Genomic DNA, 56,875 nt, shown 5'->3' with positions numbered 1-56,875 from the left:
CGTAGTGCGCACCGATCCCTGGCAGCAGCGCGTACTCGAGCCAGCGCAGCACGCAACGCCCCAGCCGCGTGCCGGTCGCACGCAGCAGGGCGTTGCCGGCGCCGCCGCCGTGCTGCAGGCAGGCCGCGGCCACGCGTGCGTTCCATGCCGACGCCGGCGCGCCAGCGCGCGCCTGCAGCACGGCCGCCGCCGCGAGCACCTGTGCGGTGGACAGCCGCGGCATGTCAGCGGCGCGCCGCAGCAATGTGGCGGTACCAATCGCTGCGCCACAGCCCGCGCGGATCGAATTCGCGCTGGGCGGCGAGGAATGCGTCGATGCGCGGATGCGCGGCCTGCAGCTGCGCGGCCGTGGCCCAGCGATGGTAGGTCAGGTAGTAGCTGCCGCCGAAGTGCAGCGCATCGTCGATCAGTGCGCGGAACGCGTCGGCGGCCTGCGCGAGGCCCGCCGGGTCGTGCGCCACGTGCAGGTTGAAGACGATGCAGGCCCAGTTCTCGCGTGCCCAGCACAGCACGCTGGTGGGGTCGGGTTCGATCAGGCGCACCGTGCCGTAGACCGGGTGCGCGGCGCAGCGGCGCAGGCTGTCCGCGGCGCGGGCCATGAACCCGGGCAGGCATGCGCGCGGCACATAGAGTTCGGTGATCATGTCCGAGCCGCGATGGCCCAGGCTGCGATCCACCGCCGCGTGGTAGTCGTCGAGATAGACGCCGCTTTGCTGGGTATCGCAGTGATAGTGCTGGCCGTCGGTGGCCAGGTAGAAATTGGCGTATTCGTCGAACGCGCGCGAGGGCGCGGTATGCGCCAGCCCCAGCAGCCGGGCGAAATCGTCGGCCTGCAGCTGCACGGGTGCGGCGACCGCCGCGGCCGGCGCCGGGTAGTAGCACGACAGCACGCCCAGATCGAGGAAGTCGGCGCTGGCCGGATCGATCGCGAACTGGAAATCGCCGTAGCACGCGCCATCGGCGATCGCCTGCGCGAACGCCTGCGGCAGGCCGCCCACCCGCTGCAGGCGCACGCGCCGCTGCAGCACCCGGCGCGGCGTCAGCCGCAGGGTGAGTCGCACGACCAGGCCGAACAGCCCATAGCCGCCGGCGGCCAAGGCGAACAGCTGCGGTTGCGCGTGGCGGCTGGCATGCACCAGGCGGCCGGACGCGTCGATCAGCGTCACCGCTTCGACGTCCTCGACGAACGGCGCATAGCGCAGCCCGCGGCCGTGCACGTTCGCGGCGAAGGCGCCGCCGAGGCTGAAGTCGTCGGCGCCGGTCTGCTTCTGCCGAATGGTCCAGCCGCGTGCGTTGCCGGGATGCTGGCGCAGCCACGCCAGCAGCGCCGGCCAGCGGATGCCGGCTTCGACGGTCAACAACCCGCGCTCGGCATCGAATGCGAGCACCCGGTCCAGCGCCGAGGTGTCCAGCACGCAGCCGTGCGTCAGGAACTGCTGGCCGCCCATGGCGTGGCGGGCGCCGGCGGCGATGAGGCTGCGGCCGGCGTGGGCGCAGGCACGCACCATCGCCACCGCCTCCGCTTGCGTGGCCGGAGCCAGCAGGCGCACGGGTGTGGCGTTGAGCCGCGAATGCACGTCGTTGAGCAGTCGTTCGCCGCGTTGGGCGTGGCGCAGGAGTGAGGACGATGACATGGGCTGGAGGCGAATGAGGAGGCCGGGCGAACGTGGCAGCGGGTATTGCCAGGCGCAACCGTGGCAATCGAGGTATCGCCATGTGATACCGTGCGTCGCACCCGCCACGACGATGCGCCCATGCTCGAACGCGAACGTCTGCTCGCTGCGCTGAAGCAACTGCTGAAGGAGCGCGGTTGGCGCTATGCCGATCTGGCCGCCGCGGTCGGCGTGTCCGAGCCGACGATCAAGCGCATCCTCTCGACCGGGCGCATGGATCTGGACCGGCTGGAGCGCATCTGCGAGGTCCTGGAGATCGATTTCTTCGAACTGGCGCGCGCGGCCAGCGGCACCCGACAATCGCGGCGCCTGCTCAGCCTGCGCCAGGAGCAGGCGCTGGCCGATGCGCCGCGGCTGATGATGGTCTTCCACCTGTTGTGCCAGGGCTGGCGCAGCGAGGCGATCGCCACCGACTACGGGATGACGCATGCCGAGCTGGTGCAGTTGCTGGCGCGCCTGGACCGGGTCGGCCTGATCGAGCTGCTGCCGGGCGACCGCACGCGCCTGCGGGTGGCGCGCGACTTTTCCTGGCGCGACGACGGTCCGGTGCGGGCGCGTTACCTGGGGGCCGCCAGCCGGGAGTTCATGCAGGACGCGTTCGATGCACAGCAGGCGCTGCTGGCGCTGGAGGTTCGCGAACTGGGCGATGCGTCGATCGCCGCGTTGCGGCGCAAGCTGGAACGGCTGGTGGTCGAATTCCGCGAGGCGGCGGACGTGGATGTCAGCCTGCCGCACGAACGCCGGCGCAGCGTCGGCATGCTGGTGGCGATGCGGCCGTGGGTGTTCTCGCTGGCCGACAGCCTGCGCGTGGCCGACACGCCCGTCGCCGCCACGCCGGTGCGCGGCGGTCGTCGGCGCGCCAGGGCGACGTAGCGCGTTTGTCGCCTGTGCCGGCGTTGTATACGCAGGCGCGGTCTTGCAGTTCCCGGCCCACGCCGGACCCATGAATCAGCGAATCGGCCTGCTGCGCTATCGGCGACGCGGGCTGCGCCATGCGGCCGGCACTCGCGCCGGCCGGTTGCGACACCGCGGCAGCCTAGATGCCAGCCGCCGTATCAATCGCCGCAATGCGCCCGCGCAGCGAATTGCTCAACGCCTCGGTGATCGCCACATCGACGAACTGGCCGATCAGGCGCGGATCGCCGGGGAAGTTCACCGAGCGCATGTTCTCGGTCTTGCCGGTCAGTTCGGCCGGGTTCTTCTTCGACGGGCCTTCGACCAGCACCGTCTGCACGCTGCCGACCATGCCTTGCGAGATCTGCAGCGAGTGCGCGTTGATGTGCGCCTGCAGCCGCGCCAGGCGCGCGTGCTTGACCGCATCGGGCGTGTCGTCTTCCAGATCGGCCGCTGGCGTGCCGGGGCGCCGCGAATAGATGAAGGAGAAGCTCTGGTCGAAGCCCACGTCCTCGATCAGCTTCATGGTCTTGTCGAAGTCGGCGTCGGTCTCGCCGGGGAAGCCGACGATGAAGTCCGAGCTGATTGAGATGTCCGGGCGCACCGCGCGCAGCTTGCGGATCTTCTGCTTGAACTCCAGCGCGGTGTAGCCGCGCTTCATCGCGCTGAGGATGCGGTCGCTGCCGGCCTGCACCGGCAGATGCAGGTAGTTGGCCAGCTGCGGCACGTCGCGGTAGGCGTCGACCAGCGAATCGCTGAACTCCAGCGGGTGCGAGGTGGTGAAGCGGATGCGGCCGATGCCGTCGATCTGCGCGATGCTGCGGATCAGCAGGCCCAGGTCGGCGTACTGCGGCTGCTCGCCGGCCTCGGCATCGGCGTACGGCCCGCGGTAGGCGTTGACGTTCTGGCCGAGCAGGTTGATCTCGCGCACGCCCTGCGCGGCCAGCTGCGCCACTTCCACCAGCACGTCCTCGAACGGGCGGCTGATCTCCTCGCCGCGGGTGTAGGGCACCACGCAGAACGAGCAGTACTTGGAGCAGCCCTCCATGATCGATACGAACGCCGACGGCCCTTCGGCGCGCGGTTCCGGCAGGCGGTCGAACTTCTCGACCTCGGGGAAGCTGATGTCCACCTGCGACTTGCCCGATTCGCGCCGCGCGCGGATCAGCTCCGGCAGGCGGTGTAGGGTCTGCGGGCCGAACACCAGGTCCACGTACGGCGCGCGCTTGACGATCGCCTCGCCCTCCTGCGAGGCCACGCAGCCGCCGACGCCGATGATCACCGGCTTGCCGCCGGCCTTGAGCGCCTTCCAGCGGCCGAGCTGGCTGAACACCTTCTCCTGCGCCTTCTCGCGGATCGAGCAGGTGTTGACCAGCACCACGTCGGCTTCTTCGGGGTTGTCGGTCAGCTCCAGGCCCTCGGCGGCGGCGAGCACGTCGGCCATCTTGGCCGAGTCGTACTCGTTCATCTGGCAACCGTGGGTCTTGATGTACAGCTTGCCGCGCACCGGCAAGGCAGCGGTCGGCGTGCCGGCGGAGGGCAGGGGATGCAGGGCGGTCCCGGTCATGGCGCTTAATCCAGGCGGGTGGAAAGGGAAGCCGGCTAGTCTACCCGCGCCGGCTGCCCCGCGCAGGCGGCTCAGGCCTCGGCGGCCGCGTCGATCGCCTGCGCGCGCTGTACCGCCGGCCGCGCCGCCATGCGTTCGACATAGGCGCGGGTCGGCGCCGGCGGGTCCATCAGGCCGAAGCCGATCATCCAGCCCAGCGCGCTGCCCCACAGCACGTCGGCCGCGGTGCAGCGCTCGCCGAGCAGGTAGTCGCCGCGCGCCAGCTGGTCGTCGACCACGCCCATCACCGTGTCGCAGTCGGCGTAGGGCGACAGCATCCGCGGCGGCGCCTCGCGCTTGAGCGCGCGGTCGAGCACCGCCGGCTCGAACGCCGAGCCGTAGAACGCCAGCCAGCGCAGGTAGGGGCCGCGGCGCGGATCGCCCATCGCCGGGGCCAGCCCGGCCTCGGGGTACAGGTCCGCCAGGTACTGGTAGATCGCCACCTGTTCGGTGATCGGCGACCCCAGGTGCACGATCGCCGGGACCTTGCCCATCGGGTTGATCGCCAGGTATTCCGGCGCCAGTTGCTCGCCCTTCTGCAGGTCCAGGCGTTCGATCGCATAGTCGGCGCCCAGTTCCTCGAGCAGGATCAGCACGCCCTTGGAGCGCGATTTGGGGTTGTGGTACAGGGTGACGCGACGGTCGGCGGTGGGCATGTCGGGCTCCTTGGCGGTGAGCGCTCATGCTAGGCCGTATTGCGGACGGATCGTGTCCGCAATACGGTGGCGCGATGGCTTCCCCCGCGTCCCGCATGCTGCGCCTGATCGCCCTGTTGCAGACCCGCCGGGTCTGGCCGGGCGCCGAGCTGGCCGAGCGCCTGGGCGTGGACCGGCGCAGCCTGCGCCGCGACGTCGAGCGCCTGCGCGGCCTGGGCTATCCGGTGCGCGCCTCGTCCGGCGTCGGCGGCGGCTACCAACTGGCGGCCGGCGCGCAGATGCTGCCGCTGCTGTTCGAAGAGGACGAGGCGGTGGCGGTCGCGGTGGCGCTGCGCGCGGCCGCGGCGAGCATGAGTGGGCTGGAGGATACGGCGCTGCGGGTGCTGGCCAAGCTGGATCCGCTGTTGCCGGCGCGGGTGCGGCAGCGCGCCGGCGCGCTGCATGCGGTGACCGTGTCGCTGGGGCACGACCTCGCGGTGCCGGACTCCCGCCTGCTGATCGGCATCGCCGGCGCTTGCCGCGACCGGCGCCTGCTCGGGTTCGGCTACCGCGACCACCAGGGCCAGGCCAGCCAGCGCTGCGTCGAGCCGCTGCGCCTGATCAACTACGGGCGCCGCTGGTACCTGCTGGGTTGGGACCGCGACCGGGCCGACTGGCGCACGTTCCGGGTCGACCGCATCGACGCGCCGCTGCATCTCGGCGAGACGGTCGCGGCGCGGCTGCCGCCGCGCGATCCGGCGACGATGGTGCGCGAGGCGATCAGCTTCGCGCCGTTCCCGGTGCAGCTGCGGGTGCGCCTGCGCGGCGATCCGGCCGAGCTGGCCGCGCGCATCCCGCCGTGGTGCGGAGTGCTGGAGGTGGGCGAGGACGGCGATTGCCGGCTGGCGATGGGCGCCGAGTCGCCGGCCTGGCTGGCGGCGGAACTGCTGACGCTGGGGGTTCCGTTCGAACTGATCGACGGGCAGGCGCTCCGGCCGGCGCTGCTGGCGGCGTTGCGCGACGCGGCGGCCTGCATCGGCGAGGAGGCGCCATGACGGGGCGCGGCGCGCTGCCGTCGATGCGGGCGCCGGCGAGGCGGGCGGGCAGAGTGACCAGTCCGGCGCGGCGCGACGTGGGTGGTCCGCGACTTCGGTGCCGGCCGCGGCGACATGCATACGGGGCGGCTGCAGCCTTGATCGGTGAAGGGCTCGGCACAGGGCGGCGGTATCGGCCGTGCGGCATCGGGCACCCCCGTCCCGCTGCCGGCCGGGCTTCGGCGAACGGGTCGCCGATCCCGGTAGCGGCGGCACGCACTTGGCAAGTGCCGGCGAAGTTGGGACACTCGCCGCCATGAAGGGGATGGTGGGGCTTCTGGGGCTGGCAATCGTCACGCTGTCGGCTACGCCGGCCAGCGCCGGCACCCTATACAAGTGCGTCGGCGGCGATGGCGTGCCCAGCTACGTCAGCAAGCGCGTGGCCGGCGCCAGCTGCAGCGTGGTCAGCCGTTACGTGCCCGATCGCCGTGCCGTGCGCGCTGCGCCTGCGCCTGCCGCGGCGTCCGTTTCCGCCGAGCGCGCGCCCAGCCGTGGCGTCATCGCCCTGGCCACGCCGCAGTCCGGCGGCCCGGCCACCATCATCAGCACCCCGGTCGCGGCACCGGCGGCGGTCGCCGCCAGTGTGGCGCCGACGCGGGTGGCGCCCGTGCCTGCGGGCAATGGCGCCGCGCCGCGGCGGGTGGTCAGCGGTCAGGTCTATTCCTATATGAAGGACGGCGTGCGCCACTACACCAGCGCGCGGCCGACCCAGGTCGCCAGTCTCGGCGCGGTGCGCACCATCCACTACAGCTTCATCGAGACCTGCTACGCCTGCGCCAATCCCGGGCTCAACTTCGGCGCGGTGCGGTTGAACACCACCGCCTACCAGAGCGAGATCGCCGCCGCCGCGCGCGAGTACGGGGTCGACGAGGCGGTGGTGCGCGCGATCATCCATGCCGAGTCGGCGTACAACCCGATGGCGCTGAGCCGCGCCGGCGCGCAGGGCCTGATGCAGCTGATGCCGCCGACCGCGCGCCGCTTCGGGGTCAGCGATTCGTTCGATGCGGCGCAGAACATCCGCGGCGGCGTGCAGTACCTGGCCTGGCTGTTGAAGCGCTTCAACGGCAACCTGACCCTGGCTGCCGCCGGCTACAACGCCGGCGAGGGCGCGGTGGACAAGCATGGCGGGGTGCCGCCGTACAGCGAGACGCAGCGCTACGTGCAGCGCGTCGGCTTGCTGGCCGACCGCTACCGCGGCGTGCTGGCGACGGCGCATTGAGTCATTCCGTTGCCTGCGCGACGATGCATTGTCTGCGCGTTGACGGTTCCGCTACACTGCAGTGGATTTTATGCGGCTCGACCCCCACCGAGCCGCTGGCAGCCTCACGCTACCCAATCAAAAATCGGAGTGCCGGATGGCCAACGATGGGGTCAACGATTCTGTAAATGCAGGACGCCGCCGCTTTCTCACCGCCACTACGGCGGTGGTGGGCGCGGTTGGAGCAGGTTTCGTCGCGGTTCCTTTCATCAAGTCGTGGAACCCCAGCGCCAAGGCCAAACTGGCCGGCGCGCCGGTCACCGCGGACATCAGTGCGTTGCAGGAAGGCCAGCGCCTGATCCTGGAGTGGCGCGGTCAGCCGATCTGGATCGTCAAGCGCTCCAAGGCGATCCTGGATGCGCTGCCGACGCTGGATGGGCGGCTCAAGGACCCCAAGTCCGAGGTCACCGACCAGCAGCCGGCCTACATCAAGGGCGAGGGCCGTTCGATCAAGCCCGATATCTCGGTGCTGGTCGGGCTGTGCACGCACCTGGGCTGCTCGCCGGAGATGGTCGCCGAGATCCGCCCCGAGCCCTACGATCCGGAATGGAAGGGCGGCTATTTCTGTCCCTGCCACAAGTCGCGCTTCGACATGGCCGGGCGCGTGTTCCAGGGCGTGCCGGCGCCGATCAACCTGCTGGTACCCCCGCATCACTACCAGGACGACAACACGCTGATCATCGGCGTCGATCCGAGTGCGTCCGCGAAGGGGGCCGCCTAAGCCATGGCTGACAATATCCTTACCCGCACCGCGGGCAACGTGTTCGGCTGGGTCAACGAGCGCGCGCCGGGGCTGATGCCGTTCTACCGCAAGCACGTCAGCGAGTACTACGCGCCGAAGAACTTCAACATCTGGTACTACTTCGGTTCGCTGGCGATGGTGGTGCTGGTCAACCAGATCGTCACCGGCATCTTCCTGACGATGCACTACAAGACCAGCGCGGCCGAGGCGTTCAACTCGGTCGAGTACATCATGCGCGACGTCGAGTGGGGCTGGCTGATCCGCTACATGCACTCCACCGGCGCCTCGCTGTTCTTCATCGTGGTGTACCTGCACATGTTCCGCGGCCTGCTCTACGGCAGCTACAAGAAGCCGCGCGAGCTGGTGTGGATCCTGGGCATGCTGATCTACCTGGTGCTGATGGCCGAAGCGTTCATGGGCTACGTGCTGCCGTGGGGGCAGATGTCGTTCTGGGGCGCCAAGGTGATCATCTCGCTGTTCGGCGCGATCCCGGTGATCGGCAACGGCCTGACCGAGTGGATCATGGGCGACTACCTGCCCTCCGACGCCACCCTCAACCGCTTCTTCGCGCTGCACGTGATCGCGCTGCCGCTGGTGTTGCTGTTGCTGGTGGTGCTGCACCTGGGCGCGCTGCACGAGGTCGGTTCCAACAATCCCGACGGCGTGGACATCAAGAAGGGCCCCAAGGGCAACCGCTGGGATCCGAACAAGCCGGCCGATGGCATTCCGTTCCACCCGTACTACACGGTCAAGGACATGGTCGGGGTCGGCTTCCTGCTGATGATCGGCGCCTTCATCATCTTCTTCGTGCCTGCGTTCGGCGGCCTGTTCCTGGAGCACGACAACTTCACTGAGGCCAACCGCCTGGTCACGCCCGAGCACATCAAGCCGGTGTGGTACTACACGCCGTACTACGCGATGTTGCGGGTGGTACCGAACAAGCTCGGCGGCGTGCTGGTGATGTTCTCGGCGATCGCGATCCTGTTCCTGGTGCCGTGGCTGGACCGCGCCAAGGTCAAGTCGATCCGCTACCGCGGCTGGATCTCCAAGGTGATGCTGGGCGTGCTCGCCGTGTGCTTCGTCTGGCTCGGGGTGATCGGGTCCGGTCCCGGCACCGAGGCCAGCGAGACCTACATCGGGCGCGTGCTGACCGTGCTTTATTTCGGATTCTTCCTGACCATGCCGATCTGGACCACGTTGGACCGGACCAAGCCGGTGCCGGAGCGGGTGACCACCCATGACTAAGCCCATGATCGCCGTGCTGGCCTGCTTCGCAACCGTCTCGCTGCTGTCCGCAATGAGCTACCTGCTGCCGGTGGGGCAGATCGTGTTCTGGGGCAAGCAGGCGATCGTCTCCCTGTTCGCTGCGGCAACGGGGGGCTCGCTATGAGCAAGCGCCTGATCGCCGTCCTGGCCTGCTTCGCATCCGCCCTGTTGTTGTCCGTCTCGGCGATGGCTGCCGAGGGCGGCGCCACCCAGCAGGCCGGCAACGACCTCGGCGACCGCGCCTCGCTGCAGCGCGGCGCCAAGCTGTTCATGAACTACTGCTCCGGCTGCCATTCGCTGAAGTACCTGCGTTATTCGCGCATGGCCGAGGACCTGGGCCTGAGCGAGGACGAGGTGATGGCCAACCTCAACTTCACCGGCGCCAAGGTCGGCGAGCACATCGAGGCGGCGATGCCGCACGATGCGGCGACCAAGTGGTTCGGCAAGGCGCCGCCGGACCTGAGCCTGATCGCGCGCGTGCGCGGCACCGACTGGGTCTACACCTACCTCAAGTCGTTCTACCTGGACCAGTCGCGTCCGCTGGGCTGGAACAACAAGCTGTTCGCCAATGCCTCGATGCCCAATCCGCTCTGGGAGCTGCAGGGGCTGCAGCAGCCGGTCTACGGCAAGGCCGAGCAACCGGGCGTGGACAAGCCGGTGGAGCGGCTGCAGCTGGGCACGCCGGGCAAGCAAACCCCGGCGCAGTTCGACCAGACGGTCCGCGACATCAGCAATTTCCTCGAATACGCCGGCGAACCGGCGGCGCTGAAGCGGCAGAGCCTGGGCGTGTGGGTGGTGCTGTTCCTGGCGCTGCTGACCTTCCTGGCCTATCTGCTGAAGACGGAATACTGGAAGGACGTGCACTGAGCGCCGTCGTCGGCCTCGCGCCGGCGCCGGCTGCATCGTAGCTGACCCGATCCCCTGTTCATCCTATTGGCTTTTGCCAGCGAGGGTTGCACACTCAGGGGCCGTGATGACCGTCAGCAAGGTGTTGGCGGCATCGATGCGGCCGGCGGATTCCGGTCGTCGGAGAGCCTTGAATGGCGGCGAGTTTGCGCATGCGAAATACCCTGACGTTGTTTTCTTCCACGGATGACGTGCTGTGCCACCGCGTGCGTCTGGTGCTCGCCGCAAAGGGCGTGACCTACGATTTCGTGGCGGTGGATCCGCAGAATCCCCCGGAAGACCTGATCGACCTCAATCCCTACCATTCGGTGCCGACCCTGGTGGAGCGCGAGCTGGTGCTGTACGCCGCTTCCGTGGTCAGCGAATACCTGGACGAGCGCTATCCGCATCCGCCGCTGATGCCGGTCGATCCGCTGTCGCGCGCGCGCCTGCGCCTGGCCATGCTGCGCATCGAGCACGACTGGGTGCCGCAGGTGCAGGCGATCCAGCTTGGCAACAAGGCCCAGGCCGAAGCCGGGCGCAAGCGGCTCAAGGAGCTGCTGACCGCCTCGGTGCCGCTGTTCAAGGCCAGCAAGTTCTTCCTCAACCCGGAAATGAGCCTGGCCGACTGCGCGATGGCGCCGATCATCTGGCGCCTGCAGGCGCTGGACATTCCGCTGCCCAAGGACGGCAAGGCGATCGAGGACTACGGCAACCGCATCTTCCGCAATCCCGGTTTCATCCGCAGCCTGACGGACCAGGAAAAGAAACTGCGCGACCTGCCGGCCTGATTTCCGGCCGCGCGTGGCGCATCCGGTGTTTCCTGAGTTGCGCCGGCGCCTTCGCGTGCTGGCGCGTAGAATTGGCGCATGACCGACGATATTTCCCGCATGACCAGCCATCGCCCGTACCTGCTGCGGGCGCTGGTGGAGTGGATCAACGACAACGGCATGACGCCGCACATCCTGGTGGATGCGGGCCTGCCGAACGTGCAGGTGCCGCAGAGCGCGGTCAAGGACGGCAGGGTGGTGCTCAATATCGCCGAGCGTGCGGTGGTGCGCCTGCAGATCGACAACGACGGGGTCAGCTTCACCGCGCGCTTCGGCGGCGTCAGCTATCCGGTGCAGGTGCCGATGGCCGCGGTGCTGGCGGTGTACGCGCGCGAGACCGGGCAGGGCATGGCGCTGCCGGACGACATCCACGGCGCCACCGAGCCGCCGGGCGACGACACGCCGCCGCCGCGTCCCAGCGGCTCCGACGACAGCGCCGGCGGCAAGCGTCCGCACCTGCGCGTGGTCAAGTAAGGCGATTTGCGGCCGGCGTCCGTGCGCATCGCGCGGACGCGAGTGCGGCTGCAGCGCGATTGTTCGCTACTGCGCCACTCGGTCACTGCTTCGCCAGCAGAACGCGGTTCGCCCTTGTCTGACAAAGCACCGTAGGAGCGCTTCAGGCGCGATCAGATGCTGGCGCGCTGCCACGCGGACGATCCCCGCAATACAACGCCCTTTGAGCAGATGGCCTTCGCGCAGAGACCCTGCCAGGCCTCACTCGAGCGGCGGACGCCCTTCGTGCAGCGCCGTGACCGTGGCCACCGATGGCCCGGTGAAGGCGATCAGCTGGTCGCCGAGCAACACCAGGCGGCCGCTGTGGCGATCGACGCCATCGTAGGAATAATCGAAGCGGAAGGTCCGTTCGAAGCCCAGCCAGCCGTTGGGCAGGCGCCGCAGGCGCAGGCCGGTGCCGTGCACGCTCTGGTCCAGCCACTGCACATTGGCGGCCTTGCAGGCATTGCGGCCGAGGCTCTCGGCACGTTCGGCGGCAGCGCGCGACGCGTTCCAGAACGCGAACACCGCGGCGCCGGCAATCATCAACAGGATCAGGCTGGGCATGGCGTCACTGTAGCGAGCGGGCGGGTGCGGCGGCAATGCTGGGTTGGGGAGTCGGGACTCGGGACTCGGGACTGGGGATTCGGGATTCGGGATTTCGGGCCGCGGCCGGGATTCGAGAGCGGGACGCGGATTGCGGACGGAGAGTTTTCGTGTGCGGCTGGTGGCTTCTTGTGGGAGCGACTTCAGTCGCGACGCGCCTCACCGACAAAGCCCGCTGCGACTGATGGCTTGAGACGAACCGTCATGGATCCTGGAAGCCGCAAGCAGTCGATAAAACGCTAGCGCCCCGGCAGCGGTTCGGTCGTTTGCGGTTGCGGCACGGGCGTCGCCGGCGCAGCCGCCGGCGTGGCTGGCGCAGTGCCGGATGCAGCCGGTGGCACCATCGGCGCAGCGGCCGGCAGCGGGACCTGCGGCGCGACCGGATCCACTGCAGGAACCACGCCCGGCGTCACCGGCGGCAGCAACTGCGCCTGCGGTTGCAGCTGCAGCAGCGCCGCCCAGTCCTGGCGGTTGAAGTCGCACAGTTCCTCGCGGCCGGGCGTGCATTCCAGGCCGGCGCCGTCGTCGCCGACCTGGTCCTGCGCCAGCGGCGCTTCCAACTGCAGGCGCCCGGCGCGGTCCAGCGGCAGCTTGCGCATGGTCACCGCGTTGAGCACGTTGCCGCCGATCAGGTACAGCGTGTGGTCGCCGCCGACGTTGGCCGCGACCACGACGTCGCAATGCGATTCCCACGGCAGCGCGCCGCCGCGCGCCAGCGCCTCACGCAGCCCGGCCGCACCCAGCGGCTGTTTGCGCCCGCGCAGGAAGCACAGCAGGTCGCCCGGCGCTGGCTTGTCCTGCTGCGGATCGGCATAGCGGTACGGCAGGCCGTTGGCGCCGCCCTGGTAGGCGGCGCGGATGTAGTCGATGTGCCGCACCGAGGTGTGGAAGCCGCTGACGCCGGCGCGCACCATCACATACGACACGAACGCCGCCGACCATGGGTTGTCGACGATGAACGCGCGGCAGTCGGTTTGCCGGTAGCGCGAGCCGTCCAGCTGCTGGCAGCTGGCGGCGCCGTCGCTGCCGCCCATCGCGCCCAGCGTGCCGCTGTCGCGCCAGTAGGCGGCCACGCGCTGCCAGGCTTCGATGCCGTGGTCGGCGAGGTAGCCGCGTTCGGCCTCGGTCACGCGCAGCCCGGCGAGGCGGCCTTCGCCATCGATGAACGGCCGCCACCACAGGCGATGCTCGTTGCAGGCGGTGCGCACGATGGCCACGGCGGTCGCGGTCAGGCCGTAGCGCGGCGGCAGGTCGCACACCTCCGCGGCGGCCGCGCGGCCGGCGGGAAACAGGGCGGCGGCACACAACGCGGCACACAACAACGCGAACCTGGAACGGGCCATCGACAACTCGGTGAATAGGGGGAGATGTGCAGCGTCGCAGAGCGGTGTGGCCGCGGCCGTGAAGTCAGTGCGGCGGCGGTCCCAGCTTCAGCGACAGATCCACCGCCTGCACGTGCTTGGTCAGCGCGCCGATGGAGATGCAGTCCACGCCGTCGGCGGCGATCGCGCGCACGCCGTCCAGGTCGACGCCGCCGGAGACTTCCAGCGGGATCGCGCGATTGAACGGTGCGGCTGAGGCGATCGCCACCGCCTCGCGGCGCTGTGCGGCGTCGAAATCGTCGATCAGGATGCGGTCGCAGCCGACCGTCAGCGCTTCGCGCAGCTGCGCCAGCGTTTCCACCTCGACCACCAGCGGCAGCGCCGGCCACTGCGCACGCGCGGCATGTACCGCCGTGGTCAGCGAGCCGGCGGCGCGGATGTGGTTTTCCTTCAACATCACCGTGTCGTACAGCCCGAAGCGGTGGTTGCTGCCGCCGCCGCAGCGCACCGCGTACTTCTGCGCCAGGCGCAGGCCGGGGAGGGTCTTGCGGGTGTCGAGGATGCGCGCGCCGGTGCCGGCGACCGCGGCCACGTAGGCGGCGGTGGCGGTGGCGGTGGCGGACAGGGTCTGCAGGAAGTTCAGCGAGGCGCGCTCGGCGCTGACCAGCGCGCGGCTGCGCCCGTGCAGCAGGGCCAGCACCGTGCCGGCGGCGACGCGCTCGCCCTCGGCGATGCGCCAGTCGATCCGCACCTGCGGGTCGAGCGCGCGGTGGCAGGCGTCGAACCAGGGCCGGCCGGCGATCACCGCGTCCTGCTTGCACAGCAGATAGGCGCTGTCGGCGCGGTCCGGCAGCAGCGCGGCGGTGACGTCGCCGCTGCCCAGGTCCTCGGCCAGCGCGCGCGCCACGTCGGCGTCGATCGATGCCTGTGCCGGCGCCTGCGGCGGCGCCACGTCGCCGCTCATTTGCCGGGGAAGTCGGCGAGCTGGGCGGTGCCGATCGCTTCTTCGGCCAGCAGCACCGGGATGCCGTCGTCGACGCGGAACACCTGCTTGCGGTCGCGGGTGATCAGCGCCTCGCGCAGCGCTTGCGCCTGCGGGCTGCCGTCGGCGCGCTGCACGGTGCCGGCGGCGATGGCGCGGTTCAGCGCCTCCAGGCCGCGCGCATCCAGCAGGGCCAGCGGTTGGCGGGTGTCGGGCGAGCACAGCAGGTCGAGCAGTTTGCGGTCCATCCGGTCTTCGTCTTGCGTGGAAGACGGCTAGAATACGTCTTTAAGGCAGGGGACGGCCATGACCTCCAAGCAAACCGCGCCGCTCGTCGGCATCGTGATGGGTTCCCGTTCCGACTGGGAGACCATGCAGCATGCGGCGCAGAAACTCGATGCGCTGGGCGTGCCCTACGAAGTGAAGGTGGTGTCCGCGCACCGCACCCCGGACGTGCTGTTCGCCTATGCCGAAGCGGCGTCCGCGCGCGGCCTGCGCGCGATCGTGGCCGGCGCCGGCGGCGCCGCGCATCTGCCGGGCATGCTCGCGGCCAAGACCGCCGTGCCGGTGCTCGGCGTGCCGGTGCAGTCCAAGGCGCTGAACGGAATGGACTCGCTGCTGTCGATCGTGCAGATGCCGGCGGGCATTCCGGTGGCCACCTTTGCGATCGGCAATGCCGGCGCGGCCAATGCCGCGCTGTTCGCCGCGGCGATGCTGGCCGCCGAGCACGCGGATATCGCCGCGGCGCTGGACGATTTCCGCCAGCGCCAGACCGACGAGGTGATGGCCAAGGACGATCCGCGCCAATGACCACCACTGTCGGAATCCTGGGCGGCGGCCAACTGGCGCGCATGCTCGCCGTGGCCGGCGCGCCGCTGGGCCTGCGCTTCGTGATGCTGGATACGGTGGCCGACGCCTGCGCCGGCCAGGTCGCGCCGCTGCAGGTCGGCGACTACCGCGACGAGACGGCGCTGGCCGCGTTCGCGGCCAAGGTCGACGTGGCCACCTTCGATTTCGAGAACGTGCCGGCGGCCAGCGCCGAATGGCTGGCGGGGCAGGTGCCGGTGTTCCCGAATCCGCGCGCGCTGGCGGTGGCGCAGGATCGGCTGGCCGAGAAGACCCTGTTCCGCGAGCTGGGCATCCCGGTGCCCGATTTCGCCGCGGTCGCCAGCCGCGCCGAACTGGACGCGGCGCTGGCGCAGGTCGGCACCCCGTGCATTCTCAAGACCCGGCGCCTGGGCTACGACGGCAAGGGTCAGTTCCGGATCAAGTCCGCGGCCGACGCCGATGCGGCGTGGGCCGCGCTGGGCGCGCAGGCGTCCAGCGTCGGCCTGATCGTGGAAGCCTTCGTGCCGTTCCAGCGCGAGATCAGCGTGGTCGCGGTGCGCGGCCGCGACGGCGAGTTCCGGACCTGGCCGCTGACCGAGAACTGGCATGTGCAGGGCGTGCTGTCGGCCAGCCTGGCCCCGGCGCAGGCCGACGCGGCGCTGGCGCAGGCCGCCATCGGCCACGCGCAGGCGCTGGCCGAGCGGCTGCAGTACGTGGGCGTGTTCGCGCTGGAACTGTTCTGCCGCGACGGCGAACTGCTCGCCAACGAGATGGCGCCGCGGGTGCACAACTCCGGGCACTGGACCATCGAAGGCGCGGAGACCTCGCAGTTCGAGAACCACCTGCGCGCGGTGCTGGGCCTGCCGCTGGGGTCCACGCGCATGCTCGGCCATGCCTGCATGCTCAACTGGATCGGGCAGATGCCCGACGCCGCGCCGGTGCTGGCGCAGCCCGGCGGCCATTGGCACGACTACGGCAAGGAGTCGCGCGACGGCCGCAAGGTCGGCCATGCCACGTTGCGCGAGGACACGCCGGCGGCCCTGGCGCAGGCGCTGCAGACGGTCGGCGCGCAATTGCAGCGTGGCGACCAGGTCGCGCCGGTGATCGAGAGACTGCGCGCGCAGGGCTGAGCGGGCCGAGGAGGTCGCGCCCAGGCCGCGCCTGGGCGTGGCCCAAAAGCGCACCAGCGCCACACGCGACTACGTGTCAGCCGTCATTGACCAATCCACACGGCCGCAGGCCGGTCATCCCCAATCCCGAATCCCCGCCTCAGCGCAGATTCGCCGCCACGAACTCCCAGTTCACCAGCTTCCAGAACGCCTCCAGGTAGCGCGCGCGGTCGCTGCGGTAGTCGATGCAGTAGGCGTGCTCCCACAGATCGCAGGCCAGCAGCGGGGTGTCTTCGCCGGTCAGCGGCGAGCCGGCGTTGGCCGTGGCGACCAGCGCCAGCGTGGCATCCGGGCGCTGCACCAGCCAGACCCAGCCGGAACCGAACACGGCCAACGCCATGCGTTCGAAATCGGCCTTGAACCGGGCGACGTCGCCGAAGCTCTTGGCAATGCGCTCGCCGAGCGCGCCGCCCGGTTCGCCGCCGCCGCGCGGGCGCAGCCCCTGCCAATAGAACTCGTGGTTCCAGACCTCGGCGGCGTGCTGGAACAGGCGGCCCTGGGTGCGGCGCACCAGATCCTGCAGCGGCAGGTCGGCGAATTCGCTGCCGGCGATCTGCGCGTTGAGCCGTTCCACCAGTGCGCGCTGGTGCTGGCCGTGGTGCAGGTCCAGGGTCTCGGCGGACAGGTGCGGTGCCAGCGCCGCGCGGTCGTAGGGCAGGGGAGCGAGTTCGATGGCCATGGATCCTCGGAGCGGTTTCGGGCGCGCATGTCGGTACCGGCATGCGCAGGGCTTACACTATGCGGCTACGCGAAAGTCTAGCCGACCGCCGAGGTCGTTCTTTCGCCCAAGCAGGAGAAAACCCCCATGCAGGTGATGGAGCGCATCCAGGCCGACGTCGAACGCCACCCCATCGTGTTGTTCATGAAGGGCACCCCGCAGTACCCGATGTGCGGCTTTTCCAGCCGCGCGCTGCAGGCGTTGCTGGCCGCTGGCGCCGACCGCCTGCACACCGTCAACGTGCTCGAAGAGCCCGAGATCCGCGCCAATCTGCCGCGCCATTCGAACTGGCCGACGTTCCCGCAGCTGTTCATCCATGGCGAACTGATCGGCGGCTGCGACATCACCCTGGAATTGTTCGAATCCGGCGAGCTGCAGCGCATCGTGGCCGAGGCCTACCAGCCGTGACCGAGCCGGCGATGGCGCACGCGGGCGCGCTGGCGCAGCGCGTGGTGCTGGTGTGCGGGGCCGCCGGCGGGCTGGGCAGCGCCGCGGCGCTGGCCTGTGCCCAGGCCGGCGCCACGGTGGTGCTGCTCGGGCACAAGCCGGCGCGCTTGAACCGGGTCTACGATGCGATCGCCGCGGTCGGCGCGCAGCCGCTGCTGTATCCGCTGGACCTGCTCGGCGCCACGCCGGAAGACTACGCGACGCTGGCCGAGCGGCTGCACGCCGAACTCGGTCGGCTGGACGGCCTGCTGCACTGCGCCGCCGATTTCGTCGGCCTGACCCCGCTCGAGCACGCCGATCCGGCGCAGTTCGCACGGGCCATCCACGTCAACCTGACCGCGCCCGGCTGGCTGACCCAGGCCTGCCTGCCGCTGTTGAAGCAGGCGCCGGACGCGGCGATCGTGTTCGCGCTCGACGACCCGGCGCGTGTCGGCCAGGCCTACTGGGGCGGCTACGGCGCGGCCCAGCACGGCCGCCGCGGTTTGCTGGCGACCCTGCACGGCGAGCTGGCCGCCTCGACGGTGCGCGTGGCCGGGCTGCAGCCGGGGCCGATGCGCACCGCGCTGCGCGCCCGCGCCTACACCCACCAGGAAGACTTCGACGCGGTCGATCCGGCGCGCTACGCGGACGCCTGCGTGGAGCTGCTGTCACCGGCCGGTGCCGCGCACCGCGGCGCAATCTGGAATCCCCGCGCATGACCATCCTGTCGGCGGCGCTGCTGCTGTTCCTGATCCTCGACCCGCTGGGCAACATCCCGGTGTTCCTCAGCGTGCTCAAGCCGCTGCCGCCCAAGCGCCAGCGCATCGTGCTGGCGCGCGAACTGCTGATCGCGCTGGGCGTGCTGATGGCGTTCCTGTGGGGCGGCAAGTACGCCCTGGAAGTGATGCACCTGCGCCAGGAATCGGTGGCGATCGCCGGCGGCATCGTGCTGTTCCTGATCGGCATCCGCATGATCTTCCCGCGCCCGGAAGGCCTGATGGGCGAGATTCCCGACGGCGAGCCGTTCATCGTGCCGCTGGCGATCCCGCTGGTGGCCGGACCGTCGGGCATGGCCGCGGTGATGCTGATGGGCAGCAACGAACCGTCGCGCCTGGGCGAATGGAGCCTGGCGCTGATCCTGGCCTGGATCGGCACCTCGGCACTGCTGTTCTCCGGCACGCTGCTGTACAAGCTGCTCGGCATGCGCGTGCTGACCGCGGTCGAGCGGCTGATGGGCATGCTGCTGGTGGCGATCTCGGTGCAGATGTTCCTGGACGGCCTCAGCGCCTATCTGAAGCTGCCGGTCGCCGGCTGAGCGGCGCCTCGCGCCGCCATCCGCGGCGTGTGCCCGCACCGCATTGCGCCTGCGCAGCGCCTGTCGCGACGCGCCGACGCTGCAACACAACGGCCCTTTGCGGCAATTCGATGACATTTCCGGCGCTTTTTTGTGCCGCCGCGTGTCGGCGCGTGGCGCCATCTTAAGTTTCCGTAAACGCCCGAGGCATACGCGGGCGAAATAGCCTGCCTACCGTAGCGCCCTCCGAAGCGGTGGGTGCTGTGCGTCATGTCCAGCCAGATCGTCCCGCCGCTCTCTGCCGCTCCCACGTTAGCCACAGAGGCGTTTGCCCGATGAAGTCCCGTTCCGTCCATCGTATTTCCGCTCTTTCCCTGGCGCTGGCCACTGCGCTCTCGGCCCATCCGGCGCTGGCCCAGGACGCCGGCGCCGAGAGCACGGAGCGCGTCACCGCCTCCAGCACCTCCAATACCACCGCGGCCTACGACACCAAGCGCGTGCAGCAACTGGACAAGGTCAACGTCAGCGCCGACAAGGGCGGCTATGTGCTCGGCGGCGGCAACATGACCGTGCAGACCGCCAGCAAGGCGATTTCCACGGTGACTCGCGAGGCGATCGCGCAGGCGTCCGGCGGCAGCAACTTCACCCAGATGATCGATGCGATCCCGGGCGTGGACGCCGCCACCAGCGACGTGACCGGCCTGAACAACGGCAACTACAGCCTGCGCGGCTTCGACTCCTCGGCGATCGGCGTCACCGTCAACGGCGCGCCGGTGACCGACAGCGGCAGCTACTCGGTCTATGCCACCGAATACGGCGATGCCGAAAACTACAACGACATCACCGTCACCCAGGGCACGCCGAACGTGGACCAGCCGGAAATGGGCGCCACCGGCGGCCAGATCGCCTGGTCGACGATCGACCCGAGCCACGCGTTCGGCGTGGACTTCACCCAGAGCTTCGGCAGCAACGACTATCGGCGCACGTTCGTGCGCGTGAATACCGGCGACACCGGGCCGCTGCGCTCGTGGGTGTCGTTCTCGACCAACAGCGCCGACAAGTGGAAGGGCAATGGCGACATGTCGGTCAACAAGATCGACGGCAAGAGCGTGTGGGACATCAGCCCGGGCAACTCGATCAGCGCCTCGTTCCAGTACAACCGGCAGTCCAACTACTCCTACAACACCGCCAGCAAGGCGCAGCTGGCGAGCGCCTACGACTACGACTACAACGACAGCTGGGGCGGCGGCACGACGTCGGCCGACCAGTCCTACTGGAAGTTGCGGCGCAACCCCTACAAGAGCCTGCTGGCCAGCCTGGACGGCGAGTTCACGCTCAGCGACAGCCTGCGTCTTTCGGTGGTGCCGTACGTGTGGTGGGGCGACGGCGGCGGTTCCAGCGCCGCATCGGTGTATCCGTCCACCGGCAGCGGCAACGTCTACGGCTACTCCAGCGCCGTCAGCGGCAGCCGCGACGTCGACTACACCTATTCCTATTCCAGCACGGTGCGTCCGGGCGTGGTCGCCAAGTTCTTCCAGGACATCGGCATGGACCACAATCTGGTCTATGGCCTGTGGTACGACCGTTCGCGCAAGAGCCAGAACAACAGCATCGTCAAGACCGACCAGGCCAGCGGCCAGGCGTGCGATGTCTGGGCCGACAGCGACGATTGTTTCCTGACCTATGCCGACGGTCAGGTGCAGCAGAGCTACCGCACCTACACCGTGACCGACGTGCAGAAGTACTTCGTCCAGGACAACTGGACCCCGGCCGACGACTGGGCGATCAACTACGGCGTGTCCTGGATCCATGCCACACGCAAGGGCCACAACTACCAGTGGCCGGATACGACAAAAGAGATCGGCGTGGACTTCGACAGCAGCTACAGCAAGCTGCTGCCGGCCTTCGGCATCAAGTACGCCCCGGACAGCCGCAACCAGTTCTACTACGGCGTGGCCAAGACCTTCCGCGTGCCGGCGACCAACTCGATTTCGGTGAACCTGTCGGCCGCGCAGGACATCCCGGAACCGGAATCGGCCTGGACCAACGACCTGGGCTGGCGTTACTACGGCGACCGCTTCTCGCTGTCGACCATGCTGTACCAGAGCAACTACAGCAACAAGCAGATGTCCAGCTACGACCAGACGACGGCGCTGACCACCTACATTTCGATCGGCAAGGTGCGCATGCGCGGCTTCAACGGCGAGGCCAGCTACAACATCACCGACACTCTGAAGCTCTACGGTTCCTACACCTACACCCAGGCCAAGATCCTGAGCGACAGCTTGGCGGTGGGCACGTCCAAAGGCATCTACGACTACGCGGTCGCCGGCAAGCAGTTAGCCAATACGCCGAAGAACCTGGCCAACCTGCGCCTGAGCTACACCATCGGCGATTTCTGGGTCGCGCTGAAGGGGCGTTACTCCGGCTCGCGCTACGGCGACTACATGAACACCGAACGGGTAGGGGGCTACACCACCTTCGGCGCCGACGCCGGCTATGCCTTCGCCGACTGGGGCTGGCTGAAGAAGCCGTCGATCAAGCTCAATCTGTACAACCTGACCGACAAGCAGGCCGCCACCTGGGCCAGTACCACGCAAGTGCTGGCGGCGTCCGGCGCCAGCGACTACCCGGATGTGGCGTCGACCGGCACGCCGTACTACTCGGTGCTGGAGCCGCGTGCGTTCGCGGTGACGTTCGGCGCCTCGTTCTGAGGCAAGGCCCTGCCCCAACCGGGGCGGGACAATGAACGGCCGGGGCTTGCCCCGGCCGTTTTGCGTTTGCGGCATTGCAAACGGTACCTCCGCCCTGGGAGGGCGCTGCGTCGTACTGGCTCCTCATCCGATTGGGGCGAGTGCAGGCGTGGACAGGCCGCTTCGGTTGGCCGGGCGGCGGCGGCGCTCGCCGCGCCGGGCTGAAGAGGCAGGGGGACCGCATGGGGGTAGGAAGCGGGCCCGATGCCCGCTGCTACTAGGCGGGTGACGCGCGCCTTGACGCCGCTTCCCGCTATGCCAATCCGCCAGGAGGCGCACGCCGGCCGGCTGGGCCTTCCTGGCCGAAAAGGCTTGCCAAAGCGTTCCACCTGGCGTCGTTCGGCTACGCCCGCACTAATGCGGACGTGCTGCGCCGTACCTCGGTCGAACCAGCCGCGTGCGGGATGCCAAACGCGTGTCCGCCATGCCACAAAAACTGCGATCCATGTCGTGTCATGTCCGCTTATGTCTGACTGTCACGTTTTGGCAACAAATCGGCCCTATGGTGTTAAACTCACGTTAACCCTTGCGGGGATCCAGCAAGGGGGCACGAACCTCATTCCGCTGCCGTGCGTCGACCAGGGACGGCTAGCTATGCGCATTTCGTCAACTTCCATCGAGGCTATTGCAATGACTCAACCCCGCCGTCTCCGGATGTCCAAGCTCACCCTTGGCCTCGTCGCCGCGCTCGCCGCCGCCCCCGTGTTTGCTCAGAGCACCTCCGCCGGCGTCGGCGGTTTGGTGACGCATGGCGGCCAGCCGGTGGTCGGCGCCGAAGTCACCATCACCCATGTCGAGTCGGGCACGTTGAGCCGCGCTACCACGGACGCCAGCGGTCGCTACAACGCGCGCGGCCTGCGCGTCGGTGGCCCGTACACCATCACCATCACCAAGCCGGGCGAAGGCACCAAGACCGAAGACGGCGTGTACCTGAGCGTCAACCAGACCGCCAGCGTCAACGCCGCGCTGACCGGCGACGTGGCCACGCTGGAGACGGTGAACGCGATCGCGGTGGCCGGCGGTTCCGATATGTTCAGCGCGACCAAGATGGGCGCGGGCACCAACGTCGGCCGCGAGCAGATCGAGTCGCTGCCGTCGGTCAACGGCAACATCCAGGACTTCATGCGCCTGGATCCGCGCGTCGCCTTCGTCGACCGCGCGTCCGGCACCATCAGCGCCGGTGGCCTGAATCCGCGCTACAACTCGATCAACATCGACGGCGTTTCGGCCAGCGACACCTTCGGCCTGGAAGGCAACAACATGACCACCCGGCGCCAGCCGGTGTCGATGGAAGCCATCGAAGCGATCGACGTCAACCTGTCCAACTACGACGTCAGCATCGCCAGCGCCGCCGGCGCCACCGTCAACGCGGTGACCAAGTCCGGTACCAACGAGTTCCATGGCTCGGTGTACGGCTACATGCGCGACGGCGACTGGTTCGGCGACAATCCGGACGGCAGCAAGTTCAACGGCTTCACCAAGGAGAAGACCTACGGCGCGACCTTCGGCGGCCCGATCGTCAAGGACAAGCTGTTCTTCTTCGCCAACTACGAGAAGTTCCAGCAGGACGCGCCTGGCCTCGACCTCGGCAGCACCGCGCTGGGCAAGGCCAACGCCAAGTACAGCCTGGCGGACGTGACGCGCGCCCAGCAGATCGCCCAGGCCTACGGCTTCGATGCCGGTTCGCTCGACAGCAACGGCAATACCGATCTCGAGGAATACGCGCTCAAGCTCGACTGGAACATCAACGACAACCACCGCGCCAGCTTCCGCTACAGCAAGCTCGACCAGAGCAAGCTGCGCATCAACGGCGCCAGCAGCACCAGCCAGGCGTCGCTGAGTTCGTACTGGTACCAGCACGAGAAGACCGTCGAGAGCTACGTCGGCCAGCTGTTCAGCGACTGGTCCGAGAACTTCTCCACCGAGTTCAAGGCGTCCTACCGCGATTACTCCGCGATCCGCGTGGTACCGACCGACGCCCCCAGCGTCGCGATCTACTTCGACGGCACCGTTGCCGCGCCGACCGGCGACGTGCTGTTCCTGGGTACCGAGACCAACTCGCAGGGCAACATCCTCACCACCAAGACGTGGAACTACTACGGCGCCGGCACGCTGACGCTCGACAACCACGACCTGAAGTTCGGCGTCGACTACACCACCAACGACGTCTACAACCTGTTCGGCCGCAACAGCTGGGGCGTCTACACGTTCCTGGGCTTGGACAACTTCGCCAACGGCCGCTGGAGTTCGTACCAGCTCAACAGCGAGCGCACCCCGGGTTCGATCGCGGCCGACTACAAGAACAGCAACATCGGCCTGTTCATCCAGGACACCTGGTACGTCAACAACAACCTGACCCTGACCCTGGGTCTGCGTGGCGACCGTCCGGACGTCAGCCCGAACCCGACGTACAACGCCGCGGCTGAAACCTACTTCGGCTACAACAACAGCAAGATCTTCAGCAGCGATTTCCTGATCCAGCCGCGCTTCGGCTTCAACTACACGTTCGACACTGACCGTCCGACCCAGATGCGCGGTGGCGTGGGCCTGTTCCAGGGCGATGCGCCGCAGGTGTGGATCGGCAACAGCTACTCCAACACCGGCTTCAACTACAACGCCTACAGCTACACCGCCTACAACCCGGCGTTGCCGTTCAGCCCGAACAAGGACACGCAGCCGATTCCGACCGCGCCGGGTTCCGCCACCCAGGGTGTCAGCTTCGTCGGCAACGATTTCAAGCTGCCGTCGCTGTACAAGGCCAACCTCGCGCTCGACCACGAAACCCCGTGGTACGGCATCGTGGCGTCGGCCGAGTTGCTGGTGACGAAGGTCAAGAACGGCCTGTACTACAAGAGCCTGAACATCGGTCGGGTGAACAACCCGGGCGAGGACCCGGCCCCGGCCTACTACGGCCCGGATGGCCGCGCGCTGTACTGGAACCCGTCGCAGACCGGCCGCCCGTGGGCGACCGGCAACAACCGCTACAACCGCAACGGCGCCTACAGCGACGTCTTCCTGATCGAGAACACCGACAAGGGCAAGACCCAGCAGTTCACCGTGTCGCTATCCAAGCCGTTCAGCGAAGGCGGCGACTGGTCGTGGAACCTGGGCTACACCTATACCCACGCCACGGAAGTCGGTTCGCTGACCAGCTCCACCGCCAGCTCCGGCTGGGGTTACCAGTACGCGTTCAACGCCAACTCGGAAACCGAGAACACCTCGCGCTACGAGATCAAGGACCGGATCTCCGGTTCGCTGAACTGGAAGCACAAGTTCTTCGGCGACTACGAAACCCGCGTGGGCCTGGTGTATGAAGGCCGCAGCGGCCGTCCGTATAGCTACGTGTACAACGGCGACGCCAATGGCGACAGCCGTTCGACCAACGACCTGTTCTACGTGCCGAGCGGCCCGGGCGACGTGCTGTTCGGCTCCCTCAGCAGCTCCGGCGCGTTCACTGCCAACCCGGCGCTGGAGAAGCAGTTCTTCGATTGGCTGGCGCAGAATCCGCAGCTGGCCAAGTACGCGGGCAGCTACGCGCCGGCGAACGGCTTCCGGTCTTCCTGGATCAACACCTTCGACGTGCACATCAGCCAGCAGCTGCCGGGCTTCTTCAAGGGCCACAAGTCCGAGGTGTGGCTGGACATCCAGAACGTGGGCAACCTGCTGAACAAGGATTGGGGGCAGATCTACGACTACGGCTTCTTCGCCGATGCGCGCGTGGCGAACCTGCAGGGCATCTACAACGGCAAGTACGTGTACAACACCCTGTACACCGATCAGCCCAGCGCCGCCAATGCCGACGCCGACGGTTTCAACACCGGCGTTTCGCAGTGGTCGCTGAACCTGGGCTTCCGCTACGAGTTCTGATCTATTCGTAACCGCAGCGCTACAGGAGAACGGCCGGGGCAACCCGGCCGTTTTCTTTTGCGGGGGCTGACGCTAAAGTCGCCGCTGACGACAACGATAAGAATTCCGATATGACGACGAGCAACACGGCGGCGCGGGCGCTGCCGGTAGTGGACGCGCGGATCTACCCGCGCGGCGGCCTGGATATCCTCTCGCGCGCGGAAGTAGTCCGCCTGCGCGATGCCTCCAGTGGCGGCCTGCACGAACTGCTGCGGCGCTGCGCGCTTGCGGTGCTGACCAGCGGCAGCGCGTCCGACGATCCGCGCGCCGCGCGCGACCTGTACCCCGACTTCGATATCCAGGTGGTCCAGCGCGACCGCGGCGTGCGCATCGACCTGTTCAATGCGCCGGCGATGGCGTTCGTGGACGGGGAGATCATCAACGGCGTGGCCGAACTGCTGTTCGCCGTGGTCCGCGACCTGGCCTACATGGCCATCGAGCTGGGGCCGGAATCGGCCGCCGACCTGGAGTCCAGCGAAGGCATCACCAGCGCGGTGTTCGGGCAATTGCGCAACGGGCGCATCCTGCAGCCGGCCGATCCCAACCTGGTGGTGTGCTGGGGCGGCCATTCGATCTCGCGCGACGAGTACCTGTACACCAAGCAGGTCGGCTACGAGTTGGGCCTGCGCGGGCTGGACATCTGCACCGGCTGTGGCCCGGGCGCGATGAAGGGGCCGATGAAGGGCGCCACCATCGCCCACGCCAAGCAGCGCAAGCACGACAACCGCTACATCGGCATCACCGAGCCGGGCATCATCGCCGCCGAGTCGCCGAACCCGATCGTCAACCACCTGATGATCATGCCGGACATCGAGAAGCGACTGGAGGCCTTCGTCCGCATCGGCCACGGCATCATCGTGTTCCCCGGCGGCGTGGGCACCGCCGAGGAGATCCTGTACCTGCTCGGCATCCTGCTGCGCGACGAGAACCGCGCGCTGCCGTTCCCGCTGATCCTGACCGGCCCGACCATCGCCGCCCCGTACTTCGAGCAGATCGACCGCTTCCTGCGCCTGACCCTGGGCGAAGCGGCCACCTCGCGCTACGAGATCGTGGTCGGCGACCCGATCGCGGTGGCGCGCAAGATGGCGGCCGGCATCCAGCAGGTGCGCACGTACCGCAAGGAGCAGAAGGACGCCTTCTACTTCAACTGGTCCTTGCACATCCCGCTGGAGTACCAGCGCCCGTTCGCGCCGACCCACGAGGCGATGGCCGCTCTCGATCTGCACCACGGGCGCCCGCCGCACGCGCTGGCGGCGGACCTGCGCCGCGCCTTCTCCGGCATCGTCGCCGGCAACGTCAAGGAAGACGGCATGCGCCGCATCGAGGAGTTCGGCCCGTTCGAGATCCACGGCGACGCGGACATGATGCAGGCCCTGGACGAACTGCTGCGCGCCTTCGTCGAACAGCGCCGGATGAAGATCTCTGGCGAGTATCGGCCTTGCTATCGGGTCATGGCCTGAGCGAGAACCGGCGGCCGCCGGAATGGCGGCCGCGAGAGCGGCATCACTGCGGGCGGGGCAGTTCCAGCAGGCTGACGAAGCTGTCCGTCCCGTGCCGGGTGCTCAGCTTGCCATTGCCGGTGCTTTCCACCCGCGCGCGGACCGAGTCCAGGCCGATCCTGTGGCCGCCGCTGGCCACGTTTCCATCGGTCGGCAGGGAGTTGACGATCTCGATCGTGATCCAGTGGCTGTCCTGTCCGACTCGAATGCGGACGTACCCGCCGATGGTGCTGGGCTCGATCCCGTGCCGGATCGCGTTCTCCACCAGTGGCTGGATCGAGAGCGTCGGCACCTCGATCTGCGGCAATGGATCGGGTAGCTGCCACTCGGTGGTCAAGCGCTCGCCGAGGCGCATCTTCTCGATGTCGAGATAGCGCCGTACCAGCGACAGCTCTTCTTCCAGGCTCAGCCGTTCCGGTCCGGCCAGCGCTGCCCGGAACAGATCGGCGAGATCCAGCAGCAAGCGCTCCGCCTGCGCCGGCTGGAAGCGTGCCAGTGCCGCTCCGGTGTTGAGCGTGTTGAACAGAAAATGCGGACGGATCCGTGCACGAAGCGCTTCGAGTTGTGCCTGCTTGGCTTGTACCGCCAGTTGCTGCACGCGCCAGTGGTTCTGGAACGCCAGTAGCGCCATCAATCCCAGGGTGAGGGCGATGGCGGCCACCTTGAGCAGGAACGTGTGCCAGCCGCCATGGAGCAGGGTCAGCTCTTTCAAGATAGCCCACGCAACGGCATGCACGGCCACGGCGACGATCACCAGCAGCGCCACGGCGAGGTAGGCGACCTGCTGCGGACGGCAGCGTTCGAGAGGAGCCCGCACCAGATAGAGTATTGCCAGCGTGGTGAACGCGGTCCATTGCAGCAGCAACGAGGCCAGGCCGAAATGCACCCATCCGGCGGTCGCCTGGCCGGGTGCCAAGGTCAGGATCGTGGCGACGGCTTCGCCCGCCAACAGCACCCAGATCAGGGTGGCGGGCTGCCACAGGATGTCGAGCGGCGTGTGCCGGGCAGTTGTGGGGCGCATGGGTGCGGGTGTCGGAAGATGGCGCATGATGCCTCGAATCCTCTGGCCCATGTCGCCCTGGATGCCGTTCAGCTACGATCTTCCACCGCCTATCGGACCTCGCTGGCATTGGCCTGGGCAGGGTTCTAATTTAGGGGCGGGAAAAGGGGATACGACATGCAACGCTTTCATGCCGGGCGGCCGCGCGACTTCGGACGGCGCCGACGGATCGGTGGTTTCAGCCTGATCGAGGTGATGGTGACGGTCGTCGTGCTGGCGATCGCCATGAGCATCGCCATTCCGAGCTACACCTACCTGATCAACACCAGCCGGCTGACGTCGGCGTCGAACGAAATGGTCGCATCGCTTCAGCTCGCGCGCTCGGAGGCGATCCGTCTCAATCGAAACATCGCGGTGTGCCGCAGCGACAACGGCACCACTTGCGCGACGGGCAGCGCCTGGAACCAATGGATCACCATCGTGGTGACCGGATCCAACGTCTTGCGCGTCAGCACGGTGAAGGCTCCGGTCCAGATGAGCGTGAGCGCGGCGGTCAGCGGCAATAACGACCGCATCGTGTTCAGTCCGGACGGGTTCGCCCGCAGCAGCACCGGCATATTGCTCAATGCGGGGTTTTCCAGTTGTATCGCGACGACGCGCCCGAACGACAATGTGCGGGTCGTGTATGTCGTGGGCGGCAGCCGTATCGGATCCGCCACTACGCCAGGCGACGCTACATGCCCTGCGCCATCAGACTCTCCACCTCCGTGAATTCTATGCATATGTCTTCTTCGCGCCCGGCATCACCGGCGTCGCAACGTGGGATAAGCCTCATCGAGGTGCTGATCTCCGTCCTGATCATGGGCATCGGCATGTTGGGAGTCGCTGCATTGCAGGCGACCGCTCTGCGCAACAACCAGAGTTCCTTCGAGCGTAGCCAGGTGGTCGTCGGCACCACCGGCATCCTCGATGCGATGCGCGCCAACGTGGCGGCGGCCCGGGACGGCAACTACAACATGAGCATGACCTGCGTCGCGCCGACAGGCACGTCGCAAGTGGTGGTCGATCAGCGCAATTTCCTCAACTCGCTGCAGGCGATCATGGGCGCTTCCGCGTGCGGTTCGATCAATTGCAGCGCCGCTGCATGTCAGGTGACCGTGCAATGGGACGACAGCAGGGCCAGCCATGCCGCGGCCGATGCCACCGCGGCGCAGACGCAGCAGTTCCAGACGGTGACCCGGCTATGAGCCGCATGCGGCGGAGTGGGGCGCCAGGCAGGCGCCACAGCGCGGGCATGAGCCTGATCGAGTTGATGATTTCGCTGGTACTGGGGTTGCTCGTGGTTGGCGCCGCCATCGGCATCTTCATCACCAACCGGCGTACCTATGCCGCGACGGAAAACCTGGGGCGCGTCCAGGAAAACGTGCGCACGGCGTTCGAGCTGATGACGCGCGACATCCGCGAGGCGGGCGGGAACCAGTGCAACAGCAGCGACAACATGGGCATGTCGAACGTCATCAACAATCCCGCGTCGCGCTGGTGGACGAATTGGTCCGGCAACCGGCTGGTGGGGGTGTCGGCCAGTGGCAGCTTCCCCGATACGGTGTCAAATCGTGTGGCCAACACCGAGGGGCTGATGCTGATGTCGTCCGGTGATGCGACCGCGATCGTCACCGCGCATACGCCCGCCGCTGCGCAGTTCACGGTCAACACCAACACCCACGGTTTGCGCAACGGCGATCTTCTGATCGCCTGCGGTCCGAACTCCCAGGCGACAGGCGTGTTGCGCACCGGCGCGCTGTTCCAGATGAGCAGCGGGGCGGGCACGACGACCATCGGCCATGCCGTGGGTGGGTCGCCTGGCAATTCCAGCAGCAACCTCGGCATCAACGGTTCTGTCTTCACGTATGGGCCGAACACGATGCTCAGCCGCTTGAACGCGTCGCGCTGGTTCATCGGCACCAACTCTAGGGGCGGACGCTCCTTGTATCAGGGGGTGTTGACGAACACCGCCGGTACGCCGGCAATCCTCAATCAGGAAGTGGCCGAAAACGTGCAGAACATGGTCATCACCTATCTCGTACCCAGTGAAGGTGGCTATGTCAGCGCCACGACCGTCGGCACGCGCTGGGATCAAGTCACCGCGATCAACCTGTCGCTGACGTTCCAGACCCAGGATGCGATCGGGACGAATGGCTTGCCGTTGACGCGCACGATCAGCAATGTCGTGACCTTGCGGAATCGCAATCAATGATCAGAACCTCAGATCGGCCGCGAGTTGCGCGGCAAAGCGGCGTGTCCTTGATCGTCGTGCTCATGCTGCTGCTGGTGATGACCCTCCTGGGCTTGGCGGTCGTGCGCGGCACGCTGATGCAGGAGCGGATGAGCGGCAATCTCCTCGATCGCAGCGTGAACTTCCAGGCCGCAGAATCGGCATTGCGCGAAGGCGAGGCGCTTGCGCTGGCGCAAACCGCGGTGCCGACCGGCAATGGGTGCAGTGGAGGTGTCTGCGGCCAACCTCTTGCGAGCCAGACGGAGCGTTGGCGTGACGCCAGCTTCGCAGGCTGGGTGGACGCGTCCACCACGACACGCAGCGCTTCCGCATCGCGAACCCGGTTCTACATCGAATACATGGGCACTTCCGAAGCCTGGTTCGAATGCAACAGCGACGAGAAGTACACGGGACAGCCGATCTGCGTGCGCCCGATGTACCGGATCGTCGCGCGCAGCGAAGCGCCGGGTCGTGCCAGTGTCATCCTTCAATCAAGCTATATCGCGCCGTAAGACGGAGTCACACCATGAGCCAGTTCCACGACGATCGTCTGCGCAGGCGCGGTTTCCTGCCTCGTCTCAATGCCTTCGCGGCAGCGTTTGCCTGCACCATGCTCGCGCTGCCTGCCAGCGCCGGCATCGTGGTTCCCGGCTATCCGCTGCAGTCGGGAGGGCGCATCGCGCCCAATGTGTTGTTCATCCTGGACGATTCCGGATCCATGGAAAACAACTACATGCCGGATGCCGTTCCCCAGACCACCGTCGATGGCACCAATTTCAACATCAGCAACGCGACTTATGCGCGCAACACCATCTACTACAATCCTGCCGTCACGTACGAGCCGTGGGTGGATGCCAGCGGTACCTTGATGACGGGCGGCACTGATTATGGAAGCGTCTACAACGACAACCATGACCTGACATCCCCGGTCAATCTCGCTACCGCGACTCGGCAGTTCTTCGTGCCCAAGGACGTGACCAACACCGCCGAGACGTATCTTTCCAATACCGCTAACTATTACCGCTACCAGATCCGCACGGATGGCGTCGTCATCCGCAGCGAGCTCATGTTCAATGTGCTGAACCAGCAGGGCCTGGCCAATCGCGGCTGCGATAACAGCAGCAATGGCTGGCAGTGGAAGAATTGCACCCAGGCCACGCCTCCTTACCGCAATGCGCAAAACCAGTTGGTCACGCGCAGCGAAGCTGCCGAGCGCACCAACTTCGCTACATGGTGGTCGTACAGCCGCACGCGCATGAAAGTGGCCAAGGGCAGTGCGGGCCATGCCTTCGCCGATCTGGGCACCAATGTGCGCGTCGGTTTTCGCACCATCTGGAAGCGCGAAAACGCGGGTAACCCGATCACTCAGGCGGTTCCCATCCCCGTGGATAGAAATGATGGCCTGTTCGATAATCCCAATGGTGTGAGCGGGAGCAACAACAATCGCAAGCTCTGGTACGACCGGTTGTATGCAACGTATGGCAACGATGGTACGCCGTTGCATGCCGCGCTTAGCGACGCGGGCAAGTACTTCGGCAGCAGCGCCGCTACCGGTCCGTACGGTCCGCAGTCAGGCACCGCCCAACTCGCCTGCAGGCAGAACTTCACGATTCTGACCACGGACGGCTACTGGAACGGAAAAGGCGTGTATACCCCTGTCAACGAGCAGGACAACGTGGCGGGAGCCGCCATTTCCGGGCCGACCGGCAACACGTATACCTATACTCCGGAACGGCCCTATGCCAGCGCCGATTCGGACACCTTGGCCGACGTGGCGATGCGCTACTGGAAAACGGACCTGCGAACCGATCTGGAGAATTCGGTTCCGATCAACTCTGCGGATCCTGCGTTCTGGCAGCACATGACCACATTCGCGATTTCCATCGGCGCGAAGGGAACATTGGATCCCGGGACCGATCTCCCCGCCATCACGTCGGGGGCGAAGAACTGGCCAACGCCGATCAACAACACGATCTTCAACGTTGACGACCTTTGGCACGCCGCCGTCAACGGCCGCGGCAGCTTCATCGTGGCTAGCAACCCCAACGAGTTCACCCAGGGGTTGAAATCGGCGCTGGGATCGATCGTCGAACGTACTGGTACCGCAGGCAATCTCGCTGCCAATTCCAGCAGCCTTACCAACAGCACGCATGTGTACCAGGCCAGTTTCGTGTCAGGTACGTGGACCGGCGCGCTGAAGGCGATTCCGGTGACCAGCACCGGTGTAGACGCGACCGATCCCAGCTGGGTGGGAAGCATCCCAACCACGGGGCGCACGATCCGCACATGGAACGGCACTGCGGGTGAGGCCTTCCCGACCAGCGCCCAGCAGACCGCACTGACGCGTACGGCGACATCGACGGCCGCTGCGGTCACGGGCGCCAACAATGCGGCCTACATCGCGGGAACCCAGGACCTGGAGTTGAATCGTCCCAACGGCTATCTGCGCACCCGTAGCACCTTGATCGGCGACATCGTCAATTCGTCGCCGGCCTACGACAGCGTCAGCGGAACGATCTTCGTCGGCTCCAACGACGGCATGATGCATGCGTTCAATGCCGACACTGGCGTCGAGCGCTTTGCCTATGTGCCTGGCAGCCTCAATTTCACCGACCTGGCCACCCTCAGTGCGCCCGACTACGACCATCGGTTCTTCGTGGACGGTCCGATCAGCATTTCGCGCAGGGATCAGTTGAGCAACCAGACGATCCTGGTCGGCACGCTCGGGCGAGGCGGCAAGGGCATCTATGCGCTCGATGTCACCACGCCCGACACTTTTTCCAATGCCAACGTCCTGTGGGAAAAGGCGGGCGACAACCAGGCGTCCACCACGGCCGACAACAACATGGGCATGAATCTCGGCGCGCCGGTCATTGCCAAGCTCAACAACGGCGAACTGGGCGTGATCGTGGCCAATGGCCCGAACAGCACCAGCGAGCACGCGGTGCTGTTCGTGTACCGTCTCAGTGATGGTGCGCTGCTTTCGGAAATTGATACCGGCGTCGGCTCGACGTCGTCCCCGAACGGACTGTTTGCGCCGTCGGTGCGCGACATCGACGGCAACGGCACCATCGACTACGTCTATGCCGGCGACATGCAAGGCAATCTCTGGCGCTTCAACCTGTCTGCCACGACGCCGTCGAGCTGGAATACGGCATCCAACCGCCTGCGCATGTTCACCGCCACCAACTCGGCCGGCACGGTGCAGCCGATCACGTCGGCGCCGGCGATTGCACGCGATCCGGCGACGTTCGATCTGTGGATCTTCTTCGGTACCGGCCGCTTCCTCACCACCGATGACGTGACCAACACGACAGTACAGACCGTCTATGGCATCAAGGACTCGACGACCACCGTCGCCAAGGCCGATCTGCAGCGCCGCAAGTTCGCTGCCAGTGGCGTGGTCAACAGTCAGAATGTACGTGTCATGGAGGCCAATAGTCCATTGGGAGCCGGCAAGAAGGGCTGGTACCTGGATCTGATCAATCCGCCCGTGGCCGATCCGGCGCCCGCGACCGCCAATGGTGAGCGCGTCTATACCGGCGTGAACGTCATTTCCGGGGTCCTCACCTTTACCAGCAACATTCCGGACGATGATCCGTGTTTGCCCGGTGGCAAGGGCCAGGACAACGCGATCGACGCATTCACCGGTTCGAGCCTCGGCCAGTCGTTCTTCGATCTCGACCAGGATGGCTCCTACGCGGACGAGACTTTGACGGTGAATGGCGTCGCCATCCCCGTGGCCTCTGTCGCCCTGGGCGGCTTGGGTAGCGCAAGCAACTACTTCACTGGCGGCTCGGGCGGCAGTGGCGGCCTGGCTTGCCTCAACATCAACGATGGCAGCGCGGTCTGCAAAAAGATCCGCGAGATCCGCAAGGTCGGGCGTGTCCAGTGGCGGGAGGCGATCCAGGAATGAGTGCGCCCACTTCAATCGTCCTTCACCCCCACTGGAGTCATGGCATGCGTAGTGGCAGTCGATTTTCTGGGCAGCGTGGTTTTAGCTTGATCGAGATCATGATCACGGTGGTGATCATCGCCATCCTGGCCGGTATCGCCATGGCCAGCTACAACTGGGCGATGATCAAGGCGCGGCGTTCGGCGGCAGCCGGATGCGTGCAGGAGGCCGCGCAGTACATGGAGCGATTCCACACCACGTCCATGAGTTACGTGAATGCGGATGGCAGCGCCCCAGCGCTGCCTGCATGCAGCGCCGACGTGACCCGCTTCTATACGGTGAGTCTTGCTGCCAGCGACGCTTCCAGCTTCAGCATCACCGCAGTGCCGATCGCAGGTAAGGCGCAAGCGAAGGACAGGGAGTGCGCGACGCTGCAGATCGATCAACGCGGTACGCGTTCGGCCAGCGGCACTCTGTCCTCCACGCCTGCGCAGTGCTGGTAGGCAAAAAAAAACCGCCGATCAACGGCGGTTTTTCTTTATGCGTGGCGCCCGAAGTTGGACTCGAACCAACGACCCCCTGATTAACAGTCAAGTGCTCTAACCGGCTGAGCTATTCGGGCGAGGCGCGTATTGTAGGCACATCTTTTCTGGCTGGCAAGCGTCCGTCCGCATCCCTCATTGTGCGCATGGTGGCCGATCCGCCAGGCGCGCCGAGCGCGCTCGCCCGGTGGCGCTGACGATCACTTCGGCCGCGACGGCCTGATTGCTGCACAGCCGGAGCGTGAGGTTGCTGCCTGCGGCCCTGCCGCTGGGAAGATAGCGCAGCTGCGTGCGGCCGGCCGAGGACAGGATGCGAAGCCTGTCGCCGCCCGGCGCCGGTGAGAGGGTCAGGACATCGCTGCTCGCGTCCGGTTGCCGGTTGCCGTCCGGGTCGGCGTAGATGATCCAGTTGCCGCCCCATTCCACGGCTGGGTGGCACTGTTGCCGATCGATCGACGGGCAGAGCGCAACTGGCTGCCCTCTGGAGATGGCCCACGTCCGGGCCAGGGCGAGTTGTGCGAGCATCTCGTTGGTCGCCGCGAGCTCCCGGTGCCTGTTCAGCATTTGGCTGAAGCTGGGGAGCGCGATGCCCAGCGCAACCACCGCGATGGCCATGGCGGCCAGCGCTTCCGTCAGTGTGAAACCTCGCATCCTTCCGTTCATGGCGCCTCCTCGACTGGCATTGCCAGCTTGGGCGAGGCAGCGCGGGGAGGGGATCGCCGGGATGCCGGCTGGCTTGTAGGAATTTTCCAGACGTGGCTGTCATCCAGCGCTCGCTATACTCATCTGTCGTCTCAAGGTGATGATCCATGTCCGACCGTTTCCAACTCGTCTCGCCCTACTCGCCGGCCGGCGACCAGCCGCAGGCGATCGAGAAGCTGGTGGCCGGCTTCGAGGCCGGCCTGGCCAAGCAGACCCTGCTCGGCGTGACCGGTTCGGGCAAGACCTACACCATCGCCAACGTGGTCGAGGCGATCCAGAAGCCGACCCTGGTGATGGCGCCGAACAAGACCCTGGCGGCGCAGCTGTACGGCGAGTTCAAGGCCTTCTTCCCGAACAACGCGGTCGAGTACTTCGTCAGCTACTACGACTACTACCAGCCCGAGGCGTACGTGCCGTCGTCGGACACCTTCATCGAGAAGGACAGTTCGATCAACGAGCACATCGAGCAGATGCGCCTGGCCGCGACCAAGACGCTGCTGTCGCGCCGCGATGCGCTGGTGGTGGCGACGGTCTCGGCGATCTACGGCCTGGGCGCGCCGGAGGACTACCTGTCGCTGCGCCTGATCCTGTCGATCGGCGAGCACATCGAGCAGCGCCAGCTGATCAAGCACTTGACCGATCTGCAATACACCCGCAACGAATACGAACTGCACCGCGGCACGTTCCGCGTGCGCGGCGAGGTCATCGACGTGTTTCCCGCCGAGTCGGACAGCGAGGCGTTGCGCATCGAGCTGTTCGATGGCGACGTCGAGAACCTGACCCTGTTCGATCCGCTGACCGGCGAGACCCTGCGCAAGCTGCAGCGCTACACGGTCTATCCGAAGACCCATTACGCCACCACCCGCGAGCGCACGCTCAGCGCCGTGGATACGATCAAGATCGAGCTGAAGGAGCGGCTGGAGCAGCTGTATGCGCAGAACAAGCTGGTCGAGGCGCAGCGGCTGGCGCAGCGCACCCAGTTCGACCTGGAGATGATGGCCGAGGTCGGCTACTGCAACGGCATCGAGAACTACTCCCGGCACCTCACCGGCAAGGCGCCCGGCGAGCCGCCGCCGACCTTGTTCGACTACCTGCCGGCCGACGCGCTGCTGGTCGTCGACGAGTCGCACGTCACCGTCCCGCAGATCGGCGCGATGTACAAGGGCGACCGCTCGCGCAAGGAGACGCTGGTGGAGTTCGGTTTCCGCCTGCCGTCGGCGCTGGACAACCGGCCGCTGCGCTTCGAGGAATGGGAGGCGCGTTCGCCGCGCAGCATCTACGTGTCGGCCACGCCCGGCCCATACGAGCTGCGCGAATCGGCCGGGGAGATCACCGAGTTGGTGGTGCGACCGACCGGACTGATCGATCCGGAAGTGGAGATCCGCCCGGTCGGGACCCAGGTCGACGACCTGCTGTCGGAGATCGGGCTGCGCGTGGCGCTGGGCGACCGCGTGCTGGTCACCACGCTGACCAAGCGCATGGCCGAGAACCTCACCGAGTACCTGGGCGAGCACGGGGTCAAGGTGCGCTACCTGCACTCGGACATCGACACGGTCGAGCGCGTGGAAATCATCCGCGACCTGCGCCTGGGCAAGTTCGACGTGCTGGTCGGCATCAACCTGCTGCGCGAGGGCCTGGACATGCCCGAGGTGTCGCTGGTGGCGATCCTGGACGCGGACAAGGAAGGCTTCCTGCGGTCCACCGGTTCGCTGATCCAGACCATCGGCCGCGCCGCGCGCAACTTGCGCGGCAAGGCGATCCTGTACGCGGACAGGATGACCCGCTCGATGCAAGCGGCGATCGACGAGACCGGACGGCGTCGCGAGAAGCAGGTGGAGTACAACCTGGAGCACGGCATCACCCCGAAGTCGGTGGCGCGGCCGATCGTGGACATCCTGGAGGGCGCGCGTGGCGACGCCGCCGTCGAGGCCAAGTCGGGCAAGGGCAAGGGACGCCGGGTGGCGGAGGAGCCGGCCGACTACCGCATGCTGGATCCGGCCGAGGTCGCATCCCGGCTCAAGGCGCTGGAACAGAAGATGTACCAGCACGCCCGCGACCTGGAGTTCGAGGACGCGGCGCGCGTGCGCGACCAGATCAAGAAGCTGCGCGATGCCAGCCTGGTCAGCTAGCCGCACGGCAGCTGGCCTGGTCCTCGCGGCTATTGTTCTTGGCCGCAAGGTGGGCTAAGATTCGCGCCCCTGCAGCGGTATGGCCGCAGCAGCGATGGGCGGTTAGCTCAGCGGTAGAGCACTACCTTGACATGGTAGGGGTCACAGGTTCGAACCCTGTACCGCCCACCACTCGAAACCCAGGCGTCTCAGCGGTTTCAGTGGATTTTGCACCACCCCTGGTTTCTTCGGCGGCTCGCTCAACATCGTTGCGGTCAACGGATCCAAACCTCGCTACCTACTCACCGAATCAGCCGGGCAACAACATGGTGCAGCTGCGACAGGGCGACTCGCTGCAGTTGGTGCACTCAAGCGTGCCGACTCTCACCTGGCAGCTTCTGTGGCCTGCGGCGGCAGTTTTCGCAGCATCCACGGCGGCGTCTCGATCAGATACTGTCCGCGCACGGATGGCATATCCTTAATCAGCAGGTCCATGCCCATGTCCTGAGTCGGGCCGGAGGTCATGAGGAAGGAACGCCTAATCTCGCCCAGCGGCGTCGCCGCGCCCGCGGCCAGCAGGCAACCCAGTGCGAACGCGGCCGCCGATGGAGCTTGTTGTAAAGCCTGCCAGACGCATACAGCGATGAGCGCCAGCGGCGGAATCGACGCGTGCAGATTTAGGTCGTTGGCGCCACCGAACTTGGCGAATGGCAGCAGGAGTAGCATCACGGTCGCGATCCATAAGAACGCGCTGCGGCCGCGTGCCAGGAAGTGCAGGATGATCAGGAAGCCCAGGATCTCGATCGCCAGGAAACTCAGGTAGTTGGGCGCGGTATAGCATGGGCCTAGCTTCAGGCATGGTGATTCGAGCACGGTCACGAACACCATGCTGGTGGCGCCGTCGCCCGCGCGCAGGTACAGCAAGATAATCACCGTCACCGCTAGCATGCCAGCCGCGCTCACCATTTCGACGAGGCGCAGCGATCGAGCCGATCGCGCCATGGTCCATAGGTAAAACGGCGCCAAGCCGATCGCTGAGAAGGGTGACCACATCAAGATCGTCGCAGTGGCCAAGGGGAAGGCGACAAGGGATGCGTTATTGTCCTTGAGGCGCAGCGCCAGGGCGGCGCCGAGCCATGCGCTCAGCGCGTGCTGTGGTGCCCAGAAGATATCTGTGATCATGGAGCTGTACTGCACCCAGCCCGCCCACCACTCAATATGCCACTTCGGGCCAATGGAAAACTCGGTGATCGACGAGCCCAGGGCGTCCGCTCCGCTGAATGCCAGGAAGACCGCCGGCAGCGCATAGCGCCAGCGCGCCGAGTCGGATAGCTGGGCGGCCGTCCGGAAGAAGAGGTAGAGCCCAGCCGTTGTCCAAGTGCCGAGGATCCACATCATTGATGCCTGCCCGATGGCTTTAGTCAGCAGTGCAGGCACCACATACCAGCCCAGGTAGTACCGCATCGTCGAGCCGTCGTAGCCAGGCGCTGTGCCGGTCAGGAACTCGTTGTCGACCAGAAACCGGAGCACCCCGAAGTGCTTGAACCAGTCGCTGTTCGGGAAGAAGGCGCCGCCGAAGGAGCCGCTGACGAACACGATGAGGGCTGCGCAGCCAAGGAAATGGGCGTCGACCCAGCCCGGCCGGAAAAAGGATGAGCGGCGATCCACGAGACGCCAGCATTGCCAAAGCGAAAAACCGACGAGACCGGCGAGCGGCAGGCCGTAGCGGAATCTGGCGTAGACGAGGAAGAAGAGGGCGACGGGCACAGCCAGATAAGCCAGCGCAGCGAACTCGAACGGGGTGATGGAGCGACGCATAGCCGTGGCTCTCTCTGTTATCCCTAACATGGCTCCCCCCTTCATTCATGCCGTTTAAAAACATGCGCGTGTTTGCCTTATGAGCGGCAAACGGCGACCTTAAAGTGAGCCCGCAGGATTGGTAAGCCATTGATTCCAATGGGTCGGGGTCGGTCGCATGCGAGTGCATTAGTTGTTGTTTTGGTTGATCTCCGCAACCTTGACATGGTAGGGATCATAGGTCCAAACCCTGTGCCGCCGCTGCCACATGCAGACGATGCATTGTGGAACACGACAAGCCGGCGCCGCCGGCTGTTTGTTGCCCATCGTCCAACGCAGTGCAGGGCGATCACACACCGGCGGCGGGTGGCCCTAGCGCCCGGCTTGCTTTAGCATCCAGGCGACGATCAGGCGAGGAGGCCGTGCGCATGATGGAATATCATCATACGATTCAAGTCAAAGGACGCTACCAGCTCGTGGCGTTGACACGTGAACCCGAATACAGCCCGGCCAACGTGGTCGGCTATACCGTGACCACCGAGGGTGGCGCGCGCCTGGACTCGCACGACATGTCCTGGGACGAGGCGCGGGTCTGGATGGACAACCTGGTCGAGCAGGACGGCGGCGGCGTCAGCGTCGAAAAAAAGCCGTCGAAGAGCAAGCCGAGTACCCGGCGCCGAGGCTAGAATAGCCGCCACGGTGCATCAGGGAGGATAGGGGCTTGTCGAATCGTAAGGTCTATGCGGCTGTGGCTGTCGTCGCGCTCACGGCCGTCGCCGGCTATTTCCTGTCCGGCTATCTGGTGCTGCTGCTGCTCAAGCTGGACACGGGCCTGCTCGGGCTGAGCACCTATTACGAATACGTGCATGCCATCGCCTTGCCGCAGGTCGCGCCGTTCGTCGGCAAGATCAAGTGGGCGGGCTATCTGGGCTTCGGCTTTCCGGGGCTGCTGTGTCTGTTGACGCTGGTGCTGATGTTCAAGCCGCGCAAGCAGGCCCTGCATGGCGACGCCCGTTTCGCCGGTGCTGCCGATCTGGCCAAGCATGGCCTGTTCAAGCAGAGCGGCAACGGCATCGTGGTCGGCAAGTTCCGCGGCAAGCTGGTGCGCCTGAGCGGGCAGCAGTTCGTCATCCTGGCCGCGCCCACCCGTTCGGGCAAGGGTGTCGGCGTGGTGATCCCGAACCTGCTCGAATACCAGGAATCGGTGGTGGTCCTGGACATCAAGCAGGAAAACTTCGATCTCACCAGCGGCTGGCGCGCCAGCCAGGGGCAGGAGGTCTTCCTGTTCAACCCGTTCGCCGAGGACCGTCGCACGCATCGCTGGAATCCGCTCAGCTACGTCTCCGACGACCCGGCGTTCCGCGTCTCCGACCTGATGAGCATCGCCGCGATGCTGTACCCGGACGGATCGGACGATCAGAAATTCTGGGTCAGCCAGGCGCGCAACGCGTTCATGGCGTTCGCGCTGTACCTGTTCGAGAACTGGGACGACGAGCGCAACATCGGCTTCCCGGGCGGCCTGGGCACGCCGACGCTGGGGGCGATCTACCGGTTGTCCTCCGGCGACGGCAGCGACCTGAAGAAATACCTGAAGTCGCTGTCGGAACGGCGCTTCCTCAGCAGCAATGCCAAGTCGGCGTTCTCCAACATGCTGTCGCAGGCAGAGGAGACCTTTGCCTCGATCCTGGGAACGCTGAAGGAGCCGCTCAACGCCTGGATCAACCCGGTGCTCGACGCGGCCACCAGCGACAACGACTTCCTGCTGACCGACCTGCGCAAGAAGAAGATGACCATCTACATCGGCATCCAGCCCAACAAGCTGGCCGAGAGCCGCCTGATCATCAACCTGTTCTTCAGCCAGATCATCAACCTCAACACCAAGGAACTGCCCAAGAGCAATCCGGCGTTGAAGTACCAATGCCTGCTGCTGATGGACGAGTTCACCGCGATCGGCAAGGTCGACATCATCGCCTCGGCGGTGTCATACATGGCTGGCTACAATGTGCGCCTTCTGCCGATCATCCAGAGCATGGCGCAGCTGGATGCGACCTATGGCAAGGACGTGTCGCGGACCATCATCACCAATCATGCACTGCAGATCCTGTACGCTCCGCGCGAGCAGCAGGATGCCAACGACTACTCGGAGATGCTCGGCTACACCACCTTCCGCAAGCAGAACGTCACGCGCGGCAAGGACGTGACCCGCAGCGTATCGGAGGAGAGGAGGGCGCTGATGCTGCCGCAGGAACTCAAGGCGATGGGGAACGATCACGAGGTGTTCCTGTACGAGGGCATCCCGCATCCTGTGAAGTGCGACAAGATCAAGTACTACAAGGACCGGCACTTCACTTCGAGGCTGCTGCCCAAAGTCGATGTGCCGATGCTCTCGCTTTAAAAAAGCGTGATGTGGTTTGCAAAATTATTGGCGGTCAAGCAGGATTGAACGCTTTTTTACCAAACGCTTGACGTGAGCATTGCGCTGCGGCACATTCTCGCGATGCTGGTGCTGGACAATTGGCAATAGGAACAGGGGGCGTGGGTTCTTACGACACACGCAAGGGTGACATGGAAAGTTTTCTGGCAAATTCCGTTTTTCTCAGTGCTGAAAGCCTGTCCCTGGGCGCCGTTCGTCTTCAGGGGCGCTTGCCTGCGCCAGGCTTGCGTAGCCCCGGACGCTGTCGCCAAGCGCACGCGTCGGCGCGGCGTCGCGCTGTGACCTCCCTGTGGCGAAACCCGAAGTTCTCAGGCTGCCGACCGTGTGTCGGCCGTCCATCAAAACATGTTTCCGCAATTTAGAGGCTCGCGTGAAAAGAACGCATATGTTTCGGCTGATCGCCACTCTGAGCACCGTTGCGCTGTTGAGCGCCTGTGCGAGTTCGCCGGCGCCTGATTTCCGCGGCAGGTGGAAGCCGGTCAACCGGTTCTCCGAGTCGACGATGGAGATCCCGCTGTATTCCTCGTACGTGTACCAGGCCGTGCCGATGGACGGCACCCTGAAGACGATGCTCGAGCGCTGGGCCAAGGACTCGAACATGGAACTGGCGTACAGCATCCAGTCCGACTACACGCTCTATGCGCCGGTAGCGAAGATCAACACCACGAGCATCCAGCAGGCCGTCGCCGAGCTCAGCGTGGTCTATGCGCAGGAGGGGGTCACTGTCTCCGCGGCGGGCAACCGCATTCTGGTGCAGCCGTCTTCTTCGTTGAGCGGGGCCGCATCGCCGGCCGCCGACGGCGGCGCGAAGTGACTTTACTTTACGGGGGCCGTTCGCGTGTCTCCGCAGCCACATTACGTAACTTGGTGAAGTCTGATGTTCGGTAAAAAACCAGTTGAGAGCGAAAGCGTCAACAAGGCGGTCGCAAAGGCTGTCAACTACGAAGTCAGCATTGCGGATCTCGCCCGGCGCAGCGAGCGCCGCGCATGGTGGGTCGCGTTCGGCGCGATCATCATGTGCCTGCTGCTGGGTGGCGGTTACTACTACATGTTGCCGTTGAAGGAGAAGGTGCCGTACATCGTGATGGCCGATGCCTACACCGGCAATTCGTCGGTCTCAAGGCTTCAGAACACCGCGGATATTCGCAATATCACTGCGAGCGAAGCGCTGGCCCGGAGTAATGTGGCGCGCTTCATCATCTCGCGCGAGTCCTACGATTTCGCGATGATGGGGCTCAGGGATTGGAAAACGGTGTTCGCTCTGGCCGATGGTCCTGTGGCAAACGAATATCGTCAGTTGCATGCGCCCAACAATCCTGCCGCCCCATACTTCACATATGGCAAGACACGGGCCATTCGGGTCAATATCCTCAGCATTACCCTGCAGGGTGGCAACGGTCAGCCATATACCGGCGCCAACGTTCGCTTCCAGCGCAGCATTTACGAAAAGAGCACGGGGCAGACCACGCTGCTGGACAATAAGTTTGCAATTCTTGGATTTCGTTATAACAGTAATCTAACGATGGCCGATGATCTGCGCGTGGAGAACCCGCTCGGCTTCCAGGTTACCGATTATCGGGTTGACACGGATTATGTTGGCACGCCGACACCACCTCCGGCAGCCTTCCAGGCGCCGGCAGCTGCGCCTGTTGCGCCTGCAGCTGCGCCCGCGAACCAACAACTCTTGCCGGGTCAGTCACCCGGTCAGGTCCAGGGGCAGCTTCCTGGTCAGCCGATGGCGCAGCCGGCAACGCCTGGCGTGAACGGCGTAGCCCCTGCTCAGCAGCAGTTGCCGGTGACGAATGCGATGGAGGCGCCCACTTACCAGGGCGTACAGCCCGCTCCGATGGCGCCTGCGCCCAACGCTGCACCTCAGAACAATGGAAATGGAGCGAACGTTAGATGAGTTTCATGACTAGAAATGGCTCGGCGCATCTGGCGCTGCTCGCCTTGGCTTTGGTTGCGCCGCTCGCGTCCGCTCAGGTTGTCCAACAATATGAGTACGAAGCGGACAAGATCTACCAGGTGCGTACCGGCCTCGGTATCACGACCCAGGTCGAATTGAGCCCCAACGAAAAGATCCTCGACTACAGCACCGGTTTCACAACCGGCTGGGAGTTGAGCCGTCGCGAGAACGTCTTCTATCTGAAGCCGAAGAACGTCGACGTCGACACCAACATGATGATACGGACGGCGACCCATTCCTATATTTTAGAATTGAAGGTCGTCGCAACGGATTGGCAGAGGCTGGAACAGGCGAAGCAGGCCGGCGTCCAGTACAAGGTGACCTTTGTCTATCCGAAGGACACCAGCTTCGCCGCTGCCAGCGAAGAGGTGAAGGACGAGTCGCAGATCGATACCAGGATGTCCAAGGATCGGCGCTATTACTTCGACTACGACTATTCGACGCGCTCGAAGCAGACGTGGATCGTGCCCAATAGCGTGTACGACGACGGCAAGTTCACCTACATCAAGATGGATCTTACGAGATTTCCCACCGGCAATTTTCCGGCCGTGTTCGCGCGCGAGAAGGAAAACGAAGAGGATTTCTTGGTCAACACGACGGTCGAAGGCAATACCCTGATCGTCCACGGGACCTATCCTTTCCTGGTTGTCCGCCACGGCAAGAATGTTGTCGGCTTGCGTAGGAATAAGCAAAAGTGAACTCGAACATACCTCCGTCTGACGAAAACAACGGTCACAACGATGGCCAGTCTCCTCGTTCTCCGCAAAACGGAGATGTCGGCAAGGAGAATCCTTACTTTGCCCGGCAACAGCAAACGGCGGATCCCGATCTCGATGCCAACGAGCCGGTGCTGAGATCCAGCGAGCTGCAAAAGCTCAACCGGAAGGCGTTGCTGTTCCTTGGCGCTATCGCGTTGCTGCTGATCGTGGCCATTTTTTGGCTGGTTGGTGGAAGCGACACGAAAGAGCCGCCGCCGAAGCCGCGTCAGGAAGCCGTGGTGGCGCCCGCGCTCCCGCAGACTGCGGCGCCGTTGCCGACGCAGCCCGCCGAGCCTGTGCCGTTGGTGCAGGAGAGCCTGCCGCCGTTGCCGCCGATGCCGACCGACAACGATATCCGGACGGCGCCCGTCGAGCAGCAGGAGCGTGGCCCGTCGCTGCTCGAGCGGCGCATGGCCGGCATGCAGGACGACCCGGCGCAGGTGGGCGGCGGCCAGCCGGGGTTCGGCGGCATTCTGCCTCCTGGCGGACAGCAGCCTGGTGCGGGCCAGGAGCAGGAAACGTCGGCGAAGCCGATTGCGAATCCTGACGGTTTGCTGGTGCGCGGTACCTATATCCGGTGCGTGCTGGAAACGCGGATCATCAGTGACTTCGCGGGTTTCACCTCCTGCATCATCACCGAGCCGGTCTACTCCATCAACGGCAGGCGTTTGCTGTTGCCGAAGGGCTCCAAGCTGTTGGGTAAATACGATTCGGTCGAACCGACTGGACCCCGCATGGAGGTCATCTGGGATCGAATCACCACGCCGACCGGTATCGATGTATCGCTTGAGGCGCCGGGTATTGACAACCTCGGCAGTGCTGGCCATCCAGGCAAATACAACGCGCATTGGGCAAGCCGTATCTCTTCTGCTCTGATGATCAGCATGCTCAGCGATGCGTTCAAATGGGCGGCCGCCGAGAACGGGCCCAAGACCACTACGGTTGGCCTCAACTCCGGATTGGTGACCGAGCAGCCGTTCGAGAGCAACACGGCACGGACGGTGCAGCGCATGGCTGATCAGGCATTGGAGCGCTCGGGGCGCCGTCCTGCGACCGTGACGATCAATCAGGGTACTGTGGTCAACGTCTATGTCGCAAAAGACGTGGATTTCACTGCTGTACTTACCCGTTGATAGCAGCGAGATAATTACGTGACGCTGGACGACTCGCCAACTGCGCAGATATCTTCGGATTTCCTGGATTACCAGTACTCGGTGCTGGGAATCCTGGATTATCTGAATTCGCCGGAGGTGACGGAAATATGCATCAACCGGCCTGGCGAGCTATATCTGGAGACGCTGCGCGGCTGGCAGAAGTTGGATATCCCCTCGCTGACGTTTGATCGTGCGCGCCAGTTCTGCACCGCGGTGGTCAACGAGAGCAATACGGGGCAGCGCATCACCGATACCGATCCAGTCGTGTCGCTGACCTTTCCGACCGGGCAACGTGCCCAGTTCGTCATTCCGCCTGCTTGCGATGCAGGCAAGGTCTCGATCACGATCCGTTTGCCGTCCAAGCACACCAAGACGCTGGAGCAGTATCAGGAGGACGGCTTTTTCCAAGAGATCCTGGAGCAGGAAGCAGGCGTCAGCGAACAGGATCGCGAGCTGTTGGAGCTGCGCAGGCAGCGGAATTACTCGGAGTTTTTCAAGAAGGCCGTATTGTTCAAGAAGAACGTCGTCGTCGCTGGCGCGACCGGCAGCGGCAAGACCACGTTCATGAAGTCGTTGGTGAACCACATTCCCAACGAAGAGCGCTTGGTCACCATCGAAGACGCGCGCGAACTGTTCATCAGTCAGCCCAATACCGTGCATTTGCTCTACTCGAAAGGTGGACAAAGTGCGAGTAACGTAACGGCCAAAAGCTGCATGGAGGCCTGTCTGCGCATGAAGCCAGATCGCATCATCCTGGCAGAGTTGCGGGGCGACGAGTCGTTCTATTTCATCAGAAATTGCGCGTCCGGCCACCCAGGGTCGATCACGAGCTGCCATGCGGGCAGCATCGGTCAGACTTGGGATCAGCTTGCGTTGATGGTCAAGGCCTCGGCGGAGGGTTCAGGGCTGGAGTTTTCTGTCATCAAGCGTTTGTTGATGATGACGATTGATATCGTGGTCCATATTAAATCGCATGCAGGGCGGCGCTATATCACCGGTATCGATTTTGACCCGGAGCGGACTTTGCATGGCAGTAAGTGAATTTGTTCACGAAGGTGATCGCTGAAGCTGTGCCAGATTGACTTCGATTTTGTCTTCAGGCACTATTAATTTGCGCGATCTGCGACTTTAAGGTTCTCAGGCCGATAGTCGACGGATATAGGAGGAACAACGGCATGTTGCCAGGCATGGAACTACTGAGCTGTCCTGAAATGGCAGTTCCGGCTGAAGTGATGCAGCACGTCGTGCGCGTCGAATCGTCGCACAATCCGTTTGCGATTGGTGTCGTGGGTGGCCGCCTGGTGCGTCAGCCGCAGAATCTGTCCGAAGCTGTCGCTACGGCACGGATGCTTGAGGACAAGGGCTACAACTTTTCTCTCGGTCTGGGCCAGGTCAACCGCTACAACCTCCTCAAGTACGGGCTCGACTCGTACGAAAAAGCATTCAAGACTTGTCCCAATCTGCAAGCCGCCTCGAGGATCCTGGCCGAATGCTATGGCCGCTCCGGGGGCAATTGGGGCAAATCTTTCAGTTGCTATTACTCTGGCAACTTCGAGACTGGCTACAAGCACGGCTACGTGCAGAAGGTCTACGCATCCATCAATCAGGGCCGGGCTATTGCCGCCGCCCCTGTTGGTGCTATCCCTGTCGTGCCGAATGGCGTCCGTCGCCCGGCGCAGGCCGCCAAGGCATCCGTGGTGCGCGAACTCGATTCGGTCGTCTCGCGCCGCATCGCAGGTGCCAACCAGCTCGCTAATGGTTTGGCGACCCAGATCACGCCGTCTGCGTACTATCCGGCCGCAGTTTCGGCTCCTGCTCAGACACAAGGCAATCCTGTTGGCCAGTTTCCCAACCCTGCATTGATCACCTCCGCAGGACGAGTAGGTCAAGCGGCTGGTGCCGATGCAGAGCTATATGTAGTACGTCCGACAAGCGCCGGCAAAGGAGTGGCGGTGCCTGCTGGTGGCGGAGCCGATCCAGCTTCGCAAGCATCTGTGACCAGGGGTTCGGCCCTTGGTGGTTCCGCAGAGCCGGCCGTCCCGAGCTCGAATTCGCCGCCGCTGCCCCCCGGCGACGGCGCTTTTGTCTTCTAGCGTAGGGAAGCAATACCGCCATGGGAATGGCGTTCCATCACAACCCCTCTGTTCCAATCAGGAGATACACCATGATGTCCAAGAAGAGCGAAATGACCGCGGGTGCCAAGGTTGCCGGCTTGGCCGCGCTGAAAGCTGCCATTTTCGTAGGCTCGTTGCTGGTCGCCGGTTCGGCGATGGCAGCTGGCGGTGACTACGCCGGCACCGATGGTAAGGTCTGCGGCTTCCTGTCCAATACCAACGGCTTGCTCAACATGGCCTCGGTTGCCGTCGTGACCATCGCCGTCATCATCGCTGGCTACCAGATCGCGTTTGCCCACAAACGCATTGCTGATGTTGCTCCGCTTCTGATTGGCGGCTGCCTGATCGGTGCGGCCGGCCAGCTGGCGAAGATGCTGATTGGCGAGACTGGTGCGACCTGCAGCGGCGGCGGCGCCGCCGGCGGCACCAGCATGTTGATCCAGATGATTCAGCACTATGCATAAGAACGTACTTTTCCGCGGCTGTACCCGCCCGGCCATGTTTTTGGGGGTGCCCTACATTCCCTTCTTCATCGGCGCGGGTAGCGGCTTGCTGGCGGGAATGTACTTCAATCTCTGGTATCTGTTGTCGATTCCGGTAATCATTTTCGCAATGCAGCAGGTGACCAAGCGGGACGAGATGATATTCAGAATGCTTGGGTTGCGTTGGATGTTCAGGGTGCGCGTGCGCAACCTGCAGCGCTACTCAGGCGCATGGGTATTTTCTCCTAACGAATATCGGAGAAACGTGCCTGGCGCCAAGCGTTAAGTTCGGCTTAGCGCCAGTGCCTTGACCCCATGCACGAACGATTCGTTTCGTGCATGGGGTTGTTCGGTTTTATCGTGGTGCTTAACTGGTTGTTGTTGTGTAGTAGGCAAGCATTCGACTACTCCCGATTCGTCCGAATCGGGCCTTGGCAAGACGAAATGGATTCAGAGTAATTCCCTATGTTCATCCCAGACACTTCGATCAGCGAGTTCATTCCTATCTCTACGCATGTAGCGCCGTCGGTGCTCAAGACGACGGGTGGAGACTACATGTTGACCTGGCACCTGGGTGGACTGCCGTTCGTCGGCCGCGAGGAGTGGGAGATCGAGCATCGCCACAACACGTTCAATCGGATGCTTCAGACCTTGCGCGCGCCCGATTTCACCAATGTGGCGTTCTGGGTCCACGACGTGCGTCGGCGCCGCGGCATCAAGTCGCGTGGCAAGTTTCAGCAGACGTTCAACCAGGAATTGTCGAATCAGTATTACAGCGCGCTTTCGTCGCAGAAAATCATGCAGAACGAGCTGTATCTGACCATGCTGTATCGCCCGGTGGTCACCGGGAAGCGCTTGATGGAAAAGTCCGCCAATCTGGCGCAGCTGCAGTCCGAGCAGGACCAGTCCATCGCCAAGATCATCGAGTTGGCTGGCAATGTCGAAGCCGTGCTCAAGGACTACTCCCCCTATCGACTGAGCATGTATGAGGCCAGCAATGGCGTCGTATTTTCCGAGGCGCTCGAATTTTTCGGCTATCTGATCAACCGGATCGACGAGCCGGTGCCGGTCCTGCAGGCGCCGGTGCCTGCATATCTGCCGGTAAGCAAGCATATGTTCGCCAACAAGACCGGCGACTTCGTCATCAAGACGCCCGAAGGTACCAATCATTTCGGCGGCATTCTGAATATCAAGGAATACACCGACGGGACCTATCCGGGCATCCTGAACGGCTTGAAGTATCTCGACTTCGAGTACGTGGTGACCCATTCCTTCAGCCCGATGGGGCGCCACGATGCGCTGAAGGTGCTGGATCGGACCAAGGGCATGATGATCTCGTCTGGCGACAAGGCGGTCAGTCAGATCCATGAGCTGGATCTGGCGATGGATCAGCTGTCGTCGGGCAGTTTCGTATTGGGCGAATACCACTTCACCATCGCGGTCTATGCAGATACGCAGGAGAAGCTGTCGCAGCAGATCGCGACTACGCGTGCGGAACTGTCCAACGCCGGCTTCGTTTCATCAAAGGAAGACTTGGCCATCGCGTCGTCCTTCTATGCTCAGCTTCCCGGCAACTGGCGCTATCGCACCCGTTTGGCGAACGTGAGTTCGCTGAACTTCCTGGGCCTGTCGCCGTTGCACAACTTTGCGCAGGGAAAGCGCGACAACAATCCGTGGGGAGAGTGCGTCACCACGTTGCAGACCACCAACGGACAACCGTACTACTTCAATTTCCATGCGACGCACCCAGCGGAGAATTCGCTGGGCGAAAAAGCGATCGCCAATACGATGGTCATCGGCAAGTCCGGTACCGGCAAGACGGCGTTGATCAACTTCTTGCTCAGCCAGGTTCAGAAATTCAACCCTTCGCCGACCATCTTCTTTTTCGACAAGGACCGCGGCGCCGAGATCTTCGTTCGCGCCTGTGGCGGCAATTACCTTGCCCTGGAGAATGGCCGGCCTACAGGCTTCAATCCTTTCCAGTGCGAGCGTAGCGAGGCCAACGTGCAGTTCCTGGCGGACCTGATCAAGGTGCTCGCCGGCAAAGCCGAGTACAGCTCACGCGACGACGAGGATATCTTCCGCGCCGTCGAGGGCATGCTGGACACGCCGATGCAGCTGCGCAGCATGACCAACTTCCGCAAGAGCCTGCCCAACATGGGCGATGACGGCCTCTATGCGCGTATGCGCAAGTGGACGACCGGAAACTCGTTGGGCTGGGTGTTCGACAACCCGGTCGACACCATCGACCTGGAAAAAGCCAACATCATCGGCTTCGATTACACGGACGTCATCGACAACCCGGAAGTTCGCGTACCGGTCATCAACTATCTGCTACATAAGCTGGAAGCCTTGATCGACGGACGTCCGCTGATCTACGTGATGGACGAGTTTTGGAAGATCCTGGACGGCAAGGGTGGCCTCAAAGAATTTGCCAAGAACAAGCAGAAGACCATCCGTAAGCAGAATGGCTTGGGCATTTTCGCCACCCAGAGTCCGGAAGACGCACTGGCCAGCGACATCTCGGCGGCACTGGTCGAGCAGACTGCCACGATGATCCTGCTGCCCAACCCGAACGCGAGCAAGGAAGACTATATGGAAGGCCTCAAGCTGACCGAAGCCGAGTACCAGGTGGTGGTGAGCCTGGATGAGCGCTCGCGCTGCTTCCTGGTCAAGCAAGGCCATGGTTCATCGGTGTGCCAGCTGAACCTGCGCGGCATGGACGATGCGCTCGCGGTCATTTCCGCGTCCACCGACAACATCGAGATCATGCATCAGGTCCTCGAGCAGAAAGCTGCCCAGCACGGAGTAGCGCCGAATGACCTGACGCCCGAGCAGTGGCTCAACGAGTTCTATGCCAAGCGCAAGGGTTCGGGCAAGTCCGCGTCCAAGCCTTCGGCATCTGATAGCAAGGGCGCCGCGGCGCTGGCTTGATCGTTGTATTCGCTGAAAGATCGTTTCGTTCTACATGACTAGCTGTGAGGTCTACATGGACAAGAATATGAAATCCTTCGCTCGATTCCGACTGCTGGCGGTTCTTTGCGTCCTGTGCATCTCGGTACCGTCTACTGCGTTCGCACAGTGGAAGGTGCGCGACGAGAAGCAAATCAGCGAGAACAAGACCAATACGAATACGCTCGACAAGAAGCTCGACAAGATCCGCGACGACAACAAGATTGGTGCCAAGAGTTCCGGTGAGAAGCCGAGCGGCACAGAAGTCGAGAAGTTGAGCGACGAAATGAAGCCCAAGAAGATCGATGCGAACTATGGCATCGCCGCGTGCGGTGCCACCAAGGGCACACCGGTCACCGAGGGGCAAAAGACCAACTGCGAGCTCATTCAGAAGACCAAGAACGCCCAGTTCAATTACATGGTCGCGATGTATGAGATCACGACGAAGCGCCTGGAGCGTCTGCGCGATCTGGAGAAAGAGCGCAATAACATCGCAGAGAACGAGATTGGCAAGTTGGAGGACAACACCAACAAGTTGATCGCGCTCAAGACCTTGATGGACATCGATCGCCAGCAGATGGAGTCGGCGATGTTCGCTTACGACATCCGTCTCAAGTACTTGCAGGCCCAGCAGTCCAACGAGGCCGAATCGGCGATGAAGGGCAAGAAGAGCAATCCTGACGGCGGTGGCCTGCTTGGCGATATTGTCGGGACGATCACCGATATGGCGCAAGCAGCCGTGGCTGGTGCGGTTATGAAGACGGCGCTCGAGGGCGTCAAGACGGACAAGCCGTCTGACATGAGCCGGTTGAGCTACGAGAAGTAAGGCGGACGCCACGAGCGGCTTTGCTATGAGTTGCCGAGCGTTTTCTGGTTGCCTTCTTTCGAGGGCGGCCTCCGAAAAAATATCCGGGTGCGCTTCACCCGCATGGAAGATCCAATATGTTTAATGTGATTGCCGGCTTGATGGATTCTACACTCGGCGGGGGCGGGCAGGCAGGCTTGGGCTCTTTTCTGGGCAACATGGCCAACTATGCGTTCTTCTCGCTGATCAACGATTATCTGCGAGACGAAATCGATATCTTCCAGTGGACGCTTCTGCAGCGCACCACCATGTGGATGGGCGCGATCGCGCTCACGGTGCTGACACTGTGGATATTGATTCAGGGCTATCGATTGGCAACGGGCCAGATGCGCGAGTCCGCGATGTCCTTGGTCGTCACCGCCTTGCGGGCTACGCTGATCATTGCAGTCGCAACCAGCATGGCGACCGGGTCTTCCAAGCTTTACTGGACATTGACGGACGGCCTGAGCAAGGAGATCACTGAGGTCGTCACCGGCGACGATGCGAGTCCATACAACAAGATCGATGAGAATCTGCTGATCATGCAGACCGCGCTGGCGAGCATCGATGCATTGCAGGCAGGAGGCAGCGAGGAGCGCGAATCCGACAAGACGCGTGCACGCTGGTTCATGGGCTTGGGCATCGCAGGACCAGGCGTGGTTGCCGGTTCGATGCTGCTGCTGAACAAGATCGCGATGGCGTTGTTTGTTGGTTTTGGGCCGCTGTTCATCATGTGTCTGCTATTCAATGCCACGAAGCAGCTGTTTAGCAAATGGTTGTACTACGGCATTGGAACGGTATTTTCGTTGGCGGTGTTGAGCGTCATGGTGGCGATCACCACGAAGGTGGTAGGCGCCGTGGCATTGGCCTTCGTGACGAAGTGGGCGATGAGCACCGCCTTCGATTTCAACGGCGAAGGCGTCAGCAGCATGGCCTTGCAGCAGGGAGGATTGGGATTGGTGATGACGACACTGATTGTGACTGCGCCCCCGATGGCGGCAGCGTTCTTCCAGGGCGTGCTAGGCCAGTTCAGCCCGTACTCGGCGATGGGTGCTGGTGGTGGTGGCGGTGCTGTGCCGGCTGGGCCGGGGGGCGCATTTGTTCCGCGCCAACAGCCCCATGACACAACTCCTAAGGATGAGGCTCCCACTAACAATATGGGCGGAAGATTTGGCGGCACTCAGCCTTCTTCTCCTCAGCAGGATCCGGGATGGCTTGGCAAAGCCAAAACTCCAATCGGCTGATTCCGAATTGAGAAATTGTTCTGAGGATTTGCAGTATGCGATCTAAATGCATCTATATTTTTATTGCTGGGGCCTGCGGCTTGTCCTCTTATTCATTTGCGCAGACCGCTTGTCCTACTGGAACGATTGCAGGGTCGGCTACGTGCGGCCCTGCTCCCACTAGTGAAATTATTTCGCAGCCGCCGACCCCAACTGGAGAGTGGATAAAGACATGGGGGAGCATAGCAACGTCTCCAAGCGGAGACGGTGGAGTAAGTTCAGGTAGGTTATCAAAAAAAGAGGCTGAAGATGTTGCTTTGCAGAACTGTAGGAATATGGGGGCGCAAGGTTGCAAGGTAGAGTTTGTCTATAAAAATCAATGTGTGGCTGCAGCTTATCCTCCTGGGGGCAAGGGAGGGATGATATCTACCTCGGCTACTATTGAAGAGGCAGTGAATAGGGCGAAGTCTAAGTGTGAATCGTCTTCACAAAGCGAATGTAAAATTGCTATATCGGAGTGCTCTGAGCCTGTATTTAGGAAATATTAAATAGCGCTAGTTTTAAGCATCTTCGTGTTTGAAGGTCTTGTAAGTCTTTTATGGGCGTCTAGCCAAGGCGTGACAATCCTTATTGTGATTGCTGGGCTTGTTGCTGTTAGTGCCGGCGTTCTGTTGTAGCCGGAGTCGCCCCACGAGGCGACAAGTAGCGGTGCCTGCAATTGCTATTGAGCGTTTGTCTCTGCATCGTGCGAGCTTGCGCTGAATACGTATGCAAGCGTCCGTGCAGTCCCCGCATCGACGTTACCCTAACGCAGCTTTCCGCGTGCCCATTGCGCACGCGATTTCTGCCCGAAGGGGGGCGTTGCATGACTCAGGTTCCATGGTGGCGCGGTGCCGTCATCTATCAGATCTACCCGCGTAGTTTTCTCGATGCGAACGGCGACGGCGTCGGCGATTTGCCGGGCATCGTGCGCAAGTTGGACTACATCGCCGCGCTCGGGGTGGATGCGATCTGGGTCTCGCCGTTCTTCAAGTCGCCGATGGCCGATTTCGGCTACGACATCGCCGATTATCGCGAGGTCGATCCGCTGTTCGGCACGATGGAGGACTTCGATCGGTTGCTGGCCAAGGCGCATGCGCTGGGCCTGAAGGTGATGATCGATCAGGTGCTCAGCCATACGTCGGTGGAGCATGCGTGGTTCAAGGAGAGCCGCCAGAGCCGGGACAATCCCAAGGCCGATTGGTACGTGTGGGCGGATGCGCGCGAGGACGGGACGCCGCCAAACAACTGGATGTCGATCTTCGGTGGCGTCGCCTGGCAGTGGGAGCCGCGGCGCGGCCAATACTACCTGCACAATTTCCTGTCGTCGCAGCCGGATCTGAACTTCCACAACCCCGAGGTGCAGCAGGCCACGCTGGACAATGTGGAGTTCTGGCTTGCGCGTGGGGTGGATGGGTTCCGGCTGGATGCGATCAACTTCTGCTTCCACGATCCCTTGCTGCGGGACAACCCGCCAAAACCTGCGGAAAAGCGGGTGGGGCGGGGCTTCAGTCCCGACAATCCGTATGCATTCCAGTACCACTACTACAACAATACGCAGGCGGAGAATCTGCCGTTCCTGCAGAAGCTGCGCGGCCTGCTCGATCGCTATCCTGGCACGGTGAGCCTGGGCGAGATCTCGTCTGAGGATTCGCTCGCGACCACCGCCGAATACACGCGGGCCGGGCATCTGCACATGGGCTACAGCTTCGAGTTGCTGACCGACGATTTCAGTGCGGCCTACATCCGCGAGACGGTCGCGCGTCTCGAGGTGGCGATGACCGAGGGCTGGCCGTGCTGGGCGATTTCCAACCACGATGTGCAGCGGGCGGTGACGCGCTGGGGACGGGGCGCAGAAACGCCGGCGTTCGCGCGCCTGTTGACCGCGATGCTGTGTTCGCTGCGCGGTTCGGTGTGCGTCTACCAGGGTGAAGAACTGGGTCTGGGTGAGGCCGAGGTGCCGTTCGAGGCGTTGCAGGATCCGTATGGCATCGCGTTCTGGCCGAGCTTCAAGGGCCGCGACGGATGCCGCACGCCGATGCCGTGGGACGGCAGCGCGCAAGCTGGATTCAGCGAGGGGACCCCTTGGCTGCCGGTGGCGCCGGCGCATCGCGCGCAGGCGGTGGCGGCACAGCTGGCTGATCCGCAGTCGGTGTTGATCGCGTTCCAGCAGTTCCAGGCGTGGCGCAAGCGACAGGTCGCTTTGCGCGAAGGCGATATCGTGTTCGTCGAGACCGAAGAGCCGGTGCTGATGTTCCAGCGCCGGCATGCGCAGCAGACGTTGTTGCTCGCGTTCAACCTCTCAGCGGAAGTGGCCGAGGTGGCACTGCCTGAGGGGCAATGGCGAGCGCTGGCGGTGCCGGGCGTCGATGCCGGGGAGGTCGATGGCGGCCTGCGCCTGCCTGGTTACGCGATGGTGTGCCTGGAAAGTGCCTAGGCCTCTCGACTCTGTGGTTCCGCTGCTGTTTCGCCAGGCAGCGGGACGCAATGCGCCGGTCCAAGGGCGAGTTTCCGACCTCGTGACCGAATGCCAGAACTGCCGTTGGCATTGAAGATCTGATCGTCCTGCTTGTCGGACGTTCACAGTGTTTCTACTAACCAACTGTTTCTGGGAGTGCAATCTCTAGCTGGCGCGAAGGTGGATATTCTGCGTGATCGTCGCGCTGCATCCACGGACGCTGTCAGGCACCGACAGCGAGCAGCGCCGCGAGTATTTCTCCAGCCGTAGGTCGGCATCGGCGAGCGACGTCACGAGCGGGCCCGCAACCTCGCATCCCCGCTGGCTCTGCTGCGCCAGCCAATTGCGGCGTTCACGTCAGCACGGATCAGTGCGCTGTGGGTGCTCAGCGACACTGCCGCCACCAGCGCGATTCTGCTGGCGAACAGCGCGCGTGCCGCCATCGGCACCTTCGCGGTCCACGCAGCGGCGTATTGGCCCGGCCCTCCAGTCCCTGGCGGTTGGCAAACGGCAGCCGCGCACGAGGCTGCTGCTTCAATGCGTCCGCATCGCGTTGTCTTGCTTCGTTCAGTGACAGTGCCCAGATCGAGCGCAACGCGCGCCGCCATGCGCTTAGCGCCGCACGCCATGGCGCGCCAATTGAATGCAAAAAAAAGCCCGCCGGCATGGGCCGACGGGCGTGTTGCAGGCAGGAGGGGTTGGCCTAGAACTTGTAATTCACCCCGAGCACGTAGGTGCGGCCCCACTCGGTGTATTCCAGCGGGCGGTCCTTGCGGCCGGCATAGGTGCGATACGCTTCGTTGGTCAGGTTGCTCGCCTGCAGCAGCAGGGTCAGCCCACTCAAGGTGCTGCTGTCGCCGAAGCTGTAGCTGAGCTGCGCGTCGGTCACGTTCTCGCCGACCACGTAACGCAGCGTGCGGTTGCCGTTGAAGTTGCCGATCTCGCCGATGAAGTCCGAACGCCGGCGCTGGCTGACGCGCGCTTCGAAGCCGTTGCGCTCGTAGTAGGCGGTGAAGTTGTACACGCGCTTGGACAGGCCCGGCAGGCTGATCGGATCCGAGCCCACGCTGGAGACGCTTTCCGGGTCGAGGATCTTGATGTCGCTGTCGTTGAACGTGGCGCTGGCCTGCACGCCGAAGCCGCGCAGGCTGTCGGTCAGCATGTCCAGCGGCAGCGAGGCGGTGAGCTCCAGGCCGCGCAGGGTGCCGCCCTTGCCGTTCTGCGGCGAGGAGAAGGTGCCGATGGTCTGCACCGGGG

The 56,875-nt window shown here is 64.5% G+C and carries 51 protein-coding genes and 2 tRNA genes (2 of these 53 cut by a window edge); 39 read left to right on the top strand and 14 right to left on the bottom strand.

From position 1 onward, the window contains the following. Positions 1-223, bottom strand: partial view of a class I SAM-dependent methyltransferase gene (locus NUG20_RS13370; RefSeq protein WP_263394950.1) — the 5' portion only. The gene continues 659 nt to the left of window position 1, outside the view; the window shows 223 of its 882 coding nt (coding positions 1-223); its start codon is at positions 221-223; the stop codon falls past the left edge of the window. Position 224: 1 nt separating this feature from the next. After that, positions 225-1,634, bottom strand: a complete 1,410-nt coding sequence (locus tag NUG20_RS13365) for an FAD-binding oxidoreductase (protein WP_263394949.1) — start codon at positions 1,632-1,634, stop codon at positions 225-227. Between the two features lie 120 nt (positions 1,635-1,754). Between NUG20_RS13365 and NUG20_RS13360 the strand changes: the two genes are divergently transcribed. After that, positions 1,755-2,546, top strand: a complete 792-nt coding sequence (locus NUG20_RS13360) for a helix-turn-helix domain-containing protein (RefSeq protein ID WP_263394948.1) — start codon at positions 1,755-1,757, stop codon at positions 2,544-2,546. 163 nt (positions 2,547-2,709) lie between these two features. On the opposite strand, the gene miaB is transcribed toward NUG20_RS13360, so the two are convergent. Then, positions 2,710-4,134 carry a tRNA (N6-isopentenyl adenosine(37)-C2)-methylthiotransferase MiaB gene (miaB, locus tag NUG20_RS13355; RefSeq protein WP_263394947.1) on the bottom strand — a complete coding sequence of 475 codons (1,425 nt, stop codon included), beginning with the start codon at positions 4,132-4,134 and terminating at the stop codon, positions 2,710-2,712. Between the two features lie 71 nt (positions 4,135-4,205). After that, the gene (locus tag NUG20_RS13350) at positions 4,206-4,829 is read right to left on the bottom strand and encodes a glutathione S-transferase family protein (protein WP_263394946.1); all 624 of its coding nucleotides are present in this window, start codon (positions 4,827-4,829) and stop codon (positions 4,206-4,208) included. A 74-nt stretch (positions 4,830-4,903) separates the two neighbouring features. On the opposite strand from NUG20_RS13350, the gene NUG20_RS13345 reads away from it, so the two are divergent. From NUG20_RS13345 to NUG20_RS13310, 8 genes are all read left to right on the top strand, one after another. Further along, positions 4,904-5,863 carry a helix-turn-helix transcriptional regulator gene (locus NUG20_RS13345; protein WP_263394944.1) on the top strand — a complete coding sequence of 320 codons (960 nt, stop codon included), beginning with the start codon at positions 4,904-4,906 and terminating at the stop codon, positions 5,861-5,863. Positions 5,864-6,158: 295 nt separating this feature from the next. Beyond that, entirely contained in the window at positions 6,159-7,121 is a 963-nt protein-coding gene (locus NUG20_RS13340; RefSeq protein ID WP_263394943.1) for a lytic transglycosylase domain-containing protein, read from the top strand. 136 nt (positions 7,122-7,257) lie between these two features. Continuing rightward, positions 7,258-7,881 carry a ubiquinol-cytochrome c reductase iron-sulfur subunit gene (petA, locus tag NUG20_RS13335; protein ID WP_263394942.1) on the top strand — a complete coding sequence of 208 codons (624 nt, stop codon included), beginning with the start codon at positions 7,258-7,260 and terminating at the stop codon, positions 7,879-7,881. A 3-nt stretch (positions 7,882-7,884) separates the two neighbouring features. Beyond that, a complete protein-coding gene (locus NUG20_RS13330; RefSeq protein ID WP_263394941.1) occupies positions 7,885-9,147 on the top strand; it encodes a cytochrome b in 1,263 nt (420 codons plus the stop codon). A gap of 4 nt (positions 9,148-9,151) precedes the next feature. Then, positions 9,152-9,292 carry a hypothetical protein gene (locus tag NUG20_RS13325; RefSeq protein ID WP_263394940.1) on the top strand — a complete coding sequence of 47 codons (141 nt, stop codon included), beginning with the start codon at positions 9,152-9,154 and terminating at the stop codon, positions 9,290-9,292. After that, positions 9,289-10,035, top strand: coding sequence for a cytochrome c1 (locus tag NUG20_RS13320; protein WP_263394939.1), 747 nt, complete (start codon positions 9,289-9,291; stop codon positions 10,033-10,035). The genes NUG20_RS13325 and NUG20_RS13320 overlap by 4 nt, the downstream gene beginning before the upstream one ends. Before the next feature lie 173 nt (positions 10,036-10,208). Next, positions 10,209-10,844 carry a glutathione S-transferase N-terminal domain-containing protein gene (locus NUG20_RS13315; RefSeq protein ID WP_010342124.1) on the top strand — a complete coding sequence of 212 codons (636 nt, stop codon included), beginning with the start codon at positions 10,209-10,211 and terminating at the stop codon, positions 10,842-10,844. A gap of 78 nt (positions 10,845-10,922) precedes the next feature. Next, entirely contained in the window at positions 10,923-11,357 is a 435-nt protein-coding gene (locus NUG20_RS13310) for a ClpXP protease specificity-enhancing factor (RefSeq protein WP_263394938.1), read from the top strand. Positions 11,358-11,597: 240 nt separating this feature from the next. On the opposite strand, the gene NUG20_RS13305 is transcribed toward NUG20_RS13310, so the two are convergent. The 4 genes from NUG20_RS13305 to NUG20_RS13290 form a co-directional block, all read right to left on the bottom strand. After that, positions 11,598-11,942: a DUF3301 domain-containing protein gene (locus NUG20_RS13305; RefSeq protein WP_263394937.1), complete on the bottom strand. Its 345-nt coding sequence runs from the start codon at positions 11,940-11,942 to the stop codon at positions 11,598-11,600. A 278-nt stretch (positions 11,943-12,220) separates the two neighbouring features. Continuing rightward, the gene (locus tag NUG20_RS13300; protein ID WP_263394936.1) at positions 12,221-13,324 is read right to left on the bottom strand and encodes a DUF2272 domain-containing protein; all 1,104 of its coding nucleotides are present in this window, start codon (positions 13,322-13,324) and stop codon (positions 12,221-12,223) included. Positions 13,325-13,388: 64 nt separating this feature from the next. Further along, positions 13,389-14,267, bottom strand: a complete 879-nt coding sequence (nadC, locus tag NUG20_RS13295) for a carboxylating nicotinate-nucleotide diphosphorylase (protein WP_263394935.1) — start codon at positions 14,265-14,267, stop codon at positions 13,389-13,391. Continuing rightward, entirely contained in the window at positions 14,264-14,533 is a 270-nt protein-coding gene (locus NUG20_RS13290; RefSeq protein WP_263394934.1) for a Trm112 family protein, read from the bottom strand. The genes nadC and NUG20_RS13290 overlap by 4 nt, the downstream gene beginning before the upstream one ends. Positions 14,534-14,591: 58 nt before the next feature. Between NUG20_RS13290 and purE the strand changes: the two genes are divergently transcribed. Together purE and NUG20_RS13280 are read left to right on the top strand one after the other, a co-directional pair. Beyond that, positions 14,592-15,095 carry a 5-(carboxyamino)imidazole ribonucleotide mutase gene (gene purE / locus NUG20_RS13285; protein ID WP_263394933.1) on the top strand — a complete coding sequence of 168 codons (504 nt, stop codon included), beginning with the start codon at positions 14,592-14,594 and terminating at the stop codon, positions 15,093-15,095. Further along, positions 15,092-16,243, top strand: a complete 1,152-nt coding sequence (locus NUG20_RS13280) for a 5-(carboxyamino)imidazole ribonucleotide synthase (protein ID WP_263394932.1) — start codon at positions 15,092-15,094, stop codon at positions 16,241-16,243. The genes purE and NUG20_RS13280 overlap by 4 nt, the downstream gene beginning before the upstream one ends. Positions 16,244-16,382: 139 nt before the next feature. Here the strand turns inward: NUG20_RS13280 and NUG20_RS13275 are convergent, their stop codons facing one another. After that, on the bottom strand, positions 16,383-16,961 hold the full coding sequence (locus NUG20_RS13275; RefSeq protein WP_263394931.1) for a superoxide dismutase: 579 nt from the start codon (positions 16,959-16,961) through the stop codon (positions 16,383-16,385). A 126-nt stretch (positions 16,962-17,087) separates the two neighbouring features. On the opposite strand from NUG20_RS13275, the gene grxD reads away from it, so the two are divergent. The 6 genes from grxD to ppnN all read left to right on the top strand — a co-directional run bounded on the left by grxD (position 17,088) and on the right by ppnN (position 26,839). Further along, complete coding sequence (gene grxD / locus NUG20_RS13270; RefSeq protein WP_263394930.1) at positions 17,088-17,408, top strand: Grx4 family monothiol glutaredoxin; 321 nt, start codon at positions 17,088-17,090, stop codon at positions 17,406-17,408. An 11-nt stretch (positions 17,409-17,419) separates the two neighbouring features. Beyond that, the gene (locus NUG20_RS13265; RefSeq protein ID WP_263394929.1) at positions 17,420-18,145 is read left to right on the top strand and encodes an SDR family NAD(P)-dependent oxidoreductase; all 726 of its coding nucleotides are present in this window, start codon (positions 17,420-17,422) and stop codon (positions 18,143-18,145) included. Further along, positions 18,142-18,741, top strand: a complete 600-nt coding sequence (locus tag NUG20_RS13260; RefSeq protein WP_263394928.1) for a YhgN family NAAT transporter — start codon at positions 18,142-18,144, stop codon at positions 18,739-18,741. The genes NUG20_RS13265 and NUG20_RS13260 overlap by 4 nt, the downstream gene beginning before the upstream one ends. 314 nt (positions 18,742-19,055) lie before the next feature. Then, positions 19,056-21,434: a TonB-dependent receptor gene (locus tag NUG20_RS13255; protein WP_263394927.1), complete on the top strand. Its 2,379-nt coding sequence runs from the start codon at positions 19,056-19,058 to the stop codon at positions 21,432-21,434. Positions 21,435-22,127: 693 nt separating this feature from the next. After that, positions 22,128-25,340 carry a TonB-dependent receptor gene (locus NUG20_RS13250; protein ID WP_263394926.1) on the top strand — a complete coding sequence of 1,071 codons (3,213 nt, stop codon included), beginning with the start codon at positions 22,128-22,130 and terminating at the stop codon, positions 25,338-25,340. A gap of 110 nt (positions 25,341-25,450) precedes the next feature. Continuing rightward, the gene (gene ppnN, locus NUG20_RS13245) at positions 25,451-26,839 is read left to right on the top strand and encodes a nucleotide 5'-monophosphate nucleosidase PpnN (protein WP_263394925.1); all 1,389 of its coding nucleotides are present in this window, start codon (positions 25,451-25,453) and stop codon (positions 26,837-26,839) included. 43 nt (positions 26,840-26,882) lie between these two features. Here ppnN and NUG20_RS13240 read toward each other — a convergent pair whose 3' ends face one another. Next, positions 26,883-27,926, bottom strand: coding sequence for a sensor histidine kinase (locus tag NUG20_RS13240; protein ID WP_263394924.1), 1,044 nt, complete (start codon positions 27,924-27,926; stop codon positions 26,883-26,885). A gap of 129 nt (positions 27,927-28,055) precedes the next feature. On the opposite strand from NUG20_RS13240, the gene NUG20_RS13235 reads away from it, so the two are divergent. The 6 genes from NUG20_RS13235 (at position 28,056) to NUG20_RS13210 (ending at position 34,548) form a co-directional block, all read left to right on the top strand. Then, positions 28,056-28,649, top strand: coding sequence for a GspH/FimT family pseudopilin (locus NUG20_RS13235; protein ID WP_263394923.1), 594 nt, complete (start codon positions 28,056-28,058; stop codon positions 28,647-28,649). Between the two features lie 11 nt (positions 28,650-28,660). Continuing rightward, a complete protein-coding gene (pilV, locus tag NUG20_RS13230; RefSeq protein WP_263398480.1) occupies positions 28,661-29,125 on the top strand; it encodes a type IV pilus modification protein PilV in 465 nt (154 codons plus the stop codon). A gap of 47 nt (positions 29,126-29,172) precedes the next feature. Beyond that, entirely contained in the window at positions 29,173-30,132 is a 960-nt protein-coding gene (locus NUG20_RS13225) for a Tfp pilus assembly protein PilW (RefSeq protein ID WP_263394922.1), read from the top strand. Between the two features lie 41 nt (positions 30,133-30,173). Continuing rightward, positions 30,174-30,662, top strand: a complete 489-nt coding sequence (locus NUG20_RS13220) for a pilus assembly PilX family protein (RefSeq protein WP_317852723.1) — start codon at positions 30,174-30,176, stop codon at positions 30,660-30,662. 14 nt (positions 30,663-30,676) lie between these two features. Continuing rightward, entirely contained in the window at positions 30,677-34,066 is a 3,390-nt protein-coding gene (locus NUG20_RS13215; RefSeq protein ID WP_263394920.1) for a pilus assembly protein, read from the top strand. A gap of 86 nt (positions 34,067-34,152) precedes the next feature. Then, entirely contained in the window at positions 34,153-34,548 is a 396-nt protein-coding gene (locus NUG20_RS13210) for a type IV pilin protein (protein ID WP_317852722.1), read from the top strand. Positions 34,549-34,590: 42 nt separating this feature from the next. On the opposite strand, the gene NUG20_RS13205 is transcribed toward NUG20_RS13210, so the two are convergent. Both NUG20_RS13205 and NUG20_RS13200 read right to left on the bottom strand, forming a co-directional pair. After that, positions 34,591-34,667: transfer RNA gene (locus tag NUG20_RS13205), tRNA-Asn, on the bottom strand. Between the two features lie 55 nt (positions 34,668-34,722). Beyond that, the gene (locus NUG20_RS13200; protein WP_263394919.1) at positions 34,723-35,250 is read right to left on the bottom strand and encodes a GspH/FimT family pseudopilin; all 528 of its coding nucleotides are present in this window, start codon (positions 35,248-35,250) and stop codon (positions 34,723-34,725) included. Positions 35,251-35,396: 146 nt separating this feature from the next. On the opposite strand from NUG20_RS13200, the gene uvrB reads away from it, so the two are divergent. Then, positions 35,397-37,418: an excinuclease ABC subunit UvrB gene (gene uvrB / locus NUG20_RS13195; protein WP_263394918.1), complete on the top strand. Its 2,022-nt coding sequence runs from the start codon at positions 35,397-35,399 to the stop codon at positions 37,416-37,418. Positions 37,419-37,514: 96 nt separating this feature from the next. Further along, positions 37,515-37,589 (top strand) — tRNA-Val (locus NUG20_RS13190). Between the two features lie 192 nt (positions 37,590-37,781). Here NUG20_RS13190 and NUG20_RS13185 read toward each other — a convergent pair. After that, on the bottom strand, positions 37,782-39,215 hold the full coding sequence (locus tag NUG20_RS13185; RefSeq protein ID WP_263394917.1) for a hypothetical protein: 1,434 nt from the start codon (positions 39,213-39,215) through the stop codon (positions 37,782-37,784). 407 nt (positions 39,216-39,622) lie between these two features. Here NUG20_RS13185 and NUG20_RS13180 point away from each other — a divergent pair, with 407 nt between their 5' ends. The 14 genes from NUG20_RS13180 (at position 39,623) to NUG20_RS13115 (ending at position 55,597) form a co-directional block, all read left to right on the top strand. Further along, the gene (locus NUG20_RS13180) at positions 39,623-39,880 is read left to right on the top strand and encodes a hypothetical protein (protein WP_317852721.1); all 258 of its coding nucleotides are present in this window, start codon (positions 39,623-39,625) and stop codon (positions 39,878-39,880) included. A 35-nt stretch (positions 39,881-39,915) separates the two neighbouring features. Further along, a complete protein-coding gene (locus tag NUG20_RS13175; RefSeq protein WP_263394915.1) occupies positions 39,916-41,589 on the top strand; it encodes a type IV secretory system conjugative DNA transfer family protein in 1,674 nt (557 codons plus the stop codon). A gap of 424 nt (positions 41,590-42,013) precedes the next feature. Beyond that, on the top strand, positions 42,014-42,442 hold the full coding sequence (locus NUG20_RS13170; protein ID WP_263394914.1) for a toxin co-regulated pilus biosynthesis Q family protein: 429 nt from the start codon (positions 42,014-42,016) through the stop codon (positions 42,440-42,442). Between the two features lie 63 nt (positions 42,443-42,505). Continuing rightward, a complete protein-coding gene (locus NUG20_RS13165) occupies positions 42,506-43,534 on the top strand; it encodes a VirB8 family type IV secretion system protein (protein WP_263394913.1) in 1,029 nt (342 codons plus the stop codon). Continuing rightward, entirely contained in the window at positions 43,531-44,292 is a 762-nt protein-coding gene (locus NUG20_RS13160; RefSeq protein ID WP_263394912.1) for a TrbG/VirB9 family P-type conjugative transfer protein, read from the top strand. Before NUG20_RS13165 ends, NUG20_RS13160 begins: the two co-directional genes overlap by 4 nt. Further along, entirely contained in the window at positions 44,289-45,485 is a 1,197-nt protein-coding gene (locus NUG20_RS13155) for a TraB/TrbI/VirB10 family type IV secretion system protein (protein ID WP_263394911.1), read from the top strand. Before NUG20_RS13160 ends, NUG20_RS13155 begins: the two co-directional genes overlap by 4 nt. 18 nt (positions 45,486-45,503) lie before the next feature. Next, positions 45,504-46,547, top strand: coding sequence for a P-type DNA transfer ATPase VirB11 (virB11, locus tag NUG20_RS13150; protein WP_263394910.1), 1,044 nt, complete (start codon positions 45,504-45,506; stop codon positions 46,545-46,547). A 134-nt stretch (positions 46,548-46,681) separates the two neighbouring features. Then, positions 46,682-47,599 carry a lytic transglycosylase domain-containing protein gene (locus NUG20_RS13145; RefSeq protein WP_317852720.1) on the top strand — a complete coding sequence of 306 codons (918 nt, stop codon included), beginning with the start codon at positions 46,682-46,684 and terminating at the stop codon, positions 47,597-47,599. A gap of 71 nt (positions 47,600-47,670) precedes the next feature. Then, positions 47,671-48,084: a TrbC/VirB2 family protein gene (locus tag NUG20_RS13140; protein WP_263394909.1), complete on the top strand. Its 414-nt coding sequence runs from the start codon at positions 47,671-47,673 to the stop codon at positions 48,082-48,084. Next, entirely contained in the window at positions 48,077-48,388 is a 312-nt protein-coding gene (locus NUG20_RS13135) for a VirB3 family type IV secretion system protein (protein WP_263394908.1), read from the top strand. Before NUG20_RS13140 ends, NUG20_RS13135 begins: the two co-directional genes overlap by 8 nt. Before the next feature lie 179 nt (positions 48,389-48,567). After that, the gene (locus tag NUG20_RS13130; protein ID WP_263394907.1) at positions 48,568-51,036 is read left to right on the top strand and encodes a VirB4 family type IV secretion/conjugal transfer ATPase; all 2,469 of its coding nucleotides are present in this window, start codon (positions 48,568-48,570) and stop codon (positions 51,034-51,036) included. Positions 51,037-51,103: 67 nt separating this feature from the next. After that, the gene (locus NUG20_RS13125) at positions 51,104-51,880 is read left to right on the top strand and encodes a hypothetical protein (protein ID WP_263394906.1); all 777 of its coding nucleotides are present in this window, start codon (positions 51,104-51,106) and stop codon (positions 51,878-51,880) included. Between the two features lie 140 nt (positions 51,881-52,020). Continuing rightward, positions 52,021-53,142: a TrbL/VirB6 family protein gene (locus NUG20_RS13120; RefSeq protein WP_263398478.1), complete on the top strand. Its 1,122-nt coding sequence runs from the start codon at positions 52,021-52,023 to the stop codon at positions 53,140-53,142. 844 nt (positions 53,143-53,986) lie between these two features. Beyond that, the gene (locus tag NUG20_RS13115) at positions 53,987-55,597 is read left to right on the top strand and encodes an alpha-glucosidase (protein WP_263394905.1); all 1,611 of its coding nucleotides are present in this window, start codon (positions 53,987-53,989) and stop codon (positions 55,595-55,597) included. A gap of 724 nt (positions 55,598-56,321) precedes the next feature. Here NUG20_RS13115 and NUG20_RS13110 read toward each other — a convergent pair. Beyond that, on the bottom strand, positions 56,322-56,875 hold the final stretch of the coding sequence (locus NUG20_RS13110) for a TonB-dependent receptor (RefSeq protein ID WP_263394904.1). It continues 2,209 nt past the right edge of the window; the window shows 554 of its 2,763 coding nt (coding positions 2,210-2,763); its start codon lies off the right edge, out of view — the gene reads right to left on this strand; it ends in the stop codon at positions 56,322-56,324.

The sequence above is a fragment of the Xanthomonas sp. CFBP 8443 genome, assembly GCF_025666195.1.
Lineage (GTDB): Bacteria > Pseudomonadota > Gammaproteobacteria > Xanthomonadales > Xanthomonadaceae > Xanthomonas_A.
This window is presented reverse-complemented; position numbering and strand designations above follow the sequence as displayed.

Excerpts from the sequence above, each read along its gene's own strand:
- NUG20_RS13120 (WP_263398478.1), top strand. The coding sequence starts at position 52,021 with ATGGATTCTACACTCGGCGGGGGCGGGCAGGCAGGCTTGGGCTCTTTT.
- NUG20_RS13115 (WP_263394905.1), top strand. The coding sequence starts at position 53,987 with ATGACTCAGGTTCCATGGTGGCGCGGTGCCGTCATCTATCAGATCTAC.
- NUG20_RS13340 (WP_263394943.1), top strand. The coding sequence starts at position 6,159 with ATGAAGGGGATGGTGGGGCTTCTGGGGCTGGCAATCGTCACGCTGTCG.
- NUG20_RS13250 (WP_263394926.1), top strand. The coding sequence starts at position 22,128 with ATGTCCAAGCTCACCCTTGGCCTCGTCGCCGCGCTCGCCGCCGCCCCC.
- NUG20_RS13240 (WP_263394924.1), bottom strand. The coding sequence starts at position 27,926 with ATGCGCCATCTTCCGACACCCGCACCCATGCGCCCCACAACTGCCCGG.
- NUG20_RS13180 (WP_317852721.1), top strand. The coding sequence starts at position 39,623 with ATGATGGAATATCATCATACGATTCAAGTCAAAGGACGCTACCAGCTC.
- NUG20_RS13235 (WP_263394923.1), top strand. The coding sequence starts at position 28,056 with ATGCAACGCTTTCATGCCGGGCGGCCGCGCGACTTCGGACGGCGCCGA.
- NUG20_RS13345 (WP_263394944.1), top strand. The coding sequence starts at position 4,904 with ATGGCTTCCCCCGCGTCCCGCATGCTGCGCCTGATCGCCCTGTTGCAG.
- NUG20_RS13185 (WP_263394917.1), bottom strand. The coding sequence starts at position 39,215 with ATGCGTCGCTCCATCACCCCGTTCGAGTTCGCTGCGCTGGCTTATCTG.
- NUG20_RS13135 (WP_263394908.1), top strand. The coding sequence starts at position 48,077 with ATGCATAAGAACGTACTTTTCCGCGGCTGTACCCGCCCGGCCATGTTT.
- NUG20_RS13200 (WP_263394919.1), bottom strand. The coding sequence starts at position 35,250 with ATGAACGGAAGGATGCGAGGTTTCACACTGACGGAAGCGCTGGCCGCC.
- NUG20_RS13260 (WP_263394928.1), top strand. The coding sequence starts at position 18,142 with ATGACCATCCTGTCGGCGGCGCTGCTGCTGTTCCTGATCCTCGACCCG.
- NUG20_RS13275 (WP_263394931.1), bottom strand. The coding sequence starts at position 16,961 with ATGGCCATCGAACTCGCTCCCCTGCCCTACGACCGCGCGGCGCTGGCA.
- NUG20_RS13305 (WP_263394937.1), bottom strand. The coding sequence starts at position 11,942 with ATGCCCAGCCTGATCCTGTTGATGATTGCCGGCGCCGCGGTGTTCGCG.
- NUG20_RS13160 (WP_263394912.1), top strand. The coding sequence starts at position 43,531 with ATGAGTTTCATGACTAGAAATGGCTCGGCGCATCTGGCGCTGCTCGCC.
- NUG20_RS13360 (WP_263394948.1), top strand. The coding sequence starts at position 1,755 with ATGCTCGAACGCGAACGTCTGCTCGCTGCGCTGAAGCAACTGCTGAAG.
- ppnN (WP_263394925.1), top strand. The coding sequence starts at position 25,451 with ATGACGACGAGCAACACGGCGGCGCGGGCGCTGCCGGTAGTGGACGCG.
- petA (WP_263394942.1), top strand. The coding sequence starts at position 7,258 with ATGGCCAACGATGGGGTCAACGATTCTGTAAATGCAGGACGCCGCCGC.
- uvrB (WP_263394918.1), top strand. The coding sequence starts at position 35,397 with ATGTCCGACCGTTTCCAACTCGTCTCGCCCTACTCGCCGGCCGGCGAC.
- NUG20_RS13130 (WP_263394907.1), top strand. The coding sequence starts at position 48,568 with ATGTTCATCCCAGACACTTCGATCAGCGAGTTCATTCCTATCTCTACG.
- NUG20_RS13330 (WP_263394941.1), top strand. The coding sequence starts at position 7,885 with ATGGCTGACAATATCCTTACCCGCACCGCGGGCAACGTGTTCGGCTGG.
- NUG20_RS13350 (WP_263394946.1), bottom strand. The coding sequence starts at position 4,829 with ATGCCCACCGCCGACCGTCGCGTCACCCTGTACCACAACCCCAAATCG.
- NUG20_RS13315 (WP_010342124.1), top strand. The coding sequence starts at position 10,209 with ATGGCGGCGAGTTTGCGCATGCGAAATACCCTGACGTTGTTTTCTTCC.
- grxD (WP_263394930.1), top strand. The coding sequence starts at position 17,088 with ATGCAGGTGATGGAGCGCATCCAGGCCGACGTCGAACGCCACCCCATC.
- NUG20_RS13140 (WP_263394909.1), top strand. The coding sequence starts at position 47,671 with ATGATGTCCAAGAAGAGCGAAATGACCGCGGGTGCCAAGGTTGCCGGC.
- nadC (WP_263394935.1), bottom strand. The coding sequence starts at position 14,267 with ATGAGCGGCGACGTGGCGCCGCCGCAGGCGCCGGCACAGGCATCGATC.
- NUG20_RS13265 (WP_263394929.1), top strand. The coding sequence starts at position 17,420 with ATGGCGCACGCGGGCGCGCTGGCGCAGCGCGTGGTGCTGGTGTGCGGG.
- NUG20_RS13280 (WP_263394932.1), top strand. The coding sequence starts at position 15,092 with ATGACCACCACTGTCGGAATCCTGGGCGGCGGCCAACTGGCGCGCATG.
- NUG20_RS13310 (WP_263394938.1), top strand. The coding sequence starts at position 10,923 with ATGACCGACGATATTTCCCGCATGACCAGCCATCGCCCGTACCTGCTG.
- NUG20_RS13215 (WP_263394920.1), top strand. The coding sequence starts at position 30,677 with ATGAGCCAGTTCCACGACGATCGTCTGCGCAGGCGCGGTTTCCTGCCT.
- NUG20_RS13145 (WP_317852720.1), top strand. The coding sequence starts at position 46,682 with ATGTTGCCAGGCATGGAACTACTGAGCTGTCCTGAAATGGCAGTTCCG.
- miaB (WP_263394947.1), bottom strand. The coding sequence starts at position 4,134 with ATGACCGGGACCGCCCTGCATCCCCTGCCCTCCGCCGGCACGCCGACC.
- NUG20_RS13325 (WP_263394940.1), top strand. The coding sequence starts at position 9,152 with ATGATCGCCGTGCTGGCCTGCTTCGCAACCGTCTCGCTGCTGTCCGCA.
- NUG20_RS13225 (WP_263394922.1), top strand. The coding sequence starts at position 29,173 with ATGAGCCTGATCGAGTTGATGATTTCGCTGGTACTGGGGTTGCTCGTG.
- NUG20_RS13170 (WP_263394914.1), top strand. The coding sequence starts at position 42,014 with ATGTTTCGGCTGATCGCCACTCTGAGCACCGTTGCGCTGTTGAGCGCC.
- NUG20_RS13365 (WP_263394949.1), bottom strand. The coding sequence starts at position 1,634 with ATGTCATCGTCCTCACTCCTGCGCCACGCCCAACGCGGCGAACGACTG.
- NUG20_RS13320 (WP_263394939.1), top strand. The coding sequence starts at position 9,289 with ATGAGCAAGCGCCTGATCGCCGTCCTGGCCTGCTTCGCATCCGCCCTG.
- NUG20_RS13165 (WP_263394913.1), top strand. The coding sequence starts at position 42,506 with ATGTTCGGTAAAAAACCAGTTGAGAGCGAAAGCGTCAACAAGGCGGTC.
- purE (WP_263394933.1), top strand. The coding sequence starts at position 14,592 with ATGACCTCCAAGCAAACCGCGCCGCTCGTCGGCATCGTGATGGGTTCC.
- NUG20_RS13290 (WP_263394934.1), bottom strand. The coding sequence starts at position 14,533 with ATGGACCGCAAACTGCTCGACCTGCTGTGCTCGCCCGACACCCGCCAA.
- NUG20_RS13125 (WP_263394906.1), top strand. The coding sequence starts at position 51,104 with ATGAAATCCTTCGCTCGATTCCGACTGCTGGCGGTTCTTTGCGTCCTG.
- NUG20_RS13300 (WP_263394936.1), bottom strand. The coding sequence starts at position 13,324 with ATGGCCCGTTCCAGGTTCGCGTTGTTGTGTGCCGCGTTGTGTGCCGCC.
- NUG20_RS13255 (WP_263394927.1), top strand. The coding sequence starts at position 19,056 with ATGAAGTCCCGTTCCGTCCATCGTATTTCCGCTCTTTCCCTGGCGCTG.
- pilV (WP_263398480.1), top strand. The coding sequence starts at position 28,661 with ATGTCTTCTTCGCGCCCGGCATCACCGGCGTCGCAACGTGGGATAAGC.